The organism is Kribbella sp. NPDC020701 (assembly GCF_055562215.1).
In genome coordinates, this window is record NZ_JBVHFT010000034.1 from 1 (window position 1) to 48,200 (window position 48,200).

Sequence of the window (48,200 nt, forward strand, 5' to 3'; positions counted from 1 at the left end):
GTGGCGACGCCGCCACCAAGCCCGCGCCCGCGACTGCCACCACCGCCATCAGGCAGGCCAACTCGCCTGATCACGAACTACGGCTGGAGTACTAGGTCCTGGCGCTGATGAGGAGATAGTTGGGCAATGCCAGCCACCAGGTAGCCGCTGCGCGGGGGTCGAGCGTAGTGCGCGGGTCGGAGCGGAGCTGTTCCAGTGCTTCACGACGGCCGGTGGTCGCGGCGCTGTAGATCAGACTGCGCAGGATCTCGATCTCGCCCTGGCGGTCTGGGTTCGCAGTGAGGATGCTCAGCCGTTGGTTGATCGCGCGATGCCACCACTCGGCGGGGGTGCCGGTGCCGAGGTGAGCGAGTGCGGACGCGGCAACGCGCTGAGTTTCGGTTGGTATGCCGCCGGCCAACACGATCCGCTCCGCCAGACGGAGCTCTGGTTCACCCCCGATGAAGCCGAGGGCCATGAGAATCGTCGTACTCCAGCGAGTAGAACCGGTCAGGGTGTTGGGCAGCACGAGCTCTGCACGAAGAGCGGCCGCCAGCGAGGTTCGGAAGGGTGTGGCCGAGACAGTGAAGGCTGCCGCGAGCTGACTGTCCTGGAGAGGATGGAACAGGAGGCACTGGACGAGTTCGGTCAGTTCTTCGGTGTCGCCAAAGTCGGAGTCGGTGAGCTGAGTCAGCGTTCGGAGGACGACACGATCGGTCACCTGTCGCCGCGGATCTTCAGGTGGAGGAAGTGGATCCGGTAGCAACGGTCTGTGCGTGCCGTCAGAGAGTCTGCGCAAGATCCGGGTCGACCGCGTGTCCAGCTCGTCGCCGGATCCTGACAGCGGGCGGAGCGCGTCCATCACTCGTACTCGCTGTGAAACCTGCAGGCGCCCGCGCCACACCGCTTCGGCGAGGCCGGCGATCGCCCCGTCGAGTGCACGATCGTTGGTGGGGTTGTGGACTTGACCGACCATGGCCCTGATCGAGTCGTGGTGGTCACTGCTGCCCAGCGCTGCAACCGTCGAGGCCATCGCCTGGTGGTCGCGAAGAGCAGCGGCCGACGCGCAGGCGTCGATCGTCGGTGGACCGCCGGCTGGATGGTTGACCAGTCGGGCGAACGCCTCGTAGCGCTGGGCCCAGGCGATGCCATCGGCGGCCAACAGCTCGAGCAGTAGGCGCTGGGCCGTCGTTTCCCACATCGTCATCGGCAGCATGGCCGCGGGCCAACGCATCAAAATGCGGGTCAGCTCGTCCCACTCGCTGCCGGACACGACGGCGTCGGTCGTTGTCCGATCAAGCAGTTCGCCGACGCGGCGGCTGTCGTCCGGCAACTGCTGCAGATCGCTTCCGGAGACGGGCGCGCGGAGCCGAGGCGTAAGGCCCCGGAGAAAGTCCGACACTGTGGTCAGGCGACCGGTCTGCAGCCCCAGCAGTTGCTCGTACCGTACGAGCGCCTCCCGTGGCACGGGCAGATGCCCGGTCTCCCATCGCTGAATCGTCGAGACGTGAACAGGGCTGGTGTGTTCACCGTCCGGCCAAGCTCGGGCAAGCGCTGTCCTGCTCCTGAATCGCCGATCGGGGTCCAGTTGGCGGCAGGTGCGGAGCGTCCATGCCAGCCAGTGCCGAATCCGCATACCTCAACGACAGCAGCTCCCGACACGGACTGCAACGCGACAGTTACCCCGGCGCGCCCGATCAATGACGGTCGCAGTGCCTGTACGACGTTGTCATCTGCCGTGTCGCCGCAGTCTCGCCGGCTGTCAGAAGCGGTCGAGCTCGTACAGTTTCCGGCCGGACGAGTCGAAAACCGTAACGTGGTCGGTCGAATCGAAGCGGAGTTTGTAGGTGGCCCTGTTCATGCTCTGGGTCACCCGGAGGGTGTAGAGGCCGTTGCTGTCCGGCTTCTCCGAGAGGGCGCAGATCATCGGCCCGCCGATGTCGAGCGGCTTGCCCTGGTTGTAGAAGACGCCGTCGCGCTGACCGTCTGAGCTGAAGGACTTGGCGCCGGTGCCGTCGGAAGCCGTCCAGTTTCCTACCACCGTGCTCGCGTCGGCTTTGGGAGGGCCGCCGAGGGTTGAGCAGAGTCCCCAGGCCACGAGTACAAGGGCCACCACTGCCAGCACCGCGTAGACGGGGTTCTGCCGGATCTTGTTGATGATCTTCTGGCTCTGGTCGACCTTGACGCCGCCATGGATCGTGTTCGCGTTGCCCATGGAGACACCGATGTTCCGCGATGCAGGAGCAGAGTGCTCGAGCGACGGCATCGCGGTCTGGAGCGCGGCTCTGAAGTGCGGGTCGGCCGCCGCCGCGGTCGCAAGACTCTGCGCTGCGGCAGCGCGAACCTCGCTCGTCGCTTCGCCGGTCGTGCGGGCCTCGGCAGTGAGCCGCTGGATCGCCGGATCGAGACCCAGCTTGGGCTCCACCACGTTCCAGATCCGCTCGCCGGCCGCATCCAGCGCGTTGTCGGTCAAACCGTCGACGATCTTCAGCACCCGACGGGCTTTACCGGCTGCCCAGGCGACGAGGAAGCCAACCACTACGTCCATTCCAACTCCGTTTCAGCGCGTGAGGGTGGGCGAAGCAGTCAGCGACAGCGCTCGCCCTCGGTCACCGTAGGGGTCTCGGTCACCCGAGGAACGGGAGTTGTGCGCGGCCGACCCGGTTGCGCACAACCGGTATCAGTCCGGAGCGTAGGCAGGTCTTGAGTGGTGAGGTCGTGCCCGCTCGACCCGATCACCGATCCGGAAGGTTCCCGCATGATTCGCAAGTCCATGACCGCTGTTGGCGTGGGGGCGTTGTGCGCGCTCCTGGCGGCCTGCGGCTCCCGCTCGGACGACCAAGCCGCGACTCCCGGAGGCGTCCCGGGCACGTACAGCACGCCCACCGTGTCCACGCCGACGCCGGCCACCGCCACACCTTCGTCGCTGTCCTGCCCGGGTGCAACGCAGGATGCCGACGGCAAGTTCGTGTGCCCGACCGAGACGACTGCGGCCGAACAGCCCTACGGAACCGCGACAGTCACGCTGACCAGCAAACAGGGCTACAAGGCCCGGATCGACGTGAAGGTGAGCGCGCCGGAGAAGGTCACGGACCTGATCAGCATCGGGGACTCCGCGAACCCCTGTAACAACATCATCGGAGAGACCAACTCGCACAGCGTGGGCTACACCGTCCACGTCGAGACCATGACCACCGACATCACCGGCAACGGCTTCAGCTGGGACATAGCTGTCCCATTCACGACCCCCGGGGTCAACGCGATCGCCTACGAGCCGCAGTACAGCGCAGTCGAGCAACCGATCCGAGGCCGCGTGTTGTGCTCGTCCAACGCACTGAACGGCGTCCCGGCGAAATTCGGACCGAACGACTGGACACTGGCCGTGTGGGACACAGCGACGCCCACGCACAAGGTCGACGCCGCGGCGGTCCGGAAGGCGGCGCTGTGGATGGCTCAGATCGGCATCCAGGGCGCGGGCTGCGTCCCAGAGCTTCAAGGCGGCGGCAGCCACAAGACCAGCCTCAGCCCGAAGGCCCGTTGGAACCTCATGAACGGCTGCAAATTCGGCCTGGTCGGGGTCGAACCGAACCTGGATTGACGCGGCGATCCGAGCGACATTCGCAGCCCGCCGTACCGTCGCTCGCGCGCCGCGGATGGAAACGCGCGGCCGGCCGACGGGGCTGTGTGGATCAAGGTCTGACGGGTTGATGAGGGCGGGGACGTGGCGGTACTTCGATCACGACGACTAGAGCAAATCTTCGGTGCACTTCCTAAATCGCTGCTGTCGAGCACGTTGAGACACTCGTCAGTAATCAGGTCCGGGAGGCAGTCGAACTCGACCTCCAACGCGAACTCCTGGCTGCGAGAGTGCGAGACCGAAGCTGGGTATCGCGGTGGCCGCCAATGGCTGCGCGCGGCGTGGTCAGTGGAGCTCAGTAGTCATGGGGTTCGGCGGCCGTGTCGTGATCCAAGTCAAGTTCGATGTGTGTGGTTAAGGTGCGTGTCCGGCCTCGGACACCAACTCATCCAGACGATCGGCCAGCGGGTCGATCTCCACGTCGACGATCTGCTCGGCGTGGTGGTGTCAACGCCAATCTGAGCGATGCGCACAACGTGAACTGGGCGGCGCCAGGTTGTTGGTCCGATGCGGGCCAGATCTGGCACTCGGAGTTGCTGGCGGTCGGCCGTTCGCGTTGCTACGTTGCGGCCGTGAGCATGTGGGCCGCGAGGCAGGTGTGAAGGCTGTCGTGTACGACCGGTACGGAGCGCCCGAGATGCTGCGGGTCGAGGATGTTCCGGTGCCTTCGCCCGCTGGGGATCAGGTGCGGGTCAGGATCGTCGCGACCTCGGTCAACCTGAGCGACTGGGAATGCCTGCGCGGATCGCCGGCCCACGCGCGGATCGGCGGATGGCGGGCACCTGCGCGCCGCACGCTCGGATCAGACATCGCCGGTGTGGTGGACGATGTGGGCGAGGGAGTGACCCGGTTCCGGCCCGGCGACGAAGTGTACGGCGACAACCTCTCGCTGAAGGGTGGTTTCGCAGAGTACGCGATCGCGCCCGAGCTCGCGCTCGCTCACAAACCTGCTCAGCTCACCTTCGCGGAGGCCTCCACCATCCCGCAGGCGGGAGCGATCGCGCTGCAGGGTACCAAGGGAGCGGCAGCGGATCTCCGGATCCTGATCAATGGCGCCGGCGGCGGCTCAGGGTCGTTCGCGATTCAGCTCGCCAAAAGGCTCGGTGCGCATGTCACCGGTGTCGACAATGCTGCCAAGCTCGACTTCATGCAGTCGGTCGGCGCCGACGCCGTGATCGACTACCATCGCCACGATTTCAGCAGGACCTCCAGCCCGTACGACCTGATCCTGGACCTGGTCGCACACCGGTCGGTTTTCGCCTACCGGCGTTCGCTGGCACGCGGCGGCATGTACCGGTGCGTCGGCGGGTCGGTGCCGACGCTGCTCCGCCTTCTCACCGCCGGCTGGCTGGTCGGTCATCTGACCGGCCGCACCATCGGTGTGCTGGCCGTCAAAGAAGGACCGGCTCATTTCGGGCCGCTCGCCGACCTCTGCACCACCGGGCAGGTCAGCATCCACATCGACCGCACGTTCGGTCTCGACGATGTCCCCGCCGCACTCGCCCGCGTCGGCGCGGGGCAGGCCCTCGGCAAAGTGGTCGTCAGCCTCGACTGACAACAGACGACCGGACCAGTTGCCTGCACCCGGGTGGCGGTTCCACCGGGCCGTACCAGGCGTGGACCCATGGAGCCGACCCTGCTCTGGCACGCCTACCCGCTGTACGAACAGGTCGGACATGTAGCCGTTCCAGCCGTTGAGCCGATCCCAGACGGGCGACGTGCCGAACCCGGCCGCCGTCACGACCTGGCCGGGTGTCTGGCAGGCGATGTCGATCGACGTACCGACAGAGTTGATCAGATTGATCTGCGCTGAGCGCGTGCTCGGGCCAGACCGCACACGCACCGACGATGCACTGGTGTGGTAACCACCCACCGCATCAGCGGCGGGCGCGATGCCCAGCGCGCCGGCGGTCGCCAGTCCGAGGGTTGCGACGGTGACCGCGGTCCATCTTTTGTTGGCCAAGGCAAGGATTTTCCTGGCACTCAACCTTTCCGGCGGATTCGTGATTGCGGACGACCGTCGACGATGGATCTCATCGTGACGGCGCCGGCGCATGCGGCACCAGTGGAGGAAGGTGGATTCGACGGCCTGCCAGCCGTACGACAATGTCGTACGGCGAACTAGTCGAACGGCCGGAGCTTAGCCACGACGGCGGCACGCTGGCGGACGCCGAACTTCTTCAGGATGTGCGTCACATGCGTCCTGACGGTGCGTTCCGAAATCACCAGACGCTCGGCGATCGCGTCGTTGCTGAGGCCTTCGCTCATGAGCAGGGCGATCTCTCGCTCTCGCGGCGTGAGCATCGCAAGAAGGTCTCGTCCTTCGGTGGATGGGACCATCAGGAGCTCGATCGTCTCCGAATGTGCTGCCTCGCACATCTCGTACACCTTGCCCAGTTCGCGCTGGAGCTCGGCGCGACTAGGTGGCGGCGCCTCGATGAGATATCCGATGGCGCCTCGCAGCCGCCTGAGCTTGTCCGCGACGTCTTCGACGACGTCGAGGATCGACAGCGGACCTGACGTTCTGGAGGCACCGGCGCCCGACAGCACAATCTGATCCTCACGTTCGCGGATCAACGCGGTCATCACGCTCTCGGCAAGCCACTCGAAGGCTCGCACTGCTTCTTCGGTGTAAGCCTGCTTGCGATAGGTCTGCATGGAGGCCAAGCCAACGACTGCTCTGCCGTCACGCACCGTCTCGAACAAGGGAATCGCGATCGCGTCACCGGACAGCCTGGTTTCGTCGCCGAAATTATGCCCCATGTTCAGCAGGAAGCCGCTGTCCATGGAGTACAGATATGGCCTCGCGTTCGTTTTGATCCAGGCGACCAGACCAGCTGAACCGCACATTTGAAATCCTGACGGTTCGTGCTCTTTCTCGTCATACATATAGGGGACGACGAGAAGGCGATCCGCCCGGAAGAAGGCGACATAGAAGCTGTCGACCGGTGCGATGGTTCCCATCGTGACCCGCCACTGGCTGTAGAGCTTCCGGTGGTCACCTGGCGCTACATAGCGCAGCGTGCGAGCAGCGTTGCCCAGCACCTCGGCGACCTCGGGTGAAAGCCCCTCGAAGCCACTGAGGTTTTCTCAACGAAGATCGTGCCTCATCCCAGTGGACCTGGTCCCATGCCTGCTCAGCTGAGATTGCCGCTCGATGTGGCGTCGCGGATCATGCGCATGTTCGGCAGTTTCCCTCGCCAAAGCTCTCGCTCGCCGGTGGCCTTGAATCCGTAGCGTTCGTAGAAGCGGATCGCGCGCTCGTTGTAGTTGGTGACCCACAGGCGCATAGGTGCACTCCCCGCCCAGGTGAGGAACTCACCCATCAATCGGCCTCCGATGCCTCGGCCCTGGGCTTCGTCCAGTAGGTACATCGGCCCGAGGGTGACCACCTCGTCCCGGCGGCCGCACAGGAAGCCGACGATCTCCGTCCCGGAGCGGACGACACGGCAGAACAGCAGGTCCGGCTGCCTCCCTGCCGCCTCGATGAACTCTCGCCACTGGGCGATTCCCTCTGTGGTGGCAGAGGAGCCACGATGCTCACGGATCCAGGTCTCGTCGATCCCTGCGTCTGCGCAGGGATACGTCTGCAGCCAGACCCTCAACTGCAGCGGGCCCAGTGACGCAGCGTCGTCAGCGCGAGGGGATTCGATCACGTGGGTCATGGTGACCATTCTGAACGAAGTACGCCGATTGCCTCGCGCGATTTTTGGAATCGCGTCGCCACAGGTCACGGCCCTGACGTCGGACCAGATCCTCTGAGACGGCACAGCTCATTTCCAGATCCCGTTGAGGACGAGGGCTGCGCGGGCTATATCGCCGATCCGGCTGGGGCTGAGTGTGACGTACTGCAGGGTGCGCCATCGCTGCTTGAGTTCGGCGGCGGCGCGCTCGCCGAGGGCTCGCACGTGCCGCACAGGGTGTTGAACATGCGCGTGTCGACGTGAAGTGCCTGTTCGGACTTTCCCTTTGGGCGTCGGACGGGGATGACGATGCCAATACCCGCGCCGATGTAGCCCTTGTCCGCCATTGTCGGCAGGCCGTCGGCCGCCACCTTGTACAGGGCGGGCAGAGCGTGGATGCGGGTGGCGGTGATGTCGGGGGTGGAACCGGGCTCGACATCGGAGACCCACAACGGGGTGCCGTTCGGGGCGGAGAGGAACTGGATGTTGCCGCCGAACGAGTTGTGTTTCTGGCTGAACCACAGGTCGTTGCCATTCTCGCGGGCGCCGGCGAGCCGGTCCGATTCGATCAGTGTGCCGTCCAGGATCACGTGCGTCATGCCTTCGCGGCGGTAGCGGTTCAGGACCTCGTGCAGGTCGGGGGCACAGTCGGCGAGGACATCGATGCCCTCGTGCAGGTAGCGGTAGCCGGTGGCCTGGGAAACACCGGCGCCGCGAGCCAGACAGTGCACGCAGCCGCGCTCGCGGAACCAGCGCAGCACGAGCACTGCCTGCCGGAACGGTCCGAGTGCACGGGAGCCCTTCGGGGTGCCGATCCGGCGGCGGTGAGCAGCCAGCCGGCGGGCGAGGAACTCGACGACATGGCGCGGGACGCCGAGCGTGGCAGCATAGGGGACCAACGTGAAGCCTCTGGTTCAGCGGACGATCTTGTAAGAGAGACCTGTCCTACCAGGGGCTTCACGCCTGTCTGTCATGGGAACCTGCGTGGCCGCCCGCGTTGAACTGCACGGTGATCGCGAAGATCATTTCGTTGAGAAAACCTCACTCACTTCAGCACCTCTCGGCCAAATTGCACGGTTCGTCGTCCTCTTCCGGTCTATCGCTCCACCAATATCCATCGTTACAGTGCGTGCTCATCTGACCTGGCAAACCCTGCCCTCTCGTCCGGGATCAGGGCTCTCGGCCAAGCGCCGGCGCTTGTGGAGTTTGCATCTCTTGAGTGGAGAATCATGGCCGCTGCCGCGAAGTCGGTGTCTCCACGACCGTCGGGGAACAACTGATCGCACGACAACGGCCTGACTGCTGGGCGACCCGGCGCGACGGTAAGGGACGACCCGGGTCCCCCTACGCACCTCGCATAGACGCGGGGGACTCGCTCGCTGCGGTGGCTACCGTCGGCCTCACGTCACCTACATCGACGCATTCGCCGGCCCGGCCGCTATGTCCGGGGCGAAGAGGGTTCGCCCGCTTCGTGCTCGACCGCCTTCTACACCACCAAGCGGCCGAGCGAATGCAACTCACGCGCGAGCGGGTTCGCCTGATCTTCATCGAAAGCCCGCACCGGCCCGGTCGAGGCGATCCGGGTCCTGCGGGTCGTGCGCCGCGGCGCGATGAAGGCCCGCACCGCCGCCTTGAACACCTTGTTCCAAACGGTCGGCACCGCGCCGGAATCACTCCACACCCGCCTGGCCGGACTACGCGGCGCCAAAACTGGCCGAGGCCGCCGCAGCGCTCCGGCCCAGCCGCGATCTGGGCGACCCCGCTCGGGCCACCAAACTCGCCCTGCGCCGCCTCGACCAGCGCTGCCACCACCTCGACGCCGAAATCGCCGCCGCCAACGCCGACTTGCACACCCTCATCGCAGCCACCGCACCCGGACTGCTCGACCAGTACGGCGTCGGCGTCGACGTCGCCGGACAACTCCTCGTCACCGCCGGCGACAACCCCGACCGGCTGCACAGCGAAGCATCCTTCGCCGCGCTCTGCGGCACCTCACCCGTCCCGGTCTCATCCGGCCGCACCGACCGCCACCGCCTCAACCGCGGCGGCGACCGCCACGCCAACTCCGCCCTCTACACCGTCGCCCTGGTCCGCATGTCCCACCACCCAGCCACCCGCGACTACGTCACCCGAAGCCGCACCCAAGGCCGAACCAGCAAAGAAACCATCCGCTGCCCGAAGCGCTACATCGCCCGAGAACTCCTATCCCACATCCGCCAAGCCCTCACACCCCAACCAACCCTTGACGGTCTATAGGAGCGTCAGCTCCGGGTTCCGGCTCGGCTCTTCTCGCTCGCTCACGGACCGCCCAACCGTCATATCCGCTCAACGCCCCTGAGCCGGCACGCTGCCCAACCATCCGCGTCGCTGACCATCGGAGTCCGAATGCATGCGGTCCGCGACGACCCTTGCCGGGCCCTCACCGCGCCCGCATCGTGGAGATCATGGATGTCAACGCGGCCGCTGTCGAGCTGTACGGGCTCACGCCCGAGCAGTTCATTGCTGCCCGCAACGACCTCGCCAAGACAGCTACCGCAGCCGGCGACCCGCAGACCAGCGCGACCGTAAAGGCACTCCGGAAGCCGACACTCGCCGCTTGGCTCGCCAATCAGCTGGTGCGTGCCGATCCCGAGGGGATCAACAACCTCACCGAACTCGGCGAGGAACTGCGCCAGGCCCACCTCACAGCCGACGGAGCTCGTCTACGCCGCCTGACTCCCCACCGCCACACTCTCATCGCAGAACTGGTCAAGACCGCTCGGGCACGCGCTCAGGAACTATGCCATCCGGTGAGCGAACAGATCGCCCAGACGCTCACAGAAACCCTCGACGCAGCCCTGATCGATCCCGGCGCCGCGCAAATCCTCCGCACCGGACACCTGACCAGCGCGCTGCGCCACGTCGGCTTCGGCGTCGTCGACGAGACCGGCGGACCAGCCCAGCTTGCGCCCCTCAAGCCCAGAGTCGTACGCAGCACCCGCCCAAAGCCGCCGGCCAAGCGAGTGGCACGGCGGGCGCGCCCGACCAGCACACCCGACGATGCCCTGAAGAGGCGCCGCGCAGAACTCAAGTCCCGCGCTCAGGAGACGGAGGCTGACTACGCCCACGCCGAGTCCGAACGGGTCCAGGCCGAGGCAGAACTCGACGCACACGACCACCTCAAATCCGACCTCAAAGCAACCATCGAGCGTCTCGCCGGGGAACTCGAGCACTCCCGCCAACAGCTCCGCGAAGCCGAGCGCCGCACCAGGCGCCTCCAACTCGAACGCGACCGGACCGCCCGTAACGCAGTCGCCGCCCAGCGCCGCCGCGACGCCAACCAGCAGCGCCTGGCGAACCTCGATGGCTGACAGTGACCCGCGAGACCAAGTGGACCCCTGTTCCCTTAAGCCCTCGTAACGAGGTCCACGACGTAGCCGACGTGGACCACCTGACGCGTATCGGTGGTCGCGGGTTGTCGTTACCTGGGTGTTGTGGGCGCATGCTCGGTCGACCCGCCGTCCGTGGCGTCCGGCGCCGACCCGCCAAGGACGCGGCGGTAGCCCCGGTGCGCGGGGAACACTACGAGGCCGGCGTACACGAGGGCTGCCGCGGCGCCGATCAGGACCGTGGCCGCTCCACCGGCTCCGACGCTGTCCGCGAGCACTGCGCCGAGCCCGGCGGCGACGATGACGTTCACGGCACCGGCGAAGACGAAAGCGCTCGCGAGGAAGTAGGAGGGCCCGCTGCGTGTCACGCCCATGTTGTAGGTGCGTCGGATCCCCGCCGAATCATCCGTCCATCCGGTCACCAGGTGGTCCTTGACCCACGGGTCGATCTCGACGTAGGCCGCGCGAAGCCGGTTCATCCCGACGACGAGCATCAGGTCCTCCTGGCTGGCGTTGCGCACGCGGAGCGCCGTGAGAGTGCCGGTGACCAGCACCGAGATCCCCAGCCACACCGCCAGGACACGGAAGGCGTCGTTCAGTCCCACGACCTGAAGAGTGAGTGCGAGGACGACGAGCGAGGCTGAGGCGAACGTGAACTGGGCGGTGATCCTACCCATCACCTCAGCCCAGGTCTGGCTCCGCGTCGCCAGCAGGCTCCAGTGCTCGGTGGCGAGGAATTGGGCCCGGACCGCGAGGCCGGCCTTGGCTGGATCGTCCGTCATACCGGCCATCATCCGCCCGCAGGTCACTGCACGACCGCGTCTCCTGGATCCCCGGCTCATGCCTCCGCCCCGCCGGCGAGCGTGAGCACGTCAACTGGCAAGTACAGCCTCGACCGACGCAGTCTGCCCATGCCACCTGAGTCGCCGCCCAGCAAGACGGACCCGACGACCCTGCAAATCCGTCGAGTACGGCGGTCGTCGGATCCAGAAAGTGCTCCGGCGCGGGGCTCCCACAGTGCTGCTCTACGCCCATTACGACGTACAGCCTCCGCTCGACGACGCCGCCTGGCACACGCCCCCGTTCGAGCTGACCGAGGTCGACGGACGCTGGTACGGCCGCGGAGCAGCCGACTGCAAGGGCAACATCGTCATGCACCTGGCGGTCGTCGAGCGCGAGATGCTCCTCGCCGAGCACGAAGAGGCTGGATGAGGCGTTGTCCGCCACCTGTTCACTGACGGCGACCACCACGGCTCGGCTCAGGCGAGCAGACCCGTTGTCTGGCCGACCTCGATCAGGTGGCCGTCCGGATCGCGCACGTACGCCCGGATCTCGCGGCCGTGGTCCTTGGGCTCGGTGAGGAACTCGGCCCCCTTCGCCGTCCAGTCCGTGTAGATCTGCTCGATGTCAGCCACTCGGACGTTGAGGAAGGCGCTTGTACGGTCGGGGTCGGCCGGCGTCTCCAGCGTGACGGTGGGCTTGTCGTCCGTCGGGCCGCCACCTGCGTTGAGGATCAGCCAACTGTTGGCGACCTTCATGATGACCGGATCGCGCTCGACCAGCACCTGCGCGTCGAACAGCGAACGATAGAACTCCCGGGAACGTTCCTGGTCGGATACCACCAGGAAATGGGTGAGCACGAACCCCTCTCTTGGAGCGGGGAAGTCGTCGGGATTCATCGGATCCTCCCTCGGATCGCTTCAGCTTCTGTCAATTGTGCTCCCACGCGCCATTGGCCGGATGCCGGCCGAGTAACCGTCGCCGCACGACGACTCATGGAAGGTTCCGGGTGCTTGCAAATCGCAAGTACAGATACTAGCGTGTCGAGTGCGAGGTACAGGCAGCGGAGGCGACATGGCCGAGATTGCAGACAAGACGAAGGTGACGGCTGCACCTGCTTCCGTGTGGGCGGCCATCGAATCACCTGGAACGCACGCCACCTGGCACCCGTTCGCCAGCGAGATCAAGGGCACGCACGGGCTGGGAGAGGTTCGTGAGTGCACCGTGCAGGTGGGCGGCAAAGTGGGCACGACCAGGGAGAGGTGCACAACGTACGACGCAGGACGGGCGATCAGCTGGCGCATTGACGAGGACTCATCGGGGTTCTCGCGGTTGGTCGCTGATTGGACCTCGGGCTTCCGGCTCGACCCGGACGGCGACGCCACGCTCGTCACGGCGTGGAGCGATTTCCAGCCGAAGTGGTTCGTGCGGCCGGTGCTGCCCTTGATTCGCCGCAAGTTCCACCAGACCCAGCGAGAGATCCTCGACGGTCTCCGTCGGCACGTGGAGGCCGCTTGACTCGGGTGGAGCGACGCTCGACCTGCCCGATCAGTTCGGCGCTCGACGTTCTCGGCGACAAGTGGACCCTGCTGGTGATGCGCGATCTGCTCCTCGTGGGCAAGCGGCACTACCGCGAGTTCCTCGCATCTGAGGAGCGCATCGCCACGAACATCCTGGCTGACCGGCTCGCCCGGCTCGAGGCGTACGGCATCATCGAGAAGACCACCGACGACCCGCGCTCGGGCAAGCAGACCTATCACCCGACGCGCAAGGGCCACGACCTGATCCCGGTGCTGCTGGAACTGACGAGCTGGAGCGACCGACACGACCCGGGCGCGAAAGCCCCGCGCGAACTCGTCGATGCCTACAGAGTCGATCGAGAGGGAGTCGCAGCCGGCGTGAGCGAGGCGGGCAGCGTGGCGAGCTATCTCGAGTCGGGCCTGCAGGGATAACGCCAATGCACGATCCGGGCGGCACCCCGCGACGGGGGCTCCGGTCACGGCCTGCGCGCGAAACGTTGCCACCGGCAAGCTTGTGCCTGGCGAGCGGCACGGGTCATGCGCCGGGCCGGCCACTCCATCACCGGCCACTTCGCCTTCGGCTCAGCGCAGGTGATCCGTGGCCGACACGGCTCTGGTGTGGGACGGTGGCGGGAGTGTATCTGGAAGGACTGCCGATGACCGAGCCGGCTGCGATGGACGGTGCCGCCAAACAGCGAATCAAGGACGCACTGATCGCCCACGCCGAAGCCGAGCTTCGAGCGTCCCGTACGGACGTCGCGGAACACGATTCCGCGGCCCAGCTGGATCCCGACGTAGCGGACTCGGTCGATGATCTGTCCCAGTCCGATCAGGCCGGTGATATGGGTCGGCTGCTCGACGAGGTCGAGGGCCGGCAGCGAGCCACCCTGACCCGGATCGAGAATCTCGACTTCAGCGTCAAGACTGCCGTAGCGCCCGGGGCGCTGGTCGGCTTTGACGGCGCTCGCTACGTCGTCGGCGTCGTCGCGGCCGCGTTCGAGTGTGACGGCGTGACGTACGAAGGCCTGTCGTCCGATTCACCGATCTATTCCGCGCTCGAGGGACTCCAACTCGGCGACACCTTCGCCTTCGCCGGCCACGAACACCGCATCGATTTTCTGGCCTGAACGTGCGCTGCTGGAGCTGTGATCAGGAGGTCAGTACGACACTGGACTCCGCAGTGAGGGCCAGGAACGTCAGCGACTCCTGCAGATAGAGCTCGACCCGCTCGGCGTCGTGGGACAGGTACCCGATCGACAGGTCCTGGCCGAGGTGCAGCTCGTAGTCGCCGCCCCGGGTCGATACCAGGAGGGCACCTTCCAGAGCCGGCGCCCAGATGATCTCGCCGTCGTGCAAGAGCCGGGCCAGGTGGTCGCGGATCGGATAGCCGTGGTCGGTGGTCTCCGCGACGGCGGTGTACTGATCGGCCGAGAGCAGCAGACTGTACGGTCCGCCGACGCCGGCCAGCCGGAGCGCACGCAATGCCTGGGCGACGGTGTCAGTGAGGCTCCGGGCGTCGTCGGGCAACGGCAGCGAGGCGTTCGAACTGCTGGGGGCGAGTCCGAGGACGCCGGCCGCTTCGGAGCCGTGGAAGACGAGGTGGTCCTCGGCGAACGCGACCTGCTTCGCCGCGTCCTTGACCGGCTGCCAATCGGAGTCCTTCGCGCCACGCTCGACGTCGTCGACCGCCTGCCTGGTGACCGAGAACGGCACCCGCAGCTCGATGACAGGCTGGGACTGGCGGCGCCGGGCGATCACACCCTCGGCCGGAAACTCGACCGCCTCGACATGGCCGGTACCGACCGCGGACAGTCCCGGTCCGGACGGGCCGACCAGGTCGACCACGCGGCGCCCCGCGACATCGCGCGTGAACGTACGCCGTGCCTCCTGCTCGATCTCGACCCACGCGGCGTCGGAGACCGGCGCGAGCTCGCGATGCAAGTTGTTCGTCATGTACGACTCCTTCTCAGGCTGCCGATCCCCAGCGAGCCGTCCGCACTCGACGGGCGGCCGGGGCGAGTCGTGACCGCGGCGGTTGCCACGGATCTGGGTGGATCCTCGAGGAAGTCCGCGGTCGGCACGAAGAACAGCGTGCCGGTGACCGCGGTCGAGAAGTCGAGGATCCGGTCGTGGTTTCCCGGCGGGTCGCCGATGAACATGTTGCGCAGCATCCGCTCGATCACGTCCGGTGTAGCGGCGTACCCGATGAAGTAGGTGCCGAACTCCCCCGCGCCCAGCTCGCCGAAGACCATGTTCTCGCGCACGATCTGCCGCTGCGTGCCGTCGGCGTCGACGATCGTGGTGAGCGCGACGTGCGAGTTCGCCGGCTTGACCGCGTCGGGCATCTCGATGTCGCTCAGCTTGGTCCTGCCGATCGCGCGTTCCTGCTCCGCGACCGGCAGCGTCTGCCAGGCCTGGAGATCGTGCAGGTACTTCTGGACGACCACGTAGCTGCCGCCGGCGTACGACGGGTCCTCGGCACCGACCGTCACGGCGGCGACCGCGGCCGGACCCGCCGGGTTCTCGGTGCCGTCGACGAACCCGAGCAGATCCCGCTCACCGAGGTACCGGAATCCGTGCACCTCGTCGACGACCTCGACCTGACCGGCGAGCCGGGCCAGCAGCCTCCTGGCCAACTCGAAGCACAGGTCGATGCGCCGGGCGCGCAGGTGGAACAACAGGTCGCCGGGCGTCGTGACCGCACTGTGTCTCGCGCCAGTCACCGCCCGGAACGGATGCAGACCGACCGGAGGCGGAACACGGTAGAGCCGGCCCCAGACAGACGCACCGATGCCGACCACGCAGCTCAACTTGTCGACCGGCGCCTTGAATCCGACCGAGCGGATCAACGCAGCAACATCGGCCAGCACCCCACGGACAGCCTCCTCGGCCCCCGGACGCACGGTGACAACCAGAAAGATCGCTGCCTGTGCCGGCGGCGCCAGCACCTCCTGCGCCCGGACCTCCCGCCCCATGCCCCCCACCCTGTCAGATCTCCCCCGACCCCGTCGACTGGCCCCGCGTCTCCTGTGGCGCGTTCGGGGCGGTCATCGTCAGGCCAGTGCCGAGTCCAAGGTCGCCCTGCGGTGGGCCGCCCATTCGGCGTAGGTGAAGGCCGGTCGTCCGGTGACTTCCTCGACCGCGGGCGAGAGGTCCGCGGTTTTGCCGACTCTGGCGGCCAACCCGTCGTACAGCTGGTCGATGACTGCCGCGGGCATGCCGTTCGCCAGCATCTGCTCCTGGAACTGCTCTCGGGGCACCTCCTCGAACTTCAGCGGCCGGCCGACCGCCTCGGCGATGATCTGCACTCGCTCGTGCTGGGTCAGCGACTGCGGCCCGGTGAGCTCGTAGGCCTCACCGGCGTGCCGATCGAGAAGGGCGCGTACGGCAACTGCGGCGATGTCTCGCGGATCGACCGGGGCCGTTGCGGCGTCGCCGTACACGCCGCGGACAACTCCGTCTCCGTTCACGATCTGCGCTGCCCAAACCAGGTCGTTGGTCATGAACGCGCCGGGACGCACGAACGTCCACGGCACCCCGGACGCGGCAACGGCTTCCTCGGCTTGCGCATGTCGTTCGCCGATCACCCCTGGGGTCGACGACAGGACGGTCGACGAGGACAGCAGTACGACGTGTCGTAGCCCGGCGTGCCGTGCTGTGTCGAGGAACCCCCCGACCCCCGTCGAGGCGGGAAACAGGAACGCCTGCTCGATGCCGGACAGCACGGCCGGCAAGGTCTCCGCCCGGCCCAGGTCGCCGTACACGACGTCGACGCCGTCCGGAAGGGAATGGCCGCTGGGATTGCGGGTCACGACCCGAACCTTCTCGCCCGCATCGAGCAACTGGCGAACGACGTTGACGCCGACGTTTCCGGTGCCACCGGTGACCAGAATCATGCTGAAGATCTCCCTTCTCCGTGTTCAGCTACGCCGGGATCAGGCCGAGTTGTTGCCGCTGTGCAAGGCCGTCCACGACGCCCCAGATCTCGGCGACCCGGCCGGCCGCGAAGCGGACGATGAAGATCTCGTCGTAGGTCACGGTTTTGCCGGTCGGCGGGAGACCCAGATACTCCCCCAGATGGGTCCCGGTCACGGTGTTCCGGGAGACGATCTTGTCGTCCACGGCGAGGACATCCTCGACGGCCACCTGAAGGTCGGGGAACGCGCGCAGAAGCACCGTCCAGATCTGCTTCATCGCTTGAGCCGCGGTGAAGCCGGGCGGCAGGGCTGCGTGGAACACTGCGTCCGGCTCGAGTATTTCGTCGATCGTGCTGGCGATGACGTCCACATCGCCGCTGTTCGCGGCGGCTTGGAGGCGTCGGACGGTCGCCTTGTTCGCTTCCTGGATTGCTGACATGTCGTTCTCCTCAGGTGATTTCGAGGTTGGCCATCATGCCCATGTCCTCGTGTTCGGCGTTGTGGCAATGAAAGAGATAGCGGCCGCGATAGCCGTCGAAGCGGGTGATGAGCTCTGCCGACTCGCCGGGTCGCAGGGACACGGTGTCCTTGAGTCCTGCGTCGTAGGGAAGGGGCGCGCGGCCGCCGCGCGAGAGCACGCGGAAGCCGACCAGGTGCAGGTGGACGGGATGGTGCACGTCTGCGACCAGCCGCCAGACTTCGACATCACCGAGACGGGTGGTGACGTCGGATCGGGCAGGGTCGAACGGCCGGCCACCGATCAGCCATCCGTGACCGCCGCCCAGCTGCCCGGCGCGGAAGGAGAAGTCGCGCACGCGCACGGCCTCCGACCGGCGCCACTGCGGCAGGTCGTTCGACAGTACGCCGGGTATGCGGCTGTCGTCGGCCACCTTGCGCGCGACCCGGAAGGCCATCACGTCGCGGGTTCGCCCGGAGCCCAGCCGGTTGACGATCCTGACCAGCCGACCGACCGGGACCGGCGCGAAGTCCACGATCACGTCGTACCGTTCGGCGGGTGCGAGCGGGAGGTGCCGGTGGGTGACCGGCATCCCGAGCAGTCCTTGGTCGGCGCCGATCTGGACGAGATCCAGCCGGCGTCCGTCCTCGATGACCGCTACCAGGTCGTAGTGACGGGCGTTGGAGGCGTTCAGGAACCGGAGCCGGTAGCGGGCCGCGTCGACCTCGCGCACCGGCCACGGGGCGCCGTTGACCAGGATCACGTCGCCGAGAACCCCGGCGAGGTAGGGCTCACGGACGCCCGGTTGGATCGTCAAGGTGGGATCGAGAGCGGGATAGGCAAGGGTTCCGTCGGCGGCGAATGCCCGGTCCGTGATCATCAGGGGCAGTTCGCGCTGTCCCGACGGCAGGCCGAGTGACTCCTCGGCGTCGTCGCGGACGATGTGCATCCCGGCGAGACCTCGCCAGATCGCGGGGGCGGTGAAGTCCATCCGGTGGTCGTGGTACCAGAGCAACGTTGGTCGCTGCCGCAGCGGGAAGGTGTAGTCCCGCGTCAGGGTGGTCGTCACAGCCCGGGGATCGTGCATGCCCTGCATCCCGGCCATTCCAGGCATGCCAGGTTCCTGCCACCCCTGCGGCAGAACGAGGTCGGTCGGGTAGCCGTCGGAGGCTGCGGGCGTCCGTCCACCGTGCAGATGGACGACGGTCGGTACCGGCAATTCGTTGCGGTGAGCAACGGTCACAGTCCGGCCGCTGCGTGACTCGATCGTCGGCCCGGGGAAGGTGCCGCTGTACGTCCACAGTGGCGTCCTGACACCTGGCAGCACCTCGGCGGTCGTTTCGCGCTGGATGATCTCGTACCGGTCGACGCCGACCGGCTTCAGCACGGACGGAATCGGCAACGGCACCTCGAACGGCGGCGGAAGCGGCACGGCGCTCCGCAGCTCGGCTCCAGTCATCGACGGCCGACGGGCCAGAGCAGCCGAGGCCGACAACCCGGCAGCCGCCATCAGGCCGAGCGCCCCGCCGATACCCAACGCCCGCCGTCGGCTCACCTCGTACTCACGCATCGCGGACCGCCTGCCGCTGAAGCGGTCGACGCCACACGGCGATGAACAGCACGACCACCGCGACGATCGTCAGTACACCCAGCGGCAGGTGCAACCACAGCGCGCCATCCTGCCCGGCGAAGTACTGCGCCGTCTCGGCCGCAACCAGCGCCAGCGTCGTGACGAACGGCCAAACCTGACGCAGCCGCACCCAGACCACGATCGCCGCGATCAACTGCAGAAAGCCGATCGAGGTGACGAGATCGGCACCCACCGCATGCAGGTGCAAACCCTCGAAGTCACCGCTCAGATACACGCCGGCGGACACCGGCTGGCCAAAGATCGCCAGCGCGTGCGCGCTGACGACGATCCGAAGTACCCACTCGCTCATGGCCTCGACGCTATGATCTGAGCGTCATCTTGTCGAAGACCAATATTGCTATCACGTTATACCTTGGGAGGTATGACGCGTGGAACTGAACACGCTGCGACAGTTCCTCGTGGTCGCACGCCTGGAGCACCTCAGCCGCGCAGCGGACGAGCTCCACCTCGCTCAGCCGTCGCTGAGCCGCACCATCGCACGGTTGGAGAGCGAACTCGGCACCCCCTTGTTCGACCGAGCCGGCCGACTCAGACTGAACGCCGCCGGGAAACTCTTCCGTCAGCACGTCGAACGCGCGCTGGGTGAGCTGGACGCGGGCCAACGGGCCGTGGCCGAAACGACCGGCGAGGGCTTCGGCACGGTGCGGCTGGCGTCGGAAACCTTCCTGCCCCTGACTGAGCCCCTCGCCGCGTTCAAGCGAGCCCATGCCGCAGTCGAGGTCGAACTCCAGCAGATGCCGGCCGAGGAGATGGCTCGGCGTCTGCGGGCACAGGACATCGACCTCTGCGTCGCCTCACAACCGATCCCCACCGCGGGCCTGGAAGCGGTTCCGCTGCTCGACGAGCCGGTGGGGGTGATCACCTCGCCGGATCATCCGCTGGCGAGCCGCACCTCGGTGAGCATCGAGGAACTCGCCGACGAACCCTTCGTCACCGCTCGCAGGGGGCACTGGCAACGCCGCCTGCTCGATCTGCTCTTCGCCGAGCGAGGCCTCACGCCCAAGATCGTCTGCGAAGGCGACGAGGCCGCTGCGATTCAAGAACTGATCCGCGCCGGACTCGGCATCGGCTTCAATCCCGACATCGCCCGGCGCTCGATGCCCGCTTATCCGGTCGCCTGGATCGCGGTCGACCACCCCGGCTGCCGTCGTACCCTCACCATGCTGTGGGGTTCCGACACCCACCTCTCAACCGCCGCCCGGCTCCTACGCGCCACAATCAGCAGCTGGGCCTGGCACGCCGCGTGACCCACGAGAACGACGAGGGAGGGCAGTGGCAGAGCAAGACCGCGGGGCCTCACGCGTTCAGCTGTACGTGTGTGGTTAAGGTGCGTGTTCCTCCTCGGACACCATCTCGTGTGAGGAGCGCCCACGCGCGCTCCCGCAGTCGCTTCCTTCGTCGCTCCGCTCCTCAGCGCGACCGCTACGCGTGCTCCCACCCACCCCCGGGCTGCCGCCCGGTACGCATCCTGTCGGCTATCGCCGACACCTGCGGCTACCGCCGCCCCAACCACCCCGCGGCACGCGTGACGGCGCACGCGATTGCCAAAGGTCCAGCGGCGACGTCAGTACAACGTCTCCTGGTGCTGGCCACTGACCTGGCGGCACCTCCCGGTCCACTCGGGCTGAACTGAGTACTGAACCAGCAACGAGTCGCCTCCCACCGCCAGCCCATCCCACCCACGCCCCGGATCCTTCAACGCCCGCAGAATCCGGCCGGCCTCCTCCCGCCGCTCCCGAGGCAACGACCGCGACTGCCCTATACCAAAGAACTCCTCGACAATGATGACCACTTCAGGGCGCGTGGCTTGACGATCGAACCATGGCATCTTCCAGCCAAACGCGCGGGGCCATCGAGCGCTCTCGGCATCCAGGCTCGCGGCCTTTCATTGAGCAGCGCGAAGACCAGCGCCCACATCGCTCTCGCTGCGAACCTTGCCGACTGCCTTCCTCGTGCCCCGTCTGTCGAGATGCGGCGAGTTCCGAACAATCGGGCAAGTCATGCAGGATCGGTGGGTTCTCCCCCACTCTGCCTCCCGCGAATCCATAGCTCTCGTGAACTCACGGGTTGACCTGGAGCGCGCTCCAGCAATGAGGGTGGTGGCATGAACACACCCACGATGGCCCTGGGGGCGATGTATTTCGGCACCAGGGTGGACGAACGGATGGCCTTCTCGATCCTCGACCGATACGCCGAACTGGGCGGAGCCTTCATCGACACCTCCGACAACTACAGCTTCTGGACCTCCGAGACCGGCTTCGGCGGCCAGAGCGAGGCTGTGCTGGGCCGCTGGCTGGCGTCGAACCCCGGGGTCCGCGTCCGTCTCAGTACCAAGGTCGGCGCCCAGCCCACGCGGGTCGGCGGGTTCCCCGACCACCTCGAAGGGTTGCGCGAGGACGTCGTACGCGCAGCCATGGCACAGAGCTTGGAGCGGCTGGGCGTGGACGGCGTGGACCTGTACTGGGCGCACGTCGAAGACCCGAACATTCCGGTGGAGGACCTGGTCGCGACCTTCGGCGGCCTGGTCCGTGACGGCCTGACCGCTCGCTGGGGCGTGTCGAACCACCCGTCCTGGCTGCTCGAGCGGATCCGGGCCACCGCCGAACGCACCGGCCACCCGCAACCAACCGCGTACCAGGAGCGCTACTCCTACCTTCAGCCCGCCGGCGGCATGGCCGTGGAAGGCCAGCCGATCCCGCTCGGAATGCTCTCGCCGGACGGCCTCGACTTCCTGCGGCGCAACCGGTCGTTCGACGGCTGGGTCTACACCGCCACCCTCCAGGGCCGCTACGACCGCAACGACCGCGCACTCGAGACCGAGTACTGCCACCCCGGCACCGAACGACGGCTGGCGGCACTGACGCGCGTCGCCACTGCGCGCAGACTCCGGCCGGGCCAGGTGGTGCTCGCGTGGCTGGCCTCCGGGAACCCGGCGCTGACCCCGATCGTCGGAGCCAGCGGCGTCGAACAGGTCGAGCAGGCCGTGGCCGGCGCGTCCACCATCCTCACCGAGGACGAACTGGCGGCGCTGGACGGCGCCTAGGCCACGACGCGCGAACAACCCCGATGCCGGAGCGGGTCAGGACGTCGCATCCCCTGTCCGGCGGAGTTCCCCGCGGTACCAGTCCGCCTTCTCCTCAACCCGCGCGAGGGTCGCGTCGAGCTCGGCGATCCGCGCCCGGATCGAGGCGGCGTGCTCCTCGAGCAATGCGACTCGCTCCGGCATCGTGGTGTCGTCGCGGCTCAGCTCGCCGTACCGGCGTAGCTGCTCGATCGACATGCCTGTGTCCCGCAGGCAACGCAGGAATCCGAGCATCCAGAGATCGTCGTCGCTGTACACGCGCCGGCCACCAGCGCTGCGCTCGATGCGCGGCAGAATGCCTTCGCGCTCGTAATAGCGCAGCGTGTCGATGCTGAACCCCGACTGTGCGGCCGCCTCGGCCGGCGAGTACGTCGTCATCACCAAGAACCTAACAGCTCACCTGGAGGCGGCTCCAGATCCCACCGCACAAGCTCGCTGGCCAACGAGCAACTGACAACGTTCGAACCGCTGCAGATCGAACTGCAACGGGGTCGCGGAGCACTCCAATCCACTGCTCAGACCGTCCGAGCCACCGGGCATCCTCGACTGATTGCGGTCATGGGGTTGGGCTGTCCTTGGGCGAACCGAGTTCGAGGCGTGTGGTTAGGGTGCGTGTTCCTCCTCGGACAGAGACTTATCCAAACGGTCGGCCAACGGGTCGCCCAGAGCCTCGGGATCGGCTCGGTCCAGGGTTCGCGATGATGCCGAGTTGGTCGACGTACCCCTCGAGTTCTTCACGCCTCAGGCGCCTCTCGCTCGGCGCCGCGGCGAACGCCGTCTCAGCGGCCCGGTTCTCCCCGACAGCCGCGGATCCCCATCGGCAGCCAATGCCTTGCGCAACTTCTTCATGGCGACCTCAGTCGCAGCAACCCGACACCTCTCAGATCCCGGCGACGAACAGCGCTGTGGGTAGGTCGGACAACGCCTGGATCCGCACCTATCCGAGTGCCGGTGGGTGCTCGGTTGGACGGCGTCCCCAATCCGAGATCAACGGCGCGAGTGTCAGGTCGAGTCTGCCCGCGTGGATGGCGGCCAGGTGTGCGTCGATCTCGGAATCGTCGGCCAGACCGGCCGCGAGCAGTTCGCCGCGCACGTGCCGGATGGTTGCCGCCTCCAATCGGTCGCAGGCGGCGCACCTCGTACCCGTCGCCGGCCTGCAGCCACGACGGGTCGATGTCAGTGGCCAGCACGTGCCCGGTCGGGCCGACGGCCGCCGCGAGCGCCTCCGGGATACTGGTGCCACCGGCCCCCACTTGCCAGCAGCGCGAGCCAGCCCTGACCCCCAGCCGATCGAAGTGCCCACGCGTCACACCGTCGAACAGCTCGGCCAACCAAACGAATCGCTCACCTGCCTCGACGCGCGCGTTGTCCAGCAGGTACCCGCGGGCGGGAGCGGACTCCCCACCGAACGCGCTAGTCCCGCCGATCGGATAGGAGAGGGACATCTCACACAGCCAGCGAACGCGAAACTGGACAGCCCGACCCGCTACCACCCACGTTTCGCGAGGCAGTGCGCCTTCGGACTTCGTCGACGTTGATGCCGTGGTCCAACATTGTCGAGTCCCGTAACGGCGCAGACAGTACATACACACTGCCCAGGGCAGCTCGGTTCACTGGCGAGGTTTTAGTCGCTTGGTAGGGATGGCAGTGAGTGGATCTTCCGGCCACGGATGGCGGGGGTAGCGCGCTCGCAGGTCGGCTCGGACCTGGGGATAGCCCTGCTTCCAGAAAGAGGCGAGGTCGCTCGTGATCGCGACCGGGCGCCGTGCGGGCGACAGTAGGTGCAGAACGACCGGGACACGACCGTCCGCGACGGCTGGAGTGGCAGTCCAGCCGAAGACCTCCTGCAGCTTCACGGCGAGGACCGGCGGCTCGACACCGTCGTACGCGAGTCGCACCTCGGAGCCCGATGGGACCCGGAGCCGTTCCGGTGCGAGTTCGCCGAACCGGGTTGCAGCCGGCCATGGCAGTAGTCGCCGGAGCGCTGAAGCCACGTCGATGTGGGCGAGATCGCGCGAGCCTCGCACCGAGGCGAGCTCGGTACCCAGCCATCCGTCGAGATCGGCCAGGAGTGCTTCGTCGTCGACCGCAGGCCATGGGGCTCCGAGGTGGGCGTGGCAGAACGCGAGCCGCTCCCGCAACGCGAGTGCGGCCTCCGACCAGCGCAGTACGGACAGACCGCTGCGCCGGATACCGTCGCGGACGGCCGCTTGGACGAGCAGCTGGTCGGGGTTTGCCAGCGGGACGTCGTTGAGCACGATCGCACCCAGTGCCTCGACGCGCCGCGTCACGATCCGGCCGTCGTCCCAGCGGATCTGGTCGGTGGTCGAGACGAGGTCGCCTGCGATGTCTCGCGCGGTCTGCTCATCGATCGGCGCCGCAGAACGGATCCTGGCGTCGGCGCGACCGGGTGCCCGGTCAGCAACCGCGATCGCCAGCCAGGTCGTGGTCCGCAACGGCGATTGCGGATCCAGAGCAGCACCCGTACCACCGGACATCTGGTACGTCGCCGAGTCGACCCCCCGGACCCGCGCAATCCGATCCGGATACGCCAGCCCCACCACAACCCCCACCGCAAGATCATCCGGTACTACGCGCGTCCCCCGACCAGCCGGCCCACCAACCGCCGGCCGCACTCCATCTCCACCCGACGGGTCGCCGGTCGTCGTGCCTCGGGCGAGGCGCCTTGTTTCTTCTCGCCAGCGGGCCGTGGCTCCGCGGTCCTCGCCGCGGCGGAGGGCTCGCCAGCGGGCCGGTAGATCATCGCCGAAGTCGCGGCCGGAGTCGTCCGAGAGCATCGCGACGATCTCGCGTGCCCGGTCAGCGCCGACCCGCGGCGTCCCGTCCAGCACCGCACGAGCCAACCGGGGATGCGCGCCGATCGCCGCCATCCGCCGTCCCCGCTCGGTGATCCGGCCGCCGTCGTCAACGGCATCGAGGCTGCGCAGCAATTCGGTGGCCGCGGTCATCGCCACCACCGGCGGCGCCTCGAGCAAGGTCAGACCGTCACCAGCAGGCGCACCCCATGCCGCGAGGTCGAGGGCGAAGGCTGCCAGATCGGCGATCGCGATCTCCGGCGCCGCATGATCGTCGAGATGCGAGTGGTCGGTGGCAGACCAGCACCGATAGACCCGGCCAGGGGCCTCCCGTCCGGCACGACCCGCTCGCTGGTCGGCCGACGATCTCGAAACCCGGCAGGTGACCAACGCACCGAGGCCACGGGATTGATCGGTCCGCGGTTCCCGGGCAAGACCCGAGTCGACCACAACCCTGACCCCGGGCACAGTCAGCGAACTCTCCGCGACCGACGTCGTGACCACGATCCGACGAGTGGCGGCCGGCGCCAACGCGCGGTCCTGTTCAGCCCTTGACTGGCGACCGAACAACGGCAGGACATTCTGACCGGCCAACCGGCGAGTCACGCCGTTGATCTCGGCCTCCCCCGGGACGAACACGAGGATGTCGCCGTCGTTCTCGGTCAGTGCACGCTGGACGACGGCCGCGACGTGATCCAGCAGGCGCGGGTCGACCCGCCCGCCGGGAAGCAGCGGCACGGGGACCGGTGGTGGGGCCCACTCGATCGCCACGTCGAACAGCGCAGCAGACGCGGTGATCACGGGCGCCGGAACGTCCAAGCCCAAGGCGCGACTCAGGCTGATCGTGTCCGCCGTGGCCGAGGTGGCGACGATCGCCAGGTCTTCCCGAAGATTCGCCCGGATGTCGATGCAGAGCGCGAGCAGTAGATCGGCATCGAGGTGCCGCTCGTGGCACTCGTCGATCACAATCGCGGCGACACCCGGCAACTCCGGGTTCTGCTGCAGACGCCGTACGAGGAGCCCTGTCGTGACCACCTCGACACGGAGTCCCTGGCCGCCGCTGCGTTCACCGCGCATCGCGTAGCCGATCCGCTGCCCGAGCGGTTCGCCGACCAGCATCGCCAGCCGGACCGCAGCCGCGCGGGTTGCCATCCTGCGCGGCTCGGCGACGATGATCGTGCCCCCGAGCGCGTCGCCCAGCGCAAGCGGCAACAGCGAGGTCTTCCCCGATCCAGGCGGCGCAACCAACACCGCAGTACCGCGCGAGCGCACCGCATCGACCGTGGCAGGCAGAACCGCCCGGACAGGCAGATCCGCCCCCGGCACCGACGACTCAGGCAACAACACGCCCCGACGCTAGCCGACCAGCACCACAGAACCGCCCAGCCAACCGCAAGCGGATTCACCCAAGCCACCGACTCGGAGTCGAACGGCGCAGGCCGTTGAGTCCGACGATGTGATGAGGATGATGGGACGATGGGTGGTTCGTCGAACGGTTGGCCGGTCGTGCTCCTTCACGGGTGGCCGGTCACCGAGAAGCACTGGCAAGGCCTGCTGCCCCTCCTGCGTCGCAGCGGTTTCGCGTCGATTCCGGTCGCCCTGCCAGGGCTCGGCAAGCCGACGGGGAGCGCATCTAGTTTCAGGAAGATCGACCTCGCCGACAGCCTCGGCGACGATCTCAGAAAGCGCGGGCTCACGCGTTTCTCGCTGGTAGGCCATGACTGGGGTGGCACGGTCGCGTTTCTCCTGGCCGCTGCAATGCCCCAGGCGGTGAACGCGATCGTCATCGAAGAGGAGATCCTCCCCGGGATGGACGTCGACATTCCCACACCAGGCGCTGAGCACTACCCGTCCTGGCATGGACCGTTCAACCGCGCACCCGGCCTCGCCGAGCAGCTCGTCCCAGGGCGGGAAGACGCCTACTACGGGACCTTCCTCCGCCAGAGCGCCGGCCCGGCGGGGCTGGACCCGGATACAGTGCGCTCCTACATCGACGCCTACACGACCGACGATGCTCTGGAAGCCGGGCTCGGCTACTACCGATCCCGCGCCGCCGACATCGCCGACGTTCAACGACTCCGAGAGAATCCGATCCACACGCCCGTGCTCGCGATCGGAGGACGCTACGCGATGGGCCCTGCCGTCGCGGACGGCCTTCGCACGCTCTCAACAGACGTCACCGGCCTCATCCTGGAACGATCCGGCCACTACCCCGCCGAACAAGAACCCGAACCCGCAGCCCAAGCCATCATCGAGTTCCTCCAGCGACACCGCGATCAGCCACCCCGATGAGGCCGGGCCCTCAATCATCATCGGCGCTTCTTGACCCACATCCGTCGCCACGAACTCCGCAAGACGGCGCTCAACGTCGTACTCCTCCTGATCGCCGCCGTCATCACCTGAGGCCGCTTCGAGCGCGGAGCAGGGTCGGCCGCATCTGCCGGATCGCGGTGTCGACCTCGCCCAGCTGGCGCAAGCCGATGCCGCCGGCCTGGTGAGCGATCGACGCGGTGAACTGCGGCGGTCCGCTCCCGAGGAGCAGTTGCTCGCCGGAAATCGCATCATGCGGACGGGACAAAGCCAAAGTCAGCAGATCCTCCGGCGCCCTCGACACACCCTCTGGTTTGTCGGCACAGTGAAATGTCAACTGGCCGGTATGTACCTGCCTGTGATCATCGAGGGGGAAAGAAGATGCCGGACGACAACAACTCAGGCGGGAACAACAGCCAGCCGGACGGTGATTCAAACGATAAATTCGAAGACCAGGTCGAGCTGATTCTGGCCGAATTCGGCGACGAGATCGAGATCGATCCGCCGAACTGGCGCACCGCTGGGGTGAACGCCATCTACCGGTCAAGGGGCGTGCTGGTCAGGGATCACGACGGTCCCCGAGCGGTCGATCTCTTCGGCGGTGGAAACGCTCGGCGCAGCAGCCTCGGCGTCACCCGGCTCGACCTGCCGGACGCCGTACCGGCCGACGCACCGGACGGCGACGGCTTCACTGAGATCCAACGTTTCCTGGCGCATGCCGACAGCCGGTTCGGCCGCGGTCATGTCACGCCGGAACACCTGTTCTACGTCTGCAGCGTCAGCCCTTGCCCCGCGACGGAACCCGAGGAAGTGCTTGAAGGCGCGCTCCCAGATCCATTTCTGACCAAGGTGGGCAATGCCGACGGCCACGGGGTCAAGGTGGTCGTCCTGGACGTCGGCTGGACCCCGGCACCGAGTGCACCCTGGCTGAACGGCGTTAGCGGCGACCCCGAAGTAGCCTTCGACCCGGTGACCAAGCTGATCCGCCCGTACGCGGGTCACGGAACCTTCATCGCGGGCGTCGTCCGTGCGATCGCGCCGCGGGCCGAAGTGGTGGTGAAGAGCTACTTCAACAAGGCGGGAGCGGTGTTCGAGGCGGATCTGGCCGATCGACTGGCCGAAGCGATGGACGAGGATCCGGACATCATCAGTCTCTCGGCCGGCTCCACGACGCGCTTCGACATACCGTCGATGGGTCTCGACACCTTCACCCGGCCGCGGCAGGGCGGCGCGGACGGCCCCGTACTCGTCGCCGCGGCCGGCAATGACGGCACTGACCAGCGGTTCTGGCCGGCCGCCTACCCCGAAGCCGTTTCGGTGGGAGCACTGGCCGCCGACGGAACCAGCCGTGCGTCGTTCAGCAACTATGGCAGTTGGGTCGACGTCTATGCACCGGGCGAGAACCTCGTGAACGCGTTTCTGACCGGGCGCTACAAATGCACCGAACGACCAAACGCAGGCCGGTTCCGCGACTTCGCCGGTATGGCGCAATGGAGCGGCACCTCATTCGCAACTCCCATGGTTGCGGGCCTCATCGCCGCCCGAATGTCGTTGACCGGCGAACGCCCCAAACAGGCAGCCAACGCCCTGCTCGCCTTCAGCCACCGCCGCGTTCTGCCGGCTGTCGGGCCGGTGCTCCTGCCGGGTGACGCGCAGGCGTCGACCCACGGCTAAGCGCACGCTGATGCAGTGCGGCCGATCAGCTCGGTCCGCACTGCGTCAGTACGCCTCTCGGGTGCCGACCGACAAGTCAGCTGTTGATCGTGATGCCGGAGGCGTACACACGCCACCGCGATCCACTCCACAATCCGCTGCAACTCCACCCGGGCACGAACCCGAGGGCAGCTCATCGAACAGACGATGCGGGCCGACCATGCTTCGCGGACGAAGTCGGTCGGGTTGTCCTCCGGGCCACCGAGCTCGCGCTCCACTTGCAGACGCTGCTCGACCCCGACACCTCACGCCTGCTGAACACCCTGACCAATCCCGCCCAGTTGTTCCACCTGCAGGCGAAGTGCCGCCCGATCCTTGACGCGTTGGTCGGGTCCCGCCACATCGACGAGGACACCGAGCACCCGGCATTCCCAGCCGGTCCGGCAGGTCAGGCCGCGTGACCGAAGTGTCTATTTCCCCGCGACGTGAGCACAACCCTCACGAGCAAGCTCCTGCCACGACAAAGCCGAATCAGGATCAACACTGAACCACTCCTTCATCGGCACACCCTTGTTCGCGTCGAACCGAACTCCCTCCCCAGCGGCCACCAAGACATCGACCCGGGCCTCCGGCAACTTCACCACCAGCCGCTCGTGCGCCAGCATCGCAAAGATCTTGTTCCCGACACGCAGCGCCGAAGAACCGAAGCCCCGCCCCGAACCCGGCCCCGTCACTCCAGGCATATCCAGAAACTCGCCAACCAACTCGTCGAACCGCTCCTCAGGCGTCATCCCAGCCTCCCAGTGATCCCGACACCGATCATGACACTCCGCACGCGCGAGACCAGGAGTGACGGACAAGGACGTCAGGCAAACTCCCGACCGGCCAGGGGCTGAGCCACAGCCGTGCGGTCAAGGGTGCGGATTCCTCCTAGGACACCGAAGGTCAGTTTCCATGGAGACAGGTGTCACACGTCGCCGCCTGTTGTGTCTTTCCGGCAAGCCCGTGAAGTTGCTCCAGGCAACCGCACGACAGGCATTCACGCCGCCGACGGCGTTGCCGGCGAAAGTGGGTACGTCGACCAATCCCACCTCCCAGAGCGAGGTCGGACCGCGACGAACTGGTGGTACGCCGGTCAGCTCGTAGGCATCGATTCGGAACACGACGTCGCGAAGATCCGCGTCGAACGAGGACACGGCCCACGACCAGCAAGCGCCTGCGGCGGTTGATCCCCCTATCGCCGAGTGACGACCCGCACCGAGTGTGAAACCACGAGGCTGAACAGCTGCCTCCGCCGCGGGCAGACATGCTTGCTCGTCCGAGACCCACTCACCCTTCTACGCAACAGAGCAGGCCTCGACCAGGCAGTCCGCCAGCCAGGCCGCGGAGGCCGGATTCTGTCCGGTCAGCAACCGGCCGTCGGTGACGACATGCGCTGCCTTGTCCGGCCCGCAACTGTAGATCGCGCCGTTGTTCTCCAGCGCACTCTGCAGACAGAAAGGCACCACGGCGTCGAGTTGCCTCGCGGCCTCATCCGCCCTGGGGAACGCGGTCAGCCGTTTGCCGGCTACCAACCGGCTGCCATCGCTCAGCTCCATATCGACCAGTACTGCGGGGCCGTGGCAGATCGCCGCGATCAACCCGCCCTCCTCATACACAGACCGAGCTATCGCGTGGAGTGCCGGATTGCCGCGGAAATCCCACATGCCGCCGTGGCCTCCGACGAAGTACACGAGGTCGTAGCGACCCGGGTCGACCTGCTCGGCCGGGATCGTATTGTCGAGCGCGGCCCGGACAGCCGGATCAGCAAGGAAGGCAATCTCCGCCGGGGCCGAGGGATCATGACCGACCATCGGTGGCCGGCTGCCGTCGGTCGAGGCGAGGTCGACCTGGTAGCCGGCCCGGGTCAGCTTCTGCCAAGGCAGCGAGGTCTCGCCGAGATGGAAGCCGGTGGGTCTGCCGGTGTCACCAAGTTCGCCGTGGCTGGTCAGTACGAAGAGAGCCCGCCGTGAAAGTGATCGCCTCATCCCTCACCGGCCGCGATTCAGGCTGGTGTTGAGAAACCGCGGGCCGTAATACAGCGGTTGGGAGAAGTCAGACAGTGCGCGTAGTTCCGGCGCTTCCAGCGGGTACAGCTCATCGACCTTGGTCACGGCCGCGGCCGGAACCTGCTGTCGGAGAATGTTGAAGCAGGAGATCACCCGCAGCTCGTTCATCTCGAAGACAGCCCGGCCGAGACTGGGCCAGGACTGGTCTGCAGGACCGTTCCACGCGTCATCGAGCGCAGCCAGCATCCTTGTATAGGCGGCGTCGAACGCGCGCAACTCGCGCAGTACGTCCACACCGCTGGGGTCCAGCCGCAGGATGGCCGCGTAGCCATCCGCGGGAACCGCGAGTGAGTTGATGACCGTCGGCCAGGCGATCTTGGCGCCGCGGAAGTACCGGCGCTGGCCTTCGGCGGTGATGCTGTCGAGTGCCGGCTCGTCGGGACCGGTGTAGGTACGACCGAATCTCAGCTCGGCGAACCGGGCGTAGTGCGACAGCTCGTCCTGTGAACCGGCGCCGGACGACAGGGTGCTGGCGCCGAATCCCTCACCCTGGTCCATGATCAGGTCGAGGCTGGCGAGGATCTGGCCGACCGGGTCGCTGCCCTTGGGGTCGATCACGGCATAGCCGAGGTTTCCGCCGACCTGGTTGGCGACCCGCCGGCCGCGGATGGCAGCGGCGACGAGATCCGCGTTCGCCTCGATCGCGGCCTTGATCTCGGTGTAGAAGCTGCCGATCGTCGGGTACCGCAGGCCCTGCTGGTCGGCCGGCAGCAGCTCCAGTGGCGACTCGATCCGCATGAAGGTGTCGAGCTGCTTGCGGGACAACCGGGCGAACCTCGCGGTCAGACCGGGCGCGACGGTTCCGGCCAGGCCGGTGTGGATGGCGGTCGGGTCGAGGCTCTTGATGCGTGGCGCCCCACCGATCGCCGCCAAGGCGTTGCAGGCCGCGGCCATGTGGAGCATCTCCTCCATCAACACCGACCGCAGGGTGTTGTAGGCGGGGTAGTTCTGCACTTCCAGGGAGTACATCGCCGCCGAGTACAGCGGCATCGTGGCGTGTTCGATGGAGACGGCGCTCTGCAGCGCACCGCGAATCCAGTGCAGGTCGCGCGCCGTGGCCGGCGGACGCTGCGCGGGAGAGAAGGCTGACTGGGTCATCGGGCTACCTCGCTGGTCGATCGGGCTGGAACCTGTGCGGATGGGAATCGAGCCGTGCCGTGCGACCGCCGTACGCCGCACGACACGGCTTTGCTCAGCTGGCGGGCAGCAGCATGTCTTCGAAGAGATCCTGGAAGGACTTCTCCAGCTCGGGGTGCTCGTAGAACTCCGGTCCGACCGGTTCGAAGATGACCTCACCGAGGCCGCTCAGGGTGTCGAACATCATCGAGACGATCGTGCCAACCTCCCGGCCGAGGTAGTGCGCGACGATCGCGACGGCGCTGCCGTTGACGCCGTACGAACCCGTCGCCGTCCAGATCCGCTCCTCCGGGCTGCCGATCCACATCCGCCGGCTGGTCGGCACGTTGTAGCCCTCGCCTCGCAGCCCTCGTGCGACCGCGGCGACACAGGTGATCGGGCTGCCGCCGAGGATGCCGGCCCGCGCCAGCACTCCCACTCCCGAGCAGTTGGCGGCGACCACCTTTCCTTCATCATGATGGCGGCGGACCAGCTCCAGGACGCGCTCGTCCTTCGCCATCTCGCCTGAGCCGACCCCGCCCGGCACGTAGAGGAGGTCGTAAGTCCGCGTGTCGTCCAGGGCGGCATCAGGCACGACCTGCGTGCCCATCTGCATAGTGACCACGCCCGGGGTGACGGCGACCAGTTGCACCTCGAGGCTCTCCGGCGCGGTCTCCCGTTCCCAGGGGGAGATGGCGCCGCTGATCACCATCGCCGCGCCCTTGAAGATCTCCAACGGTGTCAGGCAGTCCTGCTCGCTCACCTTGTCGTAGGCGAGCACACCGATGGAGCGGATCAGCGGCGTCTCGGGCTCGGGCTCCGGGGTGATGCTCCGGGTCCGGCCGTTGCGGCGGAGGAGGTCTGGTTTGGTGACGGTCATAGTGGTGGCTCCGATCTGTGGAAGTCTCGATGGTCGGGATGCGGCCAACTGCACGGATCCGAGCTCGGAGAGCTCGAGCGAACGGATCCCCTGCCGGGCCGCCTCGGCCCGGTGCTCGGGGATCTGATATCCCCACTGCGCCCAGAACACCTGCGCTCCGGTGCCCCGGACCCGGACGGCGTTGGTGAGGTTGTCGTCGATGAAGATCAGGTCGTTTGTCGCCACACCGGCCTGCCGGGCGAGCCTCCGGACCGCTTCCGGCTTGCGAGCACACTCCCCGACGACAGCCGTCACCGTGCGGTCCAGCCGGTACCGGCGCAGGATCTCCCAGACAGAGGGCTCGTCCTTCGCCGTGACCACGGCCACCTCTCCCGCATGGCGCCTCAGCAGTTGCGGGACACCGTCGTACAAGGTGTGCAGGCCGAGCCAGAAGTCACGCTCAGTCTCCCGGAGCCGGTTACGGACGGCCGTCGCGCGCGTTACGAACTCGGCGACCTCGCGCTGATCCAAGGAAGCGAACAGCCTGTCGAACTCGGCCTGCGTCCGGACCTCCGCCGCGGCCGGCAGCCCCGCCACGGCGAAGTGGTCGAGCAGTCGCGAATAGTTCCGGACGTGGGCGAATCGCTGGACGAACGCGGCGGGCACCTGGTCCAGCAGGGCTGGACCGGGCTCTGGCGGGACCCGGTCGAGCAGACCGAACCAGGTGACCAGCGCGCACTCCTCCAACGCGTCGCAGATGACGCCGTCGAAGTCGAGGATCAGCATGGACAAACTAGGCTGCCAGCTTCTCGACGGTCTCGAAGACGGCTCGCATGAAGACGCCCACGTAGGCGTAGTACGAGCAGGTGATGATGTTGCCGTCGACGATCACGTCGCTGTCCACGACGGTCGCGCCGGCGTTGATCACATCGTCACGCAGCCCGATGTAGGCACAGGCCGTACGGCCCTTGAGGACGCCGGCGCTGACCATGATCCACGGGCCGTGACAAAGGCCGGCGACCACCTTCCCGGCATTGTCCATCCCGGCAACGAATTCAAGCACCCGTTTGTCCTGCCGAATCCGGTCCGGCGCCTCGTGACCGCCGGTGAGAATCACCGCGTCCCACTCGCCGTCGGCCAGGTCGTCGAACGCGATCAGCGGTTTGGCGGTCTTGTCCATCGGTAACGGAACGCCATATTTGCCGATTACCGGATCGCCGTCCTTCGTGGCGACGGCGACGTCCCAACCCTCTTCGATCAGCCGGTAATAGGTGTAGACCACATCATGGTCCTGAAAACCCGGGCCGGTAACAATCACCGCACTGTGTGACATTTGTGTAAACCTTTCTGTGAACAGCGATCAACCAAGACGGGAAATACACAGGTACGGCAGTTCGACATCCGGACGTACCACTTCACGGGTGGTATTGGTGAGGATCTCGACGTCGAGCCGAACCACCCCGGAGATGCACAGCGGGACATAGAACAGATCGGTGGTACGGCGCCGGTAGAAGACATCCATCCCGGTCCGGATCTCGAAACCGAAGCGGCCGTCCGGCGTGCTGGCGCGCAGGTGGGCGTTCGCCTGCTGCGGCACCCGCCGCATCGGGTGCTCCGGCCGCTCGATCGCCTCGGACTCGTACGACTTGCCGGTCCGGTCGTAGTCGTCGCGCAGCCGGAGCAGGTCGAACTTGTTCCGCGGCACCTCGATCTCGATGAGTTCCAATGGCTCGTCACCGGTGTTACGGGTGCCGTGGAACGCACCACCGGCGATGCGCATGATCGTTCCGGCCCGGACCGGAACCTCTTCCCTCAGCCCGGCGGTGATCCCCTGGCCACCGAGGCAGAGCAGATAGGTCAGCTTGCGCGGGTGAACATGGACCGACGTCCCGTGCGGGGCGTCGATGTGCAGCGCCCAGCAGTCGAAGAAGTCGTCCACGTAGGCGCGGTACTCGTAACCCCAGGGCTTGGGGATGATCTCGTTCAGGTGCAGGTCGGAGTCGAACTGTTCGTTCCGGGTCCGGCCACCCCGCCGGACGAGCCTCTTCAGCTCCCTGATGTCCTCTTTGCCGGCGTCGAAACGAACCAGGTCCGGCACGACGTCGCCGGTCGTCGCGATGGCTTCGGTACTCGATGATGCAGTCACAGACACCTCACATTGTCGGCAGTCACCGCCGCGGCGGTGGGAATGCGGCTGCGCTGTGCCGGAATGCGCGGGTTCGGCCCCCGGCCGCGCTTCGAGTTCGTTGAAATTTCCGGAATTGTTTGATTCAGGGCAAGTGGCGACCCTTCCCCGATCTCGTGGGCGATGCGATTCGGACCGACTCAAGAAACCATAGACAGCCTGACAGGTCAACAGATGTCTCACTGAGCGAATGGTTACTTGTGAAGAAGGTCACGTGGACCATGGAATACATTCCCGGCCAGTCGCAGATCTATGCACGTAGCAGGCGATCAGTTTTTCGATGACTTTCCATCAGGAATTATATTGGTGATTAGCGGACTTGTTTTCTACACTCCCGTTGGAGCTGTACCGGCCGCATTCAACCGGCCGACTGTGTTCAGCCGATCCGTTCCCATGAGGAGTGACATGCCGAATCTTCCGCAGCGAGTACTGCTCGCGCTGACCAGCCAGGACCGCCTAGGTGAAGATGGTGGTCCGACCGGCTACTACCTCCCGGAGGCCGCCCACCCGTGGAAGGTGTTCACGGATGCCGGCTACGAGGTGGACTTCGTCTCGGTCGCCGGTGGCAAGCCGCCGATGATCGGTCACGACCAGGCCGACGAGGTGCAGAACAACTTCCTGGCCGACGCCACCATGCAGCACAAACTGCAGTCGACCCCGACGGCGGCCGACGTCAAGGCCGGTGACTTCGCGGCCGTCCTGTACGTCGGTGGCCACGGAACGATGTGGGACTTCCCGGGCGAGACGGGCCTGAGTGACCTCGCCCGCGAGATCTACGAGACCGGCGGGGTCGTTGCCGCGGTCTGCCACGGACCGGCCGGGCTGGTGAACGTCAAACTGTCGAGCGGCGAGTACTTGGTGGACGGCAAGGAGTTCGCCGGTTTCACCAACGACGAGGAGGACGCGGTCGGCATGACCGAGGTCGTCCCGTTCCTGCTGCAGGACAAGCTCGAGGAGCGCGGCGGCCGGCACATCAAGAAGCCGAACTTCCAGCCGTGTGTCGTAGTCAGCGATCGGCTGGTGACCGGACAGAACCCGGCGTCGGCCAAGGGTGTGGCCGACGCCGTGCTCGGGATTCTCGAAGGCTGAACTGAGTAGCCATCGGGTTGTCCGTCACCCGATGGCTACCCAGTCGTTGCTCTACCAATACTTGGCCTCTGCCATCAGATGACGCCAGGCGAGCTTCACCTGCGGTTGGCAAAGGCCCGTCCGGCTGACCAGATACAGCATGTTCTTGGGCGAGATCACCGGATCACACAGGCGCACCAACTGGTCCGACCGGATCGCTTCCGCCGCCAGATAGGTCGGCAGGACACTCATGCCGGCACCGGCGATCACCGCAGCCAGCACCGCATGCAGGTCGGGTACGACGATCGCCGGCCGCATCCGTGGCTGACGGTTGAAGGCAGTCGTCCAGTATCGCCCGACGATCGGCAGTCCTTCCCCGATGGACACCAGCGGCACCTGATCCAGCGCGGCTCCGCCGTCGGCGGTGACATCGGCGGGCAACTGAGCCGCCCAGTCCGCGCCGGCAACCAGGACGAACTCCTCCTCGAGGAGTTCCTCGACCGTGAGCCCGGGCTGGCGTGGCCTTGCCGTCGAGACCACCAGGTCATGTCGGCCGGCGACCAGCCCCTCGATGAGCTGATTCGGCGGGCCGAAAGAGGTCCGCACCCGCAGCCCGCGCTCGATGAGGCAGGCCAGCGCCGGGATCACCTTCGCGGTGGTCAGGTCGGGCGGCCCACCGAACTGGAGCGTCTGATTGCCGGGGTCGGTCGCCAGCACCCGGTCGACCACCTCTTCGAGGGCGTCCAGATGCAGCCCCAGTTGGCCTGCCAGCTCGTCGGCCACGCCGGTCGGCGTCACGCCGCCGGCGCGCCTGACGAACAGCTGCTTCCCGAGTTTCTCCTCCAGGGTCCTGACCTGGACCGTGACGGTCGGCTGCGACAGCCCGAGGTGCGCGGCCGCCTTGGTCAGCGAGCCGACCCGATGAACGGTGAGAAACGTCCGCAACAGATCCAGGTTCACGGCTGTTGCTGGCGTCGCACGGGAAGGGAGAGCGTGACGGCTACCAGCGCAAGGGCCGCGAGGATCACACCCGCCGTACGCAGCGAGGTGAGTGGGCCGAGCACCGCGACTCCCAGCGCGGAACCGGCCTGCCGGGAGGCATTCAAAGCACCCTGCGCCGACGCGGCGTACTCCTTGGGCGCGGCCACCGACATGTCGGCCGTCGCCGCCGGGATCGCCGTAGTACTGGCAAGGACGAGCGCGATCTCCGCCACGACGATCCAGAGCAGCGAGGAGTGCACGCCGACCCCGGTCAGCAGCAGCCCGGCGAAGACGTCACAGGTGAGCCCGAAGATGATCAGCCGGCGGGCGCCGAAGGTGGCGATCAGCCTGCCGGTGACCATCGGCAGAACGCACATCGGCAACGTCATCGGCACGAATGCCAGGCCGGTGTCGAGGGCGCTGAATCCACGCTCCCGCTGGTACCAGAGGGTCAGCATGAAGAGCATCCCGTAGAACACCAGCGTGGCCGCGGTGGCAGCGATGATGTCCAGCCGCACTTGGGCGCGAGCCAGCAGCGCCGGTGGCAGCACCGGGTGCTCGGCCCGGCGTTCTACCTGGACCAGCGCGACCAGGGCCGCGGCCGCGAGGGCGAGGCTGATGAGCGGCGTCGCACGGACCCACCCGTTCGTACCGCCATCAATCAGCCCGAAAGTCAGACAGCCCAGCAGGACGATGGACAGCGTCACGCCGGGCCGGTCCAACGGCCGGATCTTGGGCGGTACGACGTTCGCCACGCCGAGCACCAGGACCAACGACAATACGGCGATGGGCGGGTTGACCAGGAAGACCAGTCGCCAGCCGCCAAGGGTGACCAGCAGTCCACCGAGTAGCGGACCGGCGAGCAGGCCGCTACTCGTGACGGCGGCCCAGGTGCCGATCATCTTCGCCCGGACAGCCGGCTCGGGGTACATGGCCACCAGCAGCGCAAGCGATGAGGGAACCATGCCGGCTGCCGCGATCCCGAGCAGGGCGCGGCCGCCGATCAGCAGGCCGATGTTCGGCGCGGCTGCGCAGAGCAAGGAGAGGACGGCGAAGGCAATCAGCGAGTAACGGTAGAGCCGGCCGGCGCCGAAGCGGTCCGAGACCGCTCCGGATGCCAGCAGGACGCCCGCGAAGACCACCGTGTAGGCAACCGATGCCCAGGGCAACAACGCCCCGCCGACCTGGAGATCACGCTGGACGTCGGGCAGGGCGATATTGAGGATCGAGGTGTCGAGCAGCACCAGGAAGTTCCCGGCCGAGATGCCGAGGAACGTGATCAGGCGGCGTCGACCGACTGACCGGTCCGGGATCGTGACCGGTGACTGTGGCAGTGGCGAGGTCATCAGGCCCCGACCCCGCCCGGCAGGACCCCGGTCCGCGCCCACTCGGTCAGCGGGTCGACGGCGTCGGTGCCGACATACTCGATCCGGTTCCCGTAGGGATCCGGAGAGGTGATCATCGAGAACGGGGTGGAGCCCTCCTCCATCCGGAAGACGGCGTCGACGCCGGGACCGCTGGTGGTCAGCCAGTCCAACCGCGCGTCCATGTCCGGCTCCCAGTACGCGTGGTACAGGATCTGGCCGCACTTGTCGGCGGAGACGATGCCGTCGCCGTTCGCCTGGATCAGCTCCAGGTACGGCGGCTCGGTGCGGGACAGCACCGCGGTGAGCTCGAAGGGGTGCGGGTCGGGGTCTTCCAGCCGCGGGATGCTGAACACGCCGGGCTCGGTGAACCGGAGGTCGAAGGTGTCCGCGTAGTACGCGATCGCCTTGTCCAGATCGGGAACGACGATGCCGGTGTGGAAGAAGCTGGCCTCGACCATCGGTGCGAACCGGTCGCCGAACCGGACCACGGTCGGCGGTTCGACCAGGCAGTCGAGCAGTTCGGGGATGAAGTCGGCCAGATACTTGCTGGCGCCGTGCTGGGCGAAGGCGACCTCGTCGCGATACGTCTCGATGCAGAGGCGCCGGGTCGGATCGGTGTCGTCGACCACGTAGTCGAAGCGGGTACAACCGGGTTCGTTCTGGGCGATGTTCTCCATCAGGCCGGCCATCAGCGCATCGAGCTTGGCCTCTTTGCCGGGCTGGACGCGCTGTTCGGCGGTAACGGTGATCATTGATCCATTCCCCTTGGTCGTCATGAACGGCGGGCGGGCGCCGCCGGGATGAAGGTCAGGTCGTGGTGCGAGTCGTGGCCGGTACGGCGAACGAGCGCCGGTCCCCGGCCCACGCCTCGGGCCGTACGGCCAGATCAAGGCGCTCCAGCTCGGCCGGGCCGAGCTGGATCTCCGCAGCGGCGGCGTTCTCCGCGATCCGGTCGAGTCGCCGGGTCCCGGGAATGGGAACGACGTCGTCGCCCTGGGCCAGCAGCCAGGCCAGCGCGAGCTGCCCCGGGGTGATCGACAGACTGTCGGCCACCGTGCGCAGGGCCTCGATCTGGCTCAGATTGCGGTCGAGGTTGGTGTCCTGGAAGCGTGGATCGGTACGGCGGAACTCGCTCGTGCCGATGGTGTCGTGATCCAGCGTGGCGGTGAGCAGGCCGCGCCCGAGGGGGCTGTAGGGCACCAGTCCGATGCCGAGTTCGCGCGCCGCCGGGATGATGTCGAGCTCGGGCTCGCGCCACAGCATCGACCACTCGAACTGGACCGCCGCGATCGGGTGGACGGCATCGGCGGCTTGGAGCTGCCCGGCGGTGACCTCGGAGACGCCGAGGTGGCGCACCTTGCCGTCGTCGACCAGTTGAGCCATCGCTTGCACGGTTTCACCGATCGGCACGTCGGGGTCGACCCGGTGCAGGTAATACAGGTCGATGACGTCGACCCCGAGCCGCTTCAGCGACGCGTCGCAATAGCCGCGGACATGCTCGGGGCGGCCGTCCAGCGCGACCCCCTGTTCGGTCCGGACGATACCGAACTTCGTCGCCACCTGAACCTCACCGCGGTTGGCCAACTCGGCCAGGGCGCGGGAGACCAGCTGCTCGTTGTGCCCCTGGCCATAACTCATCGCTGTGTCCAGTAGGTTCATCCCCAACTCGACAGCCCGGTGCAGGGCTTTGATCGACTCCCCGTCGTCGGCCGGCCCGTAGCCCTGCGAGAAACCCATGCACCCCAACCCCAGTGCCGAGGCAGTGAATCCGGTACGTCCCAAGTGTCGTTGCCGCATGGGTTAACGGTGCTGGCCGCCGAGCCATAAGTCCAAGACAAGTTTGCGCTGGCATCTATCGCGATCGATGATGAATGGGTGGAGCTACGCCAGCTGATCTACTTCGATGCCGTTGTCCGCCATGGTGGCTTCACCCGCGCCGCCGAGAGTCTGCACATCGCCCAGCCCGCGATCTCCGCACAGATCCGGCGGCTCGAAACCGAGCTGGGGACCGTGCTGCTGCAGCGAAGCACCCGCCGGGTCTCACTGACGCACGCGGGTGAACTGTTCTGGGCGCGGACCCGGCGGGCGCTCGACGAGCTGGACGCTGCGCGCGCGGACCTCGACCAGCTGGCGTCGGTACTGCGCGGCCGGGTGCGGATCGGCGCCACCCAAGTACTGGGCACACTCCACCTGTCGGTGCAGCTGGCCGACTTTCGCCGGCGCTATCCCGGTCTCGGGCTCACGCTGCGTTCCGGGCTGATGGAGGTTCTGCTCGAGGCTCTCGACGGCGGTGAGCTCGATGTGGTGCTCGGCCCGATCCACGCTGACCTGTCAGCGAGGTACGTCGCACGGCCGCTTGTTGAGGAAGGGCTGGTCCTGGTCAGTCCTCCTGGGCACCGGTTGAGCGATCATTCGGGCAGCCTCGCGGCCGCACGCGACGAGAGCTTCGTCTGCTTGCCGGCCGGGAGCGGGCTGCACGAGATCCTCACCAAGGCCGCGGCCGCCGCGGGCTTCGTGCCCCGGATCGAGTTCGAGACCTACAGCCCGGCCAGCATCCGTGAACTCGTCGCAGCCGGTCTGGGCGTCGCCCTGGTCGCCGGCTCGGCGGCGCGTGCCCCTGGACCGCCGGTCGAGATCTATCCGCTCCCCCACTTGAGCCACCCGGCCATCGGCCTGATCGTCCTCGACGAGCGGCCGCTCACACCGGCGGCAGGCGCGTTTCGCGACTTCTTGGGCAGGTCGGTGTCCGGCACGGCCGACCCGATCGAGTGAATCCGCCGCCGGGTGGTCGACCAGACCAGCCGGCTTAGGCCCGCATCTGCGTCGTGCCCTCGCAGTCGGCTTCGCGGAGGAGACTGACTGATCAATCGGCCGAGTCACTGCAACGGGAACGGCGGCTGCCACCACCACGGCCGGGTATCGACGACCACGCGGTCTAACCACTTGACCCACCAGAAGCCCCGTCGACCCGGCGCGACGAGCCGTGCCGGCGCACCATGCCCGACCGACAGCGGCCGGTCGCCAACATGCGTCGCGACGAGCAGGAACGGTACGTCCCGCAACGGCAGGCGCCGCGCGTACCCGGTAACCGAGACCACGACGACGCTGCGTGCGTCGGGCGGCAGCGCTGCCGGCAGCAACCGGTCGAGCCGCACCCCGCGCCAGCGCTGGTCGGCGTACCAGCCGCCGGTGCAGTCGAGCACCGCCCGCATTTCGTCGGTGGCGATGGCCAGCAACGCGTCGTGGTCGAGTTCGGCCACCTGCCGTCCCGCCACCCCGACACGCAGCCGCCAGGTGGCAACGTCGACCCTGGGCACAGCATCCAGGGCCCACTGCGTGACCGGCATCGCCTCCGGACGATCCGAGCCGACCTCGAACGAGCCGGTCACCCGGCGGTCCTGCCCCGGTAGCGAGAGCCCACGGGCGACACCTTCGACCGCGACGTACGCCGCGGCCGCACCTCCGCCGAGCCAGAGCGCGCGGAGCAGGGTGCGCCGGGACAGGTCAGTACGCCGCGGCAGCTGCGGGTGCCGCAGCACGTGCAGTACAGCGAACGGCACCGCAAGCATCGCGGCACCCACGTGCACCTGCATCGGGGTGAGACCTGCGTAGGTCCGGAAGCCGCCGAGGACGTGCACGACGCCCGCGAGAAGCGATACGGCGACGAGAACCCCAAGGACCAGGCCGACAGCCGCACGCCAGGACGCCGACCGGAACGCCCGGCTCCGCCGCACAATCAGCGACTTCCACGGGACGAGCAGCACCAGAGCCAGACCCGCCGCGCCGTGCAGCACCGTGACGATCCACCCGGGCGTCGTAGTACCCGTGCCGAACGCGGCCCAGCCGGTGGCGAACGCGAGCACGAGCAACACCAGCAGGGCGACGTTGGTACGGCGCCCGGCACGTCGGCGGACTCGGCCTTCCCGGCCCATACGTCAAGTGTGCAGCGTCGGCTCCGGTGGGCCTCGCGCAGGACGGGCCAGCCCACGGTTACCTGGTGCTCCGCACTCCTTGGCGCACATCGGCACGAGGGTGCACATCAGCGGCGTGAGCGTGCGTCAATCGCCCGCCACCTCGCCCACAAGCGAGACCGTTCCTCTGCGGCACATGCCGTGACCATGCACGGCCTGTCGGCGAGACCGACTCTGGCTCCGGGATGCGCTTGGAGGTTGAGCCACCACACGGGCTCGCCGTCGGCCCAGCCATTCATCGCCAGCGTGACGAGGTTCGGACTGTTCCGCGAGGGCTGGCCTGCCTGATAGACAGGTTCGGCATGGCGCGGGACTGGGTTAATCTGCGGCAATGGCGCAGGGGGATATTGACAAGATCGCTGAGGAAACCGGCTTCTCCGGTGTGGTCTGGATCGACCGGGCCGGCCAGATCGAGTTCGCGAAGGCCTACGGGCTGGCCAACCGCACCTACCACGTTCCCAACTCCCTGGACACCAGATTCGGCATCGCCAGCGGCAGCAAGGGGTTCACCGCCCTGGCCGTGGTCTCGCTGGTGCATGACGGTGCGCTGGAGCTGAGCACCACCGCCCGATCCCTGCTCGGCAAGGACCTACCGCTGATCGCCGACGACGTGACCGTCGAACATCTCCTCACCCACACCTCTGGCATCGGTGACTACCTGGACGAAGAGGCCGACACCGAGATCACCGACTACTTCATCGGCGCGGCGCACGAGCTGACTACCACCGAGGCTTTCCTGCCCCTGCTGGACGGGCATCCCACCAAGTTCCGGGCCGGTGAGCGGTTTGGCTACTGCAACGGTGGTTTCGTGGTCCTCGCCCTGCTGGCCGAGCGGGCCAGCGGCATCGGATACCACGACCTGGTCCGGGAACGGGTGCTCCGCCCCGCCCGCATGACCAGAACCGACTTCCTCCGCTCCGACGAGCTACCCGCCGACGCGGCCGTGGGTTACCTGCCCTTGAACGGGGTGGACCGCTCCAACGTCTTCCACCTGCCGGTACTGGCCACCGGCGATGGCGGCATCCACACCACCGCCGCCGACATCTCCACCTTCTGGCGCGCGCTGTTCGCCGGCGACATAGTGGATTCCGTCGAAGAAGTCGTACGGCCACGCTGCGACGTACCCGAGGACTCCAGGCGCTACGGCCTCGGCTTCTGGCTGCACGAGAGCACCGATACGGCCATCCTGGTCGGGTACGACGCCGGCGCGTCGTTCAAGTCCACGCACGACCCACACACCGCCACCACCTCCACCGTGCTTTCCAACACCTCCCCCGGCGCCTGGCCCATCGCCCGCGCCTTCACACCTTGAGGACCAACACGTCGTACTAGCGCCTTCGTCCCGTTTGCCAGTGCCCCGCGGCATCACCGTCCTCGAACTCGATGCCTGGGGCAAGATCGAGAGATTCACCGCCGCGGAACGGCGCCCTTGTCGACACCGCGATGCTCACCACACTCGCGCGGACCGCAATCGAACAATGACCTCAAACCGGTACCCCCGCCGCCCGACGGAGCGGAGCAGTCCTCACTCCCCCCAAGGCCATTGCCCTCGGCAACCTCACACCCCGGGAAGTCGAAGTCCTCGCCCTCATCGCCCAAGGACTGTCCAACCCCGAGATCCCCACGCGTTCGACGGTCAGCGACGAAACCGTCAAGACCCAGGTCAGCCACCTGCTCGCCAAACTCCGCCTACGCAACCGCACCCAAGCCGTCATCGGCGCCTACGACTCCGGCCTCGGCACCACCCCCCGGCACTCCGCGCCCCTGACGTCGCGGTCAGGCACCGACCTGCACGACCCGGACGAAGGTGGTTGCGTCGGTTGGTGCCGCGGACACGAGCCGTTGCCCTTCGAGGTTCGCGCCTGGACCACACGCCGACACCAATGTGCGGCGGTGCCGCCGGACGGTCAGCTCACCCTCGACACCTTTCAGGGCTGCTCCGAGACACCTTGGCAGCGCGCCGCTCACTCGGGTGCAGCGCGGATCCTTCGGACCAATCAGCGCTGCGGGTGGGTTCTCTGGGCGCCGGCCCGGGACAATCCGAAGGTGACGGTGTCCTGACTGTCCGATTTTCTGGCGGCACCCATGCTCTGGGGCCTTCCCCATGCGCCGGACAGAGTTCACGATGCAGAGGAGGAGCGGAGGTCTGATTGCGATGGCCAGCTTGGCGAGCTTTACGACTCTGTACGTGACCGCAATCCGGGTAGACGGGCCAAATGATCTCAAGAACATCGCCGCCCTTCGGTTGGATGGCGAGCTTCTAGGCACGGAAGAGTCGTCTGTCGCCGATTTCATAGCCTGGCTGGACCGCGGCCACGGGCGAGCGTTCGTCCGGCAACCCGACGGAGGCCGTGGTCCCCGTGTCCACGTCGAGTACGACGGCGAGCGGCGCTACGTGAGCAGTCGCAGCGAGGACTGGGACCAGGAAGATGCGCTGCTGCGCCTGCCACGATGGGAGCCCGGAAGGGCAGCCGCAAAGCACACCAGCCGGACCCAATCACGCGCACACCGTTGGGACAAGTGGCCAAGCAGTAGCCGCGTCTCGAGGGTGGCCAAGTAGCGCTCGGCGCCCAGGGCGGCCGCACAGCCCGTGCGGCATCGTTGATCGTCTGCGCACCGACACCTCCAGGACCGCGAGCGCGCGGAGCAGCAGCGGTACGTCGGTGTGGTCCATCAGGTCGCCGGCCGCGGACATGCCCCGCAGGGTCTAGGAGCTGACTTCGACGACCAGAACATCGCCCTCCTCGCCCAGGCGCAGCTGACCCCTCGGCAGCTCTCAGCGCGGGTCGTGCCCGATCGCAGTCCGGTGACCGGGAGCTCCCGGGTCTCACCGATGGCGGCGCCCCGCAGCGTGATGCAGCTCAGCTCCACCAATCAACGGCATTCACTGATCAGTCTCGGTTGTAAATCTGCGGTCACGAGGTTCGCCTGAGCCTCTCTCCCACGCTCAGACGACGAGCTTGAGACGTGTGGTTAGTCTGCGTGTCCCCCGTCGGACACACAACTTATCCACGGGGTCGACCGCAGCCTCCACAGTCTGCTGCGCGTGGCGGTACGTCGTAACAGCCGAAGCGACACGTGGCTTGCAAGGGCACGAGGCACCGGCCTTCGAGATCAACCGAAGGCCGGTGTCGCGGCGGGAGCGAGTCCGTGCGTCAGATCGGCAGCGGATCGTAGTTGGCGCCGAACGGGGCATCCGGCCTTGCGAACTCCCCCAGCAGTGCGCGCCTCAGGGGCGTGGTGCGCTCGAGGAACTCGGGGTCGTTGCTGAAACGGTCGGCCGTGCGGACCCACGGTGGGCTGTAGACGTAGTGCGTCGTGTAGCGGTCGTAGTCGCCATCGTGGCGGAAGGTTCGATGCCAGACGCCGTTGTGGAACACCAGAGCAGCCCCGGCCTCGGCGCACACGACATGGCCGATCGCGATGTCGTCGTTGGGCTCACGGATTGCATCGGGTAGACCGACCCGCGAGCGGTGGCTGCCGGGAATCAGCTCCATATTGCCCATGCCGGGCACCGTCTGATCGGTGAGCAGATACGACACGCGGAGCTGAAGCAAGGGAACCGGGTATCCCAGGTCCTTGAAGTCGAAGGCGGACGATCCGTCCTGGTGCCAACGGCCGTTCCCCGCGTGCGCCGGCTGCATGGTGTTCCAGCCGGCCTGCAGCACGAATCGGTCGCCGAGCAGACCCCGCACTTTCGGAAGGACGTCAGGATGATCTATCAGCCGCTCGAGAACCGGCTCGCTCTCGTAGGTCCGGCCGATCTGCCCGAACTCGCGGTCGCGGTTCTGGTGCAGACGCCGCGAAACATCGTAAGCCTCGGCGGCCTCGTCCTTGGTCAGGACGTTGGGAATCATGAAGTAGCCCCACGACTCGAAGATGAAGCGGTCAGTCTCGGTCAGCTGACCTTTGTCGACGACGGGATCGAGCATCACTGTGTCCTCTTCTTCATGGTGTTGGAACGGCTTCTCGGACCTGGCATCACACCGACCAGGGAGTCGGATCACCAGATCGGCGGGTGGTCAGCGCAACAGCCACCATCCCGAGGCAACCCGCGAATGGTGGCAGTCAGTGCTCGCCGAGGTGCTCAGATCCTCAACGCACGCGACCATCGCCGGAAACGGGGCAACGCGATGGCGCCCTGAGGTCCCGCAAGAACCGCGTGCAGGTACGAGCGGAGCCCGTGGCGGCCCGCCGGCGCGCGGCTCGCCAGGCCGCGCAGTAGCTGGATGGTTGCGGTCACGATCCAATTCTGATGCCAGTCGTATACCGATAAACATTCAACTCACCCAGATTGGCACCCAACTCAGAACTCGCCAGCCGCCTGCTAGGTCCCGCGGAGCATCACGAGCCGACCACGGACACTGAACTTAGCCCACACGGTCAGCCAACGGGTCGAACGTAATGTCCGCGATCCGCTCGACGGTTTCCTTGACAGCACCTGATGTGTGGTTCAGCGAGGGGGATCCCGGAGGCGGACCTGCCGCGACTCCCTGACTTCGGGGACAAGGCTTTGCCCGGAGGGGCAGGGACACTTCGTCCTAGGCAGCGGCATCAGCTCGGCCTCGCAGCCATTGCCGCGGTCGTCAGCACGTTCTCTGGTCCGTGCGGCCTGGCGCTCGCGGTCGCTGAACTCTCTCTCCACGCACCATGCACGGAGGCGTGACGCTGGGCGCGGAAGCATCTGCTTCTACTCAACATCCAACGGACATGGCGAGGGCTGTTCCCGCCACATATGTGGCCGGAACTGGAGTCGCCTGCGTCGCGGTCGCACGCACAGAACCGCGTGGGGCGACGACGATCGCTTCGTCAGCGCCAGCATTGCGGCCATCGCCGCTGGGGCTTGGTGGGGATGGCGGTCCCGTCCCGTTCTCGGTGTACAAGACTGACTGCGTAGAACGACTGCGGCGCCGTTGCGTGCGTCGCGACAAAGCGTGTGCCGTAGGGTTCCGTTCGTCAGCGTGGTCGTCGAGAACGACTCGGGCATGCCCTCATGATCCGTGCTCCGCAAAGGACAATTGGGCCGTGATCCTGCACAGCACGCGTTGCGCTCGACAACCGTGTCACGGCGAAGGCGCAGCCTGGTCGGAGTAGTGCGCCGTTGGCCGGCCATCCCAGCGGAAGTACAGCCAGAACCCGAGCGACGCCAGACCGAAGAACGCGAAGAAGGCGAGCGCGCGAGCCACCGACCGTACGTCGATGCCAGGACTGCCGGCCCCGTAAGCCCGGACAACGAACACGTACACGAAGAACAGGACCGCCACTGACTGCGCGAGCAGCCACGCGGTCCGATGCCAGTCGCGCAGTCGTTCGCCATCGAGAAACCGCAAGGGAACAAGGCCGAAGGTCAGTCCCTCGACGCCGAGCACGATGATCCAGAACAGCACGGCGTCGCCAACGACCCACGCGAACTCGGCGCCATCACCGTGCGCCCGGTCGTACGTCGAGTACCGGCCGATCCAGGCGGCGACGCCCACGGCCACGAGAACCACCACACCGGTGAGAACGGCCGGGCCGTCGTTCTCCGGGGCTGGCTGCTGGGAGGCCTTCGCCGCGACGAAGCCGGCGATCATGCCGTAGAAGTACGTCGGCTCTAGCCCCGGCAATTCATGGGGCTCAGTGATGGCGCCGCCGGGATGCCGGTGGGGCGGGCTTGGTGATGGTGGTGCTTCGCGGGTACGTCGGTTGGCCG

47 protein-coding genes and 2 pseudogenes are annotated in these 48,200 nt (G+C 67.0%); 17 read left to right on the top strand and 32 right to left on the bottom strand.

The window, feature by feature from the left end; all coding sequences use genetic code 11:
- Positions 1–91 precede the first annotated feature (91 nt).
- Complete coding sequence (locus tag ACZ3HV_RS42740) at positions 92–1,447, bottom strand: hypothetical protein (protein WP_465693501.1); 1,356 nt, start codon at positions 1,445–1,447, stop codon at positions 92–94.
- Between the two features lie 294 nt (positions 1,448–1,741).
- Positions 1,742–2,473, bottom strand: a complete 732-nt coding sequence (locus tag ACZ3HV_RS42745) for a hypothetical protein (RefSeq protein ID WP_465693503.1) — start codon at positions 2,471–2,473, stop codon at positions 1,742–1,744.
- A gap of 264 nt (positions 2,474–2,737) precedes the next feature.
- On the opposite strand from ACZ3HV_RS42745, the gene ACZ3HV_RS42750 reads away from it, so the two are divergent.
- Together ACZ3HV_RS42750 and ACZ3HV_RS42755 are read left to right on the top strand one after the other, a co-directional pair.
- Entirely contained in the window at positions 2,738–3,577 is an 840-nt protein-coding gene (locus ACZ3HV_RS42750) for a hypothetical protein (protein WP_465693504.1), read from the top strand.
- A gap of 637 nt (positions 3,578–4,214) precedes the next feature.
- Positions 4,215–5,171, top strand: coding sequence for an NAD(P)-dependent alcohol dehydrogenase (locus ACZ3HV_RS42755; RefSeq protein WP_465693506.1), 957 nt, complete (start codon positions 4,215–4,217; stop codon positions 5,169–5,171).
- A 566-nt stretch (positions 5,172–5,737) separates the two neighbouring features.
- On the opposite strand, the gene ACZ3HV_RS42760 is transcribed toward ACZ3HV_RS42755, so the two are convergent.
- The 4 genes and pseudogenes from ACZ3HV_RS42760 to ACZ3HV_RS42775 form a co-directional block, all read right to left on the bottom strand.
- Positions 5,738–6,661, bottom strand: a complete 924-nt coding sequence (locus ACZ3HV_RS42760; protein WP_465693507.1) for a helix-turn-helix transcriptional regulator — start codon at positions 6,659–6,661, stop codon at positions 5,738–5,740.
- Between the two features lie 92 nt (positions 6,662–6,753).
- Positions 6,754–7,281 (bottom strand): GNAT family N-acetyltransferase, encoded by a 528-nt coding sequence (locus tag ACZ3HV_RS42765; RefSeq protein WP_465693508.1) that lies wholly within the window; start codon positions 7,279–7,281, stop codon positions 6,754–6,756.
- Positions 7,282–7,389: 108 nt separating this feature from the next.
- Positions 7,390–8,198, bottom strand: a pseudogene (locus ACZ3HV_RS42770) (transposase family protein).
- A 587-nt stretch (positions 8,199–8,785) separates the two neighbouring features.
- The gene (locus ACZ3HV_RS42775) at positions 8,786–8,959 is read right to left on the bottom strand and encodes a hypothetical protein (protein WP_465693510.1); all 174 of its coding nucleotides are present in this window, start codon (positions 8,957–8,959) and stop codon (positions 8,786–8,788) included.
- Positions 8,960–9,207: 248 nt separating this feature from the next.
- Between ACZ3HV_RS42775 and ACZ3HV_RS42780 the strand changes: the two are divergent.
- Positions 9,208–9,379 (top strand): annotated as a pseudogene (locus ACZ3HV_RS42780) (transposase); the annotation flags it as partial.
- Positions 9,380–9,743: 364 nt separating this feature from the next.
- On the top strand, positions 9,744–10,649 hold the full coding sequence (locus ACZ3HV_RS42785) for a hypothetical protein (RefSeq protein WP_465693511.1): 906 nt from the start codon (positions 9,744–9,746) through the stop codon (positions 10,647–10,649).
- Positions 10,650–10,759: 110 nt separating this feature from the next.
- Here the strand turns inward: ACZ3HV_RS42785 and ACZ3HV_RS42790 are convergent, their stop codons facing one another.
- A complete protein-coding gene (locus ACZ3HV_RS42790) occupies positions 10,760–11,449 on the bottom strand; it encodes a hypothetical protein (RefSeq protein ID WP_465693512.1) in 690 nt (229 codons plus the stop codon).
- A 211-nt stretch (positions 11,450–11,660) separates the two neighbouring features.
- Between ACZ3HV_RS42790 and ACZ3HV_RS42795 the strand changes: the two genes are divergently transcribed.
- The gene (locus ACZ3HV_RS42795) at positions 11,661–11,879 is read left to right on the top strand and encodes a M20/M25/M40 family metallo-hydrolase (protein WP_465693514.1); all 219 of its coding nucleotides are present in this window, start codon (positions 11,661–11,663) and stop codon (positions 11,877–11,879) included.
- Positions 11,880–11,926: 47 nt separating this feature from the next.
- On the opposite strand, the gene ACZ3HV_RS42800 is transcribed toward ACZ3HV_RS42795, so the two are convergent.
- Positions 11,927–12,346: a VOC family protein gene (locus ACZ3HV_RS42800; protein ID WP_465693515.1), complete on the bottom strand. Its 420-nt coding sequence runs from the start codon at positions 12,344–12,346 to the stop codon at positions 11,927–11,929.
- Positions 12,347–12,521: 175 nt separating this feature from the next.
- Between ACZ3HV_RS42800 and ACZ3HV_RS42805 the strand changes: the two genes are divergently transcribed.
- The 3 genes from ACZ3HV_RS42805 to ACZ3HV_RS42815 all read left to right on the top strand — a co-directional run bounded on the left by ACZ3HV_RS42805 (position 12,522) and on the right by ACZ3HV_RS42815 (position 14,094).
- The gene (locus tag ACZ3HV_RS42805; protein WP_465693517.1) at positions 12,522–12,965 is read left to right on the top strand and encodes an SRPBCC family protein; all 444 of its coding nucleotides are present in this window, start codon (positions 12,522–12,524) and stop codon (positions 12,963–12,965) included.
- Positions 12,966–12,970: 5 nt separating this feature from the next.
- Positions 12,971–13,399, top strand: coding sequence for a winged helix-turn-helix transcriptional regulator (locus ACZ3HV_RS42810; protein ID WP_465693568.1), 429 nt, complete (start codon positions 12,971–12,973; stop codon positions 13,397–13,399).
- A 224-nt stretch (positions 13,400–13,623) separates the two neighbouring features.
- Positions 13,624–14,094: a hypothetical protein gene (locus tag ACZ3HV_RS42815; RefSeq protein WP_465693518.1), complete on the top strand. Its 471-nt coding sequence runs from the start codon at positions 13,624–13,626 to the stop codon at positions 14,092–14,094.
- A gap of 22 nt (positions 14,095–14,116) precedes the next feature.
- Here ACZ3HV_RS42815 and ACZ3HV_RS42820 read toward each other — a convergent pair whose 3' ends face one another.
- The 6 genes from ACZ3HV_RS42820 to ACZ3HV_RS42845 form a co-directional block, all read right to left on the bottom strand.
- Positions 14,117–14,920 carry a family 1 encapsulin nanocompartment shell protein gene (locus ACZ3HV_RS42820; RefSeq protein WP_465693519.1) on the bottom strand — a complete coding sequence of 268 codons (804 nt, stop codon included), beginning with the start codon at positions 14,918–14,920 and terminating at the stop codon, positions 14,117–14,119.
- On the bottom strand, positions 14,917–15,942 hold the full coding sequence (locus tag ACZ3HV_RS42825; RefSeq protein ID WP_465693521.1) for a Dyp-type peroxidase: 1,026 nt from the start codon (positions 15,940–15,942) through the stop codon (positions 14,917–14,919). Before ACZ3HV_RS42825 ends, ACZ3HV_RS42820 begins: the two co-directional genes overlap by 4 nt.
- A 78-nt stretch (positions 15,943–16,020) precedes the next feature.
- Positions 16,021–16,863, bottom strand: coding sequence for an NAD(P)H-binding protein (locus ACZ3HV_RS42830; RefSeq protein WP_465693522.1), 843 nt, complete (start codon positions 16,861–16,863; stop codon positions 16,021–16,023).
- A gap of 28 nt (positions 16,864–16,891) precedes the next feature.
- Positions 16,892–17,323 (bottom strand): ester cyclase, encoded by a 432-nt coding sequence (locus ACZ3HV_RS42835; protein WP_465693523.1) that lies wholly within the window; start codon positions 17,321–17,323, stop codon positions 16,892–16,894.
- 10 nt (positions 17,324–17,333) lie between these two features.
- Positions 17,334–18,911, bottom strand: a complete 1,578-nt coding sequence (locus ACZ3HV_RS42840; RefSeq protein WP_465693525.1) for a multicopper oxidase family protein — start codon at positions 18,909–18,911, stop codon at positions 17,334–17,336.
- Entirely contained in the window at positions 18,904–19,281 is a 378-nt protein-coding gene (locus ACZ3HV_RS42845; RefSeq protein WP_465693526.1) for a hypothetical protein, read from the bottom strand. Before ACZ3HV_RS42845 ends, ACZ3HV_RS42840 begins: the two co-directional genes overlap by 8 nt.
- A 79-nt stretch (positions 19,282–19,360) precedes the next feature.
- Here ACZ3HV_RS42845 and ACZ3HV_RS42850 point away from each other — a divergent pair, with 79 nt between their 5' ends.
- Both ACZ3HV_RS42850 and ACZ3HV_RS42855 read left to right on the top strand, forming a co-directional pair.
- The gene (locus tag ACZ3HV_RS42850) at positions 19,361–20,239 is read left to right on the top strand and encodes a LysR family transcriptional regulator (protein ID WP_465693528.1); all 879 of its coding nucleotides are present in this window, start codon (positions 19,361–19,363) and stop codon (positions 20,237–20,239) included.
- Between the two features lie 857 nt (positions 20,240–21,096).
- Positions 21,097–22,035 (top strand): aldo/keto reductase, encoded by a 939-nt coding sequence (locus ACZ3HV_RS42855; RefSeq protein WP_465693530.1) that lies wholly within the window; start codon positions 21,097–21,099, stop codon positions 22,033–22,035.
- Positions 22,036–22,071: 36 nt separating this feature from the next.
- On the opposite strand, the gene ACZ3HV_RS42860 is transcribed toward ACZ3HV_RS42855, so the two are convergent.
- The 3 genes from ACZ3HV_RS42860 to hrpB form a co-directional block, all read right to left on the bottom strand.
- Positions 22,072–22,452 carry a MerR family transcriptional regulator gene (locus tag ACZ3HV_RS42860; protein WP_465693531.1) on the bottom strand — a complete coding sequence of 127 codons (381 nt, stop codon included), beginning with the start codon at positions 22,450–22,452 and terminating at the stop codon, positions 22,072–22,074.
- 559 nt (positions 22,453–23,011) lie between these two features.
- Complete coding sequence (locus ACZ3HV_RS42865; RefSeq protein WP_465693532.1) at positions 23,012–23,167, bottom strand: hypothetical protein; 156 nt, start codon at positions 23,165–23,167, stop codon at positions 23,012–23,014.
- Between the two features lie 517 nt (positions 23,168–23,684).
- The gene (gene hrpB, locus ACZ3HV_RS42870) at positions 23,685–26,237 is read right to left on the bottom strand and encodes an ATP-dependent helicase HrpB (RefSeq protein ID WP_465693533.1); all 2,553 of its coding nucleotides are present in this window, start codon (positions 26,235–26,237) and stop codon (positions 23,685–23,687) included.
- Positions 26,238–26,366: 129 nt separating this feature from the next.
- Here hrpB and ACZ3HV_RS42875 point away from each other — a divergent pair, with 129 nt between their 5' ends.
- Positions 26,367–27,182 (top strand): alpha/beta fold hydrolase, encoded by an 816-nt coding sequence (locus ACZ3HV_RS42875; RefSeq protein ID WP_465693535.1) that lies wholly within the window; start codon positions 26,367–26,369, stop codon positions 27,180–27,182.
- Positions 27,183–27,285: 103 nt separating this feature from the next.
- On the opposite strand, the gene ACZ3HV_RS42880 is transcribed toward ACZ3HV_RS42875, so the two are convergent.
- Positions 27,286–27,504, bottom strand: coding sequence for a hypothetical protein (locus tag ACZ3HV_RS42880; RefSeq protein ID WP_465693537.1), 219 nt, complete (start codon positions 27,502–27,504; stop codon positions 27,286–27,288).
- Between the two features lie 77 nt (positions 27,505–27,581).
- Here ACZ3HV_RS42880 and ACZ3HV_RS42885 point away from each other — a divergent pair, with 77 nt between their 5' ends.
- Entirely contained in the window at positions 27,582–28,874 is a 1,293-nt protein-coding gene (locus tag ACZ3HV_RS42885) for a S8 family peptidase (protein ID WP_465693539.1), read from the top strand.
- Between the two features lie 257 nt (positions 28,875–29,131).
- Positions 29,132–29,314 (top strand): hypothetical protein, encoded by a 183-nt coding sequence (locus ACZ3HV_RS42890; protein WP_465693541.1) that lies wholly within the window; start codon positions 29,132–29,134, stop codon positions 29,312–29,314.
- A 9-nt stretch (positions 29,315–29,323) separates the two neighbouring features.
- On the opposite strand, the gene ACZ3HV_RS42895 is transcribed toward ACZ3HV_RS42890, so the two are convergent.
- From ACZ3HV_RS42895 to ACZ3HV_RS42920, 6 genes are all read right to left on the bottom strand, one after another.
- Positions 29,324–29,644 carry an MmcQ/YjbR family DNA-binding protein gene (locus tag ACZ3HV_RS42895; protein ID WP_465693543.1) on the bottom strand — a complete coding sequence of 107 codons (321 nt, stop codon included), beginning with the start codon at positions 29,642–29,644 and terminating at the stop codon, positions 29,324–29,326.
- A gap of 546 nt (positions 29,645–30,190) precedes the next feature.
- The gene (locus ACZ3HV_RS42900) at positions 30,191–30,880 is read right to left on the bottom strand and encodes a type 1 glutamine amidotransferase domain-containing protein (RefSeq protein ID WP_465693545.1); all 690 of its coding nucleotides are present in this window, start codon (positions 30,878–30,880) and stop codon (positions 30,191–30,193) included.
- Positions 30,881–30,883: 3 nt separating this feature from the next.
- Positions 30,884–32,059 carry a ferritin-like domain-containing protein gene (locus tag ACZ3HV_RS42905; protein ID WP_465693546.1) on the bottom strand — a complete coding sequence of 392 codons (1,176 nt, stop codon included), beginning with the start codon at positions 32,057–32,059 and terminating at the stop codon, positions 30,884–30,886.
- A 94-nt stretch (positions 32,060–32,153) separates the two neighbouring features.
- A complete protein-coding gene (locus tag ACZ3HV_RS42910) occupies positions 32,154–33,722 on the bottom strand; it encodes a DJ-1/PfpI family protein (RefSeq protein WP_465693548.1) in 1,569 nt (522 codons plus the stop codon).
- A 7-nt stretch (positions 33,723–33,729) separates the two neighbouring features.
- Positions 33,730–34,269 (bottom strand): type 1 glutamine amidotransferase domain-containing protein, encoded by a 540-nt coding sequence (locus ACZ3HV_RS42915; protein ID WP_465693549.1) that lies wholly within the window; start codon positions 34,267–34,269, stop codon positions 33,730–33,732.
- 27 nt (positions 34,270–34,296) lie between these two features.
- On the bottom strand, positions 34,297–35,082 hold the full coding sequence (locus tag ACZ3HV_RS42920) for a cupin domain-containing protein (RefSeq protein ID WP_465693551.1): 786 nt from the start codon (positions 35,080–35,082) through the stop codon (positions 34,297–34,299).
- A 444-nt stretch (positions 35,083–35,526) separates the two neighbouring features.
- Between ACZ3HV_RS42920 and ACZ3HV_RS42925 the strand changes: the two genes are divergently transcribed.
- Positions 35,527–36,210, top strand: a complete 684-nt coding sequence (locus ACZ3HV_RS42925; protein ID WP_465693552.1) for a type 1 glutamine amidotransferase domain-containing protein — start codon at positions 35,527–35,529, stop codon at positions 36,208–36,210.
- Positions 36,211–36,261: 51 nt separating this feature from the next.
- Here ACZ3HV_RS42925 and ACZ3HV_RS42930 read toward each other — a convergent pair whose 3' ends face one another.
- Genes ACZ3HV_RS42930 through ACZ3HV_RS42945 form a run of 4 tightly spaced genes read right to left on the bottom strand, consistent with a single transcriptional unit; the run spans position 36,262 to position 40,334 of the window.
- On the bottom strand, positions 36,262–37,149 hold the full coding sequence (locus ACZ3HV_RS42930; protein WP_465693553.1) for a LysR family transcriptional regulator: 888 nt from the start codon (positions 37,147–37,149) through the stop codon (positions 36,262–36,264).
- Positions 37,146–38,516: an MFS transporter gene (locus tag ACZ3HV_RS42935; RefSeq protein WP_465693555.1), complete on the bottom strand. Its 1,371-nt coding sequence runs from the start codon at positions 38,514–38,516 to the stop codon at positions 37,146–37,148. The genes ACZ3HV_RS42930 and ACZ3HV_RS42935 overlap by 4 nt, the downstream gene beginning before the upstream one ends.
- Complete coding sequence (locus ACZ3HV_RS42940) at positions 38,516–39,289, bottom strand: VOC family protein (protein ID WP_465693556.1); 774 nt, start codon at positions 39,287–39,289, stop codon at positions 38,516–38,518. The genes ACZ3HV_RS42935 and ACZ3HV_RS42940 overlap by 1 nt, the downstream gene beginning before the upstream one ends.
- A 55-nt stretch (positions 39,290–39,344) precedes the next feature.
- Positions 39,345–40,334, bottom strand: coding sequence for an aldo/keto reductase (locus ACZ3HV_RS42945; RefSeq protein WP_465693558.1), 990 nt, complete (start codon positions 40,332–40,334; stop codon positions 39,345–39,347).
- Between the two features lie 78 nt (positions 40,335–40,412).
- Between ACZ3HV_RS42945 and ACZ3HV_RS42950 the strand changes: the two genes are divergently transcribed.
- Entirely contained in the window at positions 40,413–41,309 is an 897-nt protein-coding gene (locus tag ACZ3HV_RS42950) for a LysR family transcriptional regulator (protein WP_465693559.1), read from the top strand.
- A gap of 104 nt (positions 41,310–41,413) precedes the next feature.
- On the opposite strand, the gene ACZ3HV_RS42955 is transcribed toward ACZ3HV_RS42950, so the two are convergent.
- On the bottom strand, positions 41,414–42,469 hold the full coding sequence (locus ACZ3HV_RS42955) for a molybdopterin-dependent oxidoreductase (RefSeq protein WP_465693561.1): 1,056 nt from the start codon (positions 42,467–42,469) through the stop codon (positions 41,414–41,416).
- A 107-nt stretch (positions 42,470–42,576) separates the two neighbouring features.
- Positions 42,577–42,840, bottom strand: coding sequence for a nitroreductase/quinone reductase family protein (locus ACZ3HV_RS42960; RefSeq protein WP_465693563.1), 264 nt, complete (start codon positions 42,838–42,840; stop codon positions 42,577–42,579).
- Here ACZ3HV_RS42960 and ACZ3HV_RS42965 point away from each other — a divergent pair.
- Positions 42,840–43,820: a serine hydrolase domain-containing protein gene (locus ACZ3HV_RS42965; RefSeq protein WP_465693564.1), complete on the top strand. Its 981-nt coding sequence runs from the start codon at positions 42,840–42,842 to the stop codon at positions 43,818–43,820. The two genes, ACZ3HV_RS42960 and ACZ3HV_RS42965, sit on opposite strands and share 1 nt — an antisense overlap.
- A 230-nt stretch (positions 43,821–44,050) precedes the next feature.
- Positions 44,051–44,569 carry a response regulator transcription factor gene (locus ACZ3HV_RS42970; RefSeq protein ID WP_465693569.1) on the top strand — a complete coding sequence of 173 codons (519 nt, stop codon included), beginning with the start codon at positions 44,051–44,053 and terminating at the stop codon, positions 44,567–44,569.
- Positions 44,570–45,663: 1,094 nt separating this feature from the next.
- On the opposite strand, the gene ACZ3HV_RS42975 is transcribed toward ACZ3HV_RS42970, so the two are convergent.
- Together ACZ3HV_RS42975 and ACZ3HV_RS42980 are read right to left on the bottom strand one after the other, a co-directional pair.
- On the bottom strand, positions 45,664–46,440 hold the full coding sequence (locus ACZ3HV_RS42975) for a phytanoyl-CoA dioxygenase family protein (protein ID WP_465693565.1): 777 nt from the start codon (positions 46,438–46,440) through the stop codon (positions 45,664–45,666).
- 1,131 nt (positions 46,441–47,571) lie between these two features.
- Positions 47,572–48,200: hypothetical protein (locus tag ACZ3HV_RS42980; RefSeq protein ID WP_465693567.1), on the bottom strand; the 629-nt coding region annotated here is incomplete at its 5' end.

Excerpts from the sequence above, each read along its gene's own strand:
- ACZ3HV_RS42750 (WP_465693504.1), top strand. The coding sequence starts at position 2,738 with ATGATTCGCAAGTCCATGACCGCTGTTGGCGTGGGGGCGTTGTGCGCG.
- ACZ3HV_RS42765 (WP_465693508.1), bottom strand. The coding sequence starts at position 7,281 with ATGACCCACGTGATCGAATCCCCTCGCGCTGACGACGCTGCGTCACTG.
- ACZ3HV_RS42785 (WP_465693511.1), top strand. The coding sequence starts at position 9,744 with ATGGATGTCAACGCGGCCGCTGTCGAGCTGTACGGGCTCACGCCCGAG.
- ACZ3HV_RS42790 (WP_465693512.1), bottom strand. The coding sequence starts at position 11,449 with ATGACGGACGATCCAGCCAAGGCCGGCCTCGCGGTCCGGGCCCAATTC.
- ACZ3HV_RS42800 (WP_465693515.1), bottom strand. The coding sequence starts at position 12,346 with ATGAATCCCGACGACTTCCCCGCTCCAAGAGAGGGGTTCGTGCTCACC.
- ACZ3HV_RS42805 (WP_465693517.1), top strand. The coding sequence starts at position 12,522 with ATGGCCGAGATTGCAGACAAGACGAAGGTGACGGCTGCACCTGCTTCC.
- ACZ3HV_RS42815 (WP_465693518.1), top strand. The coding sequence starts at position 13,624 with ATGACCGAGCCGGCTGCGATGGACGGTGCCGCCAAACAGCGAATCAAG.
- ACZ3HV_RS42820 (WP_465693519.1), bottom strand. The coding sequence starts at position 14,920 with ATGACGAACAACTTGCATCGCGAGCTCGCGCCGGTCTCCGACGCCGCG.
- ACZ3HV_RS42825 (WP_465693521.1), bottom strand. The coding sequence starts at position 15,942 with ATGGGGCGGGAGGTCCGGGCGCAGGAGGTGCTGGCGCCGCCGGCACAG.
- ACZ3HV_RS42830 (WP_465693522.1), bottom strand. The coding sequence starts at position 16,863 with ATGATTCTGGTCACCGGTGGCACCGGAAACGTCGGCGTCAACGTCGTT.
- ACZ3HV_RS42835 (WP_465693523.1), bottom strand. The coding sequence starts at position 17,323 with ATGTCAGCAATCCAGGAAGCGAACAAGGCGACCGTCCGACGCCTCCAA.
- ACZ3HV_RS42840 (WP_465693525.1), bottom strand. The coding sequence starts at position 18,911 with ATGCGTGAGTACGAGGTGAGCCGACGGCGGGCGTTGGGTATCGGCGGG.
- ACZ3HV_RS42845 (WP_465693526.1), bottom strand. The coding sequence starts at position 19,281 with ATGAGCGAGTGGGTACTTCGGATCGTCGTCAGCGCGCACGCGCTGGCG.
- ACZ3HV_RS42855 (WP_465693530.1), top strand. The coding sequence starts at position 21,097 with ATGAACACACCCACGATGGCCCTGGGGGCGATGTATTTCGGCACCAGG.
- ACZ3HV_RS42860 (WP_465693531.1), bottom strand. The coding sequence starts at position 22,452 with ATGACGACGTACTCGCCGGCCGAGGCGGCCGCACAGTCGGGGTTCAGC.
- ACZ3HV_RS42875 (WP_465693535.1), top strand. The coding sequence starts at position 26,367 with ATGGGTGGTTCGTCGAACGGTTGGCCGGTCGTGCTCCTTCACGGGTGG.
- ACZ3HV_RS42885 (WP_465693539.1), top strand. The coding sequence starts at position 27,582 with ATGCCGGACGACAACAACTCAGGCGGGAACAACAGCCAGCCGGACGGT.
- ACZ3HV_RS42895 (WP_465693543.1), bottom strand. The coding sequence starts at position 29,644 with ATGACGCCTGAGGAGCGGTTCGACGAGTTGGTTGGCGAGTTTCTGGAT.
- ACZ3HV_RS42900 (WP_465693545.1), bottom strand. The coding sequence starts at position 30,880 with ATGAGGCGATCACTTTCACGGCGGGCTCTCTTCGTACTGACCAGCCAC.
- ACZ3HV_RS42905 (WP_465693546.1), bottom strand. The coding sequence starts at position 32,059 with ATGACCCAGTCAGCCTTCTCTCCCGCGCAGCGTCCGCCGGCCACGGCG.
- ACZ3HV_RS42910 (WP_465693548.1), bottom strand. The coding sequence starts at position 33,722 with ATGCTGATCCTCGACTTCGACGGCGTCATCTGCGACGCGTTGGAGGAG.
- ACZ3HV_RS42915 (WP_465693549.1), bottom strand. The coding sequence starts at position 34,269 with ATGTCACACAGTGCGGTGATTGTTACCGGCCCGGGTTTTCAGGACCAT.
- ACZ3HV_RS42925 (WP_465693552.1), top strand. The coding sequence starts at position 35,527 with ATGCCGAATCTTCCGCAGCGAGTACTGCTCGCGCTGACCAGCCAGGAC.
- ACZ3HV_RS42935 (WP_465693555.1), bottom strand. The coding sequence starts at position 38,516 with ATGACCTCGCCACTGCCACAGTCACCGGTCACGATCCCGGACCGGTCA.
- ACZ3HV_RS42940 (WP_465693556.1), bottom strand. The coding sequence starts at position 39,289 with ATGATCACCGTTACCGCCGAACAGCGCGTCCAGCCCGGCAAAGAGGCC.
- ACZ3HV_RS42945 (WP_465693558.1), bottom strand. The coding sequence starts at position 40,334 with ATGCGGCAACGACACTTGGGACGTACCGGATTCACTGCCTCGGCACTG.
- ACZ3HV_RS42955 (WP_465693561.1), bottom strand. The coding sequence starts at position 42,469 with ATGGGCCGGGAAGGCCGAGTCCGCCGACGTGCCGGGCGCCGTACCAAC.
- ACZ3HV_RS42965 (WP_465693564.1), top strand. The coding sequence starts at position 42,840 with ATGGCGCAGGGGGATATTGACAAGATCGCTGAGGAAACCGGCTTCTCC.
- ACZ3HV_RS42975 (WP_465693565.1), bottom strand. The coding sequence starts at position 46,440 with ATGCTCGATCCCGTCGTCGACAAAGGTCAGCTGACCGAGACTGACCGC.